General features: G+C 37.7%; 49 protein-coding genes and 1 tRNA gene (2 of these 50 cut by a window edge). 23 read left to right on the forward strand and 27 right to left on the reverse strand.

Going from position 1 to position 57,671, the window contains the following annotated elements:
- From ABJQ32_06540 to ABJQ32_06560, 5 genes are all read right to left on the reverse strand, one after another.
- Window positions 1-1,352: the 5' portion of a glycosyltransferase gene (locus ABJQ32_06540; protein MEP5289291.1), read on the reverse strand. The gene continues 106 nt to the left of window position 1, outside the view; only the first 1,352 of its 1,458 coding nucleotides appear in the window; its start codon is at window positions 1,350-1,352; the stop codon falls past the left edge of the window.
- Window positions 1,349-2,431: a HEAT repeat domain-containing protein gene (locus tag ABJQ32_06545; protein ID MEP5289292.1), complete on the reverse strand. Its 1,083-nt coding sequence runs from the start codon at window positions 2,429-2,431 to the stop codon at window positions 1,349-1,351. Before ABJQ32_06545 ends, ABJQ32_06540 begins: the two co-directional genes overlap by 4 nt.
- A 10-nt stretch (window positions 2,432-2,441) precedes the next feature.
- On the reverse strand, window positions 2,442-2,810 hold the full coding sequence (locus ABJQ32_06550; GenBank protein ID MEP5289293.1) for a response regulator transcription factor: 369 nt from the start codon (window positions 2,808-2,810) through the stop codon (window positions 2,442-2,444).
- A gap of 20 nt (window positions 2,811-2,830) precedes the next feature.
- Window positions 2,831-3,337, reverse strand: coding sequence for a hypothetical protein (locus tag ABJQ32_06555; protein ID MEP5289294.1), 507 nt, complete (start codon window positions 3,335-3,337; stop codon window positions 2,831-2,833).
- A 221-nt stretch (window positions 3,338-3,558) separates the two neighbouring features.
- Window positions 3,559-6,351, reverse strand: a complete 2,793-nt coding sequence (locus tag ABJQ32_06560; protein MEP5289295.1) for an ATP-binding protein — start codon at window positions 6,349-6,351, stop codon at window positions 3,559-3,561.
- Between the two features lie 146 nt (window positions 6,352-6,497).
- On the opposite strand from ABJQ32_06560, the gene ABJQ32_06565 reads away from it, so the two are divergent.
- The 4 genes from ABJQ32_06565 (at window position 6,498) to msrB (ending at window position 10,100) form a co-directional block, all read left to right on the forward strand.
- Entirely contained in the window at window positions 6,498-7,658 is a 1,161-nt protein-coding gene (locus tag ABJQ32_06565) for a hypothetical protein (protein ID MEP5289296.1), read from the forward strand.
- Between the two features lie 128 nt (window positions 7,659-7,786).
- Window positions 7,787-8,983: an L-2-hydroxyglutarate oxidase gene (gene lhgO, locus ABJQ32_06570; protein ID MEP5289297.1), complete on the forward strand. Its 1,197-nt coding sequence runs from the start codon at window positions 7,787-7,789 to the stop codon at window positions 8,981-8,983.
- 40 nt (window positions 8,984-9,023) lie between these two features.
- Window positions 9,024-9,545, forward strand: a complete 522-nt coding sequence (locus ABJQ32_06575; GenBank protein ID MEP5289298.1) for a DinB family protein — start codon at window positions 9,024-9,026, stop codon at window positions 9,543-9,545.
- A gap of 66 nt (window positions 9,546-9,611) precedes the next feature.
- Window positions 9,612-10,100 carry a peptide-methionine (R)-S-oxide reductase MsrB gene (msrB, locus tag ABJQ32_06580; protein ID MEP5289299.1) on the forward strand — a complete coding sequence of 163 codons (489 nt, stop codon included), beginning with the start codon at window positions 9,612-9,614 and terminating at the stop codon, window positions 10,098-10,100.
- On the opposite strand, the gene ABJQ32_06585 is transcribed toward msrB, so the two are convergent.
- Window positions 10,084-11,046 carry an alpha/beta fold hydrolase gene (locus ABJQ32_06585; GenBank protein ID MEP5289300.1) on the reverse strand — a complete coding sequence of 321 codons (963 nt, stop codon included), beginning with the start codon at window positions 11,044-11,046 and terminating at the stop codon, window positions 10,084-10,086. The genes msrB and ABJQ32_06585 overlap by 17 nt on opposite strands.
- Before the next feature lie 61 nt (window positions 11,047-11,107).
- On the opposite strand from ABJQ32_06585, the gene ABJQ32_06590 reads away from it, so the two are divergent.
- Window positions 11,108-13,495, forward strand: coding sequence for a TonB-dependent receptor (locus ABJQ32_06590; protein MEP5289301.1), 2,388 nt, complete (start codon window positions 11,108-11,110; stop codon window positions 13,493-13,495).
- 1 nt (window position 13,496) lies between these two features.
- Here ABJQ32_06590 and ABJQ32_06595 read toward each other — a convergent pair whose 3' ends face one another.
- The 6 genes from ABJQ32_06595 to ABJQ32_06620 all read right to left on the reverse strand — a co-directional run bounded on the left by ABJQ32_06595 (window position 13,497) and on the right by ABJQ32_06620 (window position 17,431).
- On the reverse strand, window positions 13,497-14,360 hold the full coding sequence (locus ABJQ32_06595; GenBank protein MEP5289302.1) for a hypothetical protein: 864 nt from the start codon (window positions 14,358-14,360) through the stop codon (window positions 13,497-13,499).
- Between the two features lie 123 nt (window positions 14,361-14,483).
- On the reverse strand, window positions 14,484-15,338 hold the full coding sequence (locus ABJQ32_06600; GenBank protein ID MEP5289303.1) for a DUF5777 family beta-barrel protein: 855 nt from the start codon (window positions 15,336-15,338) through the stop codon (window positions 14,484-14,486).
- Window positions 15,325-15,870 (reverse strand): YceI family protein, encoded by a 546-nt coding sequence (locus ABJQ32_06605; GenBank protein ID MEP5289304.1) that lies wholly within the window; start codon window positions 15,868-15,870, stop codon window positions 15,325-15,327. Before ABJQ32_06605 ends, ABJQ32_06600 begins: the two co-directional genes overlap by 14 nt.
- Window positions 15,871-15,880: 10 nt before the next feature.
- Window positions 15,881-16,678 carry a hypothetical protein gene (locus ABJQ32_06610; GenBank protein MEP5289305.1) on the reverse strand — a complete coding sequence of 266 codons (798 nt, stop codon included), beginning with the start codon at window positions 16,676-16,678 and terminating at the stop codon, window positions 15,881-15,883.
- Between the two features lie 152 nt (window positions 16,679-16,830).
- Complete coding sequence (locus ABJQ32_06615; GenBank protein MEP5289306.1) at window positions 16,831-17,304, reverse strand: DUF2452 domain-containing protein; 474 nt, start codon at window positions 17,302-17,304, stop codon at window positions 16,831-16,833.
- Window positions 17,297-17,431, reverse strand: coding sequence for a hypothetical protein (locus tag ABJQ32_06620; GenBank protein ID MEP5289307.1), 135 nt, complete (start codon window positions 17,429-17,431; stop codon window positions 17,297-17,299). Before ABJQ32_06620 ends, ABJQ32_06615 begins: the two co-directional genes overlap by 8 nt.
- 45 nt (window positions 17,432-17,476) lie before the next feature.
- Here ABJQ32_06620 and ABJQ32_06625 point away from each other — a divergent pair, with 45 nt between their 5' ends.
- On the forward strand, window positions 17,477-17,842 hold the full coding sequence (locus ABJQ32_06625) for a DUF3127 domain-containing protein (GenBank protein MEP5289308.1): 366 nt from the start codon (window positions 17,477-17,479) through the stop codon (window positions 17,840-17,842).
- Here the strand turns inward: ABJQ32_06625 and ABJQ32_06630 are convergent.
- Window positions 17,839-18,096 carry a hypothetical protein gene (locus ABJQ32_06630; protein MEP5289309.1) on the reverse strand — a complete coding sequence of 86 codons (258 nt, stop codon included), beginning with the start codon at window positions 18,094-18,096 and terminating at the stop codon, window positions 17,839-17,841. The genes ABJQ32_06625 and ABJQ32_06630 overlap by 4 nt on opposite strands.
- An 86-nt stretch (window positions 18,097-18,182) precedes the next feature.
- On the opposite strand from ABJQ32_06630, the gene ABJQ32_06635 reads away from it, so the two are divergent.
- On the forward strand, window positions 18,183-18,746 hold the full coding sequence (locus ABJQ32_06635) for a DUF2911 domain-containing protein (protein ID MEP5289310.1): 564 nt from the start codon (window positions 18,183-18,185) through the stop codon (window positions 18,744-18,746).
- Here the strand turns inward: ABJQ32_06635 and ABJQ32_06640 are convergent.
- Window positions 18,733-19,176: a DUF302 domain-containing protein gene (locus ABJQ32_06640; GenBank protein ID MEP5289311.1), complete on the reverse strand. Its 444-nt coding sequence runs from the start codon at window positions 19,174-19,176 to the stop codon at window positions 18,733-18,735. The two genes, ABJQ32_06635 and ABJQ32_06640, sit on opposite strands and share 14 nt — an antisense overlap.
- Window positions 19,177-19,316: 140 nt before the next feature.
- Between ABJQ32_06640 and ABJQ32_06645 the strand changes: the two genes are divergently transcribed.
- A complete protein-coding gene (locus ABJQ32_06645) occupies window positions 19,317-21,251 on the forward strand; it encodes a SpoIIE family protein phosphatase (protein ID MEP5289312.1) in 1,935 nt (644 codons plus the stop codon).
- Window positions 21,252-21,277: 26 nt separating this feature from the next.
- Here ABJQ32_06645 and ABJQ32_06650 read toward each other — a convergent pair whose 3' ends face one another.
- From ABJQ32_06650 to ABJQ32_06660, 3 genes are read right to left on the reverse strand one after another with little or no spacing between them, the layout of a single operon-like run.
- Window positions 21,278-21,523 (reverse strand): hypothetical protein, encoded by a 246-nt coding sequence (locus tag ABJQ32_06650; GenBank protein MEP5289313.1) that lies wholly within the window; start codon window positions 21,521-21,523, stop codon window positions 21,278-21,280.
- Window positions 21,524-21,530: 7 nt separating this feature from the next.
- Window positions 21,531-22,778, reverse strand: a complete 1,248-nt coding sequence (locus ABJQ32_06655; GenBank protein ID MEP5289314.1) for a response regulator — start codon at window positions 22,776-22,778, stop codon at window positions 21,531-21,533.
- A 29-nt stretch (window positions 22,779-22,807) separates the two neighbouring features.
- Window positions 22,808-24,709 (reverse strand): ATP-binding protein, encoded by a 1,902-nt coding sequence (locus ABJQ32_06660; GenBank protein MEP5289315.1) that lies wholly within the window; start codon window positions 24,707-24,709, stop codon window positions 22,808-22,810.
- A gap of 411 nt (window positions 24,710-25,120) precedes the next feature.
- Here ABJQ32_06660 and ABJQ32_06665 point away from each other — a divergent pair, with 411 nt between their 5' ends.
- The 4 genes from ABJQ32_06665 to ABJQ32_06680 are packed head-to-tail and all read left to right on the forward strand — an operon-like array spanning window position 25,121 to window position 27,129.
- Window positions 25,121-25,684: a SiaB family protein kinase gene (locus ABJQ32_06665; protein ID MEP5289316.1), complete on the forward strand. Its 564-nt coding sequence runs from the start codon at window positions 25,121-25,123 to the stop codon at window positions 25,682-25,684.
- A 41-nt stretch (window positions 25,685-25,725) separates the two neighbouring features.
- A complete protein-coding gene (locus ABJQ32_06670) occupies window positions 25,726-26,115 on the forward strand; it encodes a DUF1987 domain-containing protein (GenBank protein MEP5289317.1) in 390 nt (129 codons plus the stop codon).
- A 13-nt stretch (window positions 26,116-26,128) separates the two neighbouring features.
- Window positions 26,129-26,629, forward strand: a complete 501-nt coding sequence (locus tag ABJQ32_06675) for a hypothetical protein (GenBank protein ID MEP5289318.1) — start codon at window positions 26,129-26,131, stop codon at window positions 26,627-26,629.
- Window positions 26,630-26,634: 5 nt separating this feature from the next.
- A complete protein-coding gene (locus ABJQ32_06680; GenBank protein MEP5289319.1) occupies window positions 26,635-27,129 on the forward strand; it encodes a hypothetical protein in 495 nt (164 codons plus the stop codon).
- Here ABJQ32_06680 and ABJQ32_06685 read toward each other — a convergent pair.
- From ABJQ32_06685 to ABJQ32_06710, 6 genes are all read right to left on the reverse strand, one after another.
- A complete protein-coding gene (locus ABJQ32_06685; GenBank protein MEP5289320.1) occupies window positions 27,124-28,446 on the reverse strand; it encodes a YihY/virulence factor BrkB family protein in 1,323 nt (440 codons plus the stop codon). The genes ABJQ32_06680 and ABJQ32_06685 overlap by 6 nt on opposite strands.
- Before the next feature lie 137 nt (window positions 28,447-28,583).
- Complete coding sequence (locus tag ABJQ32_06690) at window positions 28,584-29,816, reverse strand: metallophosphoesterase (protein MEP5289321.1); 1,233 nt, start codon at window positions 29,814-29,816, stop codon at window positions 28,584-28,586.
- Window positions 29,817-29,963: 147 nt separating this feature from the next.
- Window positions 29,964-33,467 (reverse strand): efflux RND transporter permease subunit, encoded by a 3,504-nt coding sequence (locus ABJQ32_06695; GenBank protein MEP5289322.1) that lies wholly within the window; start codon window positions 33,465-33,467, stop codon window positions 29,964-29,966.
- A gap of 4 nt (window positions 33,468-33,471) precedes the next feature.
- Window positions 33,472-34,650, reverse strand: coding sequence for an efflux RND transporter periplasmic adaptor subunit (locus ABJQ32_06700; protein MEP5289323.1), 1,179 nt, complete (start codon window positions 34,648-34,650; stop codon window positions 33,472-33,474).
- Window positions 34,651-34,654: 4 nt separating this feature from the next.
- A complete protein-coding gene (locus ABJQ32_06705; GenBank protein MEP5289324.1) occupies window positions 34,655-35,995 on the reverse strand; it encodes a TolC family protein in 1,341 nt (446 codons plus the stop codon).
- A 2-nt stretch (window positions 35,996-35,997) separates the two neighbouring features.
- Window positions 35,998-36,621 (reverse strand): TetR/AcrR family transcriptional regulator, encoded by a 624-nt coding sequence (locus ABJQ32_06710; GenBank protein ID MEP5289325.1) that lies wholly within the window; start codon window positions 36,619-36,621, stop codon window positions 35,998-36,000.
- A gap of 258 nt (window positions 36,622-36,879) precedes the next feature.
- Between ABJQ32_06710 and ABJQ32_06715 the strand changes: the two genes are divergently transcribed.
- From ABJQ32_06715 to ABJQ32_06755, 9 genes are all read left to right on the forward strand, one after another.
- A complete protein-coding gene (locus ABJQ32_06715; protein MEP5289326.1) occupies window positions 36,880-37,419 on the forward strand; it encodes a TlpA disulfide reductase family protein in 540 nt (179 codons plus the stop codon).
- A gap of 54 nt (window positions 37,420-37,473) precedes the next feature.
- Window positions 37,474-41,151: a phosphoribosylformylglycinamidine synthase gene (purL, locus tag ABJQ32_06720; GenBank protein ID MEP5289327.1), complete on the forward strand. Its 3,678-nt coding sequence runs from the start codon at window positions 37,474-37,476 to the stop codon at window positions 41,149-41,151.
- Window positions 41,152-41,236: 85 nt separating this feature from the next.
- Window positions 41,237-41,309 (forward strand) — tRNA-Gln (locus ABJQ32_06725).
- Between the two features lie 124 nt (window positions 41,310-41,433).
- Window positions 41,434-42,363, forward strand: coding sequence for a ribose-phosphate pyrophosphokinase (locus tag ABJQ32_06730; GenBank protein ID MEP5289328.1), 930 nt, complete (start codon window positions 41,434-41,436; stop codon window positions 42,361-42,363).
- Window positions 42,364-42,393: 30 nt separating this feature from the next.
- Complete coding sequence (locus ABJQ32_06735) at window positions 42,394-43,041, forward strand: 50S ribosomal protein L25/general stress protein Ctc (protein MEP5289329.1); 648 nt, start codon at window positions 42,394-42,396, stop codon at window positions 43,039-43,041.
- 60 nt (window positions 43,042-43,101) lie between these two features.
- Window positions 43,102-43,659 carry an aminoacyl-tRNA hydrolase gene (pth, locus tag ABJQ32_06740; GenBank protein ID MEP5289330.1) on the forward strand — a complete coding sequence of 186 codons (558 nt, stop codon included), beginning with the start codon at window positions 43,102-43,104 and terminating at the stop codon, window positions 43,657-43,659.
- Window positions 43,660-43,749: 90 nt separating this feature from the next.
- Window positions 43,750-46,107 carry an ABC transporter permease gene (locus tag ABJQ32_06745; protein ID MEP5289331.1) on the forward strand — a complete coding sequence of 786 codons (2,358 nt, stop codon included), beginning with the start codon at window positions 43,750-43,752 and terminating at the stop codon, window positions 46,105-46,107.
- Window positions 46,108-46,311: 204 nt separating this feature from the next.
- Window positions 46,312-49,257: a tetratricopeptide repeat protein gene (locus ABJQ32_06750; GenBank protein MEP5289332.1), complete on the forward strand. Its 2,946-nt coding sequence runs from the start codon at window positions 46,312-46,314 to the stop codon at window positions 49,255-49,257.
- Window positions 49,258-49,461: 204 nt separating this feature from the next.
- The gene (locus ABJQ32_06755) at window positions 49,462-51,045 is read left to right on the forward strand and encodes a T9SS type A sorting domain-containing protein (GenBank protein MEP5289333.1); all 1,584 of its coding nucleotides are present in this window, start codon (window positions 49,462-49,464) and stop codon (window positions 51,043-51,045) included.
- A gap of 101 nt (window positions 51,046-51,146) precedes the next feature.
- On the opposite strand, the gene ABJQ32_06760 is transcribed toward ABJQ32_06755, so the two are convergent.
- From ABJQ32_06760 to ABJQ32_06775, 4 genes are read right to left on the reverse strand one after another with little or no spacing between them, the layout of a single operon-like run.
- On the reverse strand, window positions 51,147-52,250 hold the full coding sequence (locus ABJQ32_06760; GenBank protein ID MEP5289334.1) for a T9SS type A sorting domain-containing protein: 1,104 nt from the start codon (window positions 52,248-52,250) through the stop codon (window positions 51,147-51,149).
- Window positions 52,251-52,277: 27 nt separating this feature from the next.
- Window positions 52,278-54,203, reverse strand: coding sequence for a DUF4493 domain-containing protein (locus ABJQ32_06765; protein MEP5289335.1), 1,926 nt, complete (start codon window positions 54,201-54,203; stop codon window positions 52,278-52,280).
- Between the two features lie 36 nt (window positions 54,204-54,239).
- Window positions 54,240-55,547: a DUF4493 domain-containing protein gene (locus ABJQ32_06770; protein ID MEP5289336.1), complete on the reverse strand. Its 1,308-nt coding sequence runs from the start codon at window positions 55,545-55,547 to the stop codon at window positions 54,240-54,242.
- A 37-nt stretch (window positions 55,548-55,584) separates the two neighbouring features.
- On the reverse strand, window positions 55,585-56,268 hold the full coding sequence (locus ABJQ32_06775) for a hypothetical protein (protein MEP5289337.1): 684 nt from the start codon (window positions 56,266-56,268) through the stop codon (window positions 55,585-55,587).
- A gap of 127 nt (window positions 56,269-56,395) precedes the next feature.
- On the opposite strand from ABJQ32_06775, the gene ABJQ32_06780 reads away from it, so the two are divergent.
- Window positions 56,396-57,427: a hypothetical protein gene (locus ABJQ32_06780; GenBank protein MEP5289338.1), complete on the forward strand. Its 1,032-nt coding sequence runs from the start codon at window positions 56,396-56,398 to the stop codon at window positions 57,425-57,427.
- A gap of 99 nt (window positions 57,428-57,526) precedes the next feature.
- Window positions 57,527-57,671: the beginning of an NAD(P)/FAD-dependent oxidoreductase gene (locus ABJQ32_06785; GenBank protein ID MEP5289339.1), read on the forward strand. The gene runs 1,061 nt beyond the window's last position; only the first 145 of its 1,206 coding nucleotides appear in the window; it begins with the start codon at window positions 57,527-57,529; its stop codon lies off the right edge, out of view.

Below are 57,671 nucleotides of genomic sequence, written 5' to 3' on the forward strand. Positions count from 1 at the left end.
TCAATATTCCCTTTGATTGACCAATAGGTGACTCTTGGATGATAAATAATAGGCTCTATCAATGCTGTCACTAACAATTTCAATAAGTCGCTGATTTTATTGTACTTATGAAAAGAAATTTCTTCAGCGTAAATAGTAAAGCAGGATAGGAATATGGCGAAATTGTAAAACATAAAGAGTAACGCTCCGAAGTGATACCATGAAATGGTACCTGTAAGAATTTGGAAGATGAAATAGGACATCCCTACCACCTCCAATATTGGTGCAAACCATTCAAAGAGTGCCCAAAAAGTATAACTAAGTATACCGCCTATTTTATGCTTAGGGTTAAGGAACATATTACTGTGTTTCAAAAGCACTTCGATTGTTCCTCTTGCCCATCTATTTCGTTGTTTTCCAAGGACTTTATTGCTAGAAGGTCCTTCTGTCCAGCAAAGTGGATCCGGAATCATGTGAATCTTGAATTTTCTTTTTTTAGAAACCATTAGGCTTCTCATTCGCACCACGAGCTCCATATCCTCTCCAACTGTATTCGTACTATACCCACCTGCTTCCAGAATCAGCTTTCTATCAAACATTCCAAAAGCACCTGAAATTAACAGAAGGCCATTGAGTTTGGACCAAGCCATTCTACTTAGCAGAAATGCTCTTAAGTATTCAAGCACTTGAAATCGGGCCAATTGATTCTTAGGTAGGTTTACCTTGACCAATCTTCCATGTTCTACCTCGCATGAATTTGCTATTCTAACAGTACCACCAGAAGCGATAATTCTGGCATCTTCCATGAAAGGCTTTACCATGCGCTGTAATGCATCATTCTCTAAGATGCAGTCTACATCAATGCAGGTAACAAGCTTACTTGAAGAAATATTGATTCCGGCATTTAGTGCATCGGATTTGCCTCCATTATCCTTATCTACGAAAATCAGCTTCTTAAAAGCCTTGTTTTGAGATTTGTATACCCCTCTGACTTTTTTTGTCTCAACTTTTTCATTGATGAAGAGCGGTACTCGTACTAGGTCAAAAGCTTTGATAACTTTCGTTAGCGTATCATCCTTGCTTCCATCATTGACCACAATTACATTGTAATTATTGTATTCAAGTGAGAGCATGGATTTTATATTTTCTATGATGGTAGGTCCTTCATTGTACGCCGGAGCTATCAGTGAAACTGATGGTGCCAGCTTGTATCCCACCAATCTTCGGAAGGTTGTCAATGAATTTCTCTTCATATACCTACGGAGAGCAAAGAATGAAACGGTAGCCAATATGAGGTAGCAAGAGGCGATAGATATTGAAAAACTGATGAAAAATCCATCCAAGATTTCGCTGAATAAATTTAGTAGTCTCATGATATTAGTTCGTTTTGGTGGTGGAGTGTCATTTGTTTCAACTCATCAGTCAAATGGTTAAAGTCGAACCCTAATTTCAAGGCAGTATTCACAGCTTCCATCCTTACTTCTACATCTTCATGGATAATCATTTGATCCACGATACTCTTATCCTGATCACTCCCCATTTCACTGAGAAATTGTAAAGAAGCTATAAGAACTTCTTTGTTTGCATCTTTCGCAGAGAAAACAACCTTGTATATAGCTTCGGAAGCCTGAAAAGCACCCAACTCTGTTAATCCATGAATAATTTTTGATTGTAAGTCTGGGTTTGCGCTTTCAAGCAATGTGATTAGAAGAGGAATATGATCATAGCATCCAAACTGGATAGACATTTGAACACAGAAAGAAGCTACTGATGGTTGCGGATGGTAATAGTGCTGGCTAAAATCAGGCAGTTGGTCTTTATCTTTTCCTTTTAATCTGGTAGCAATATTCATTTGCTCCCATCCTGTTAATTCTTCTTTGAGATGATCTAGAAAAGATAGTGGTTGAGGCGCCAGAGCTGTTAATCCCATTCTAGCAGCCTTTCTCAAATCTTTGTTTCTCGCATTTAGAAATTTGTAGAAATACGTAAAAGAATCATGTTGTTTCATTTGCTCCAACTCTTGAATTCCCTTCGATATTTTATACCAATTTCTGCTTTTTAGTTTTTTCATGCTAAAAGATTTCAGATCCAGGTCGCTATAAATGCGCATTAATGTACTGTGCGCTTCCCCAGAGAGGTTTGATATCTGTTTAATCATCTCATCAAGAATCCATTGCTTGATTAATGATGATCGTCTGATGCTCTTTTTAAGTATGCGGAAGTCTCTACGGTACTCATCTTCAGATTGGTCATTCATTGCAGATTGAATCAATATATGAGCAAGGTGATCTTGAATTTTAACCCAGTATTTCGTTCGGATTAATTCTTCCTTGAATCGTACGATTTTTTTGAATACAATCAGAAGAAAAAACACAAATGAAAGTGAGAGAAATACACCAGTAAGTACTGATATTACTAGTGCAGATAAATCTCCTGTGTAGATAGTTTCCATCTTTATTTGGTTATGCTACTAGCAATCTCTTTGCTCGCATTGAAAGTTCTCCAGGACTAAATGGTTTTGTCAGAAAATCTGTAACGCCTAGATCAAAAGCATCTAAAACCGTTGATTCAAGTCCTTCAGAGGATAAAATGATGAAATTGGTTGTCTTCTTTTGGTCTTCTCTAACGAACTCCAGGAGTCGCATGCCGCTTATAAAAGGCATGTGAATGTCTGAAATGATAAGATCAAATTCTTCTTCCTGAAGTAGCTTCATCGCTTCTTTTCCATCATTTACTTTTACAACTTCTCCCAGGTTATCTTTCCCGAGTTTAAAGAGGATCATGCTGCTAAGCACTGCATCATCTTCACATATTAATATTCTCTTTTTCATGTTCTTTGGTATTTTGTTTGTTATGCTGCTTCGTTATTGGAGTTTACAATAACTTGGAGTTGAGATTGGATATATTGAGCTTGACTGATAATTCGTGAAACCTTAGATTTCTGGAAATTGCCAGCTTTCCATTCACTAGCAAGCTTATTGAGCTCGTCAATTAGTGTTAAATCGCCAAGCATTTGTATGGTCGGCTTAATCATGTGATTCAACTTATTAAGAGCGTCTATATTTTTTGAATTGTAAAGTTCAGGAAGTTGGTCTTCGAGGTTAACCATGTTGTGAAAAATATAGCCAGCAAATTCATTGATAAACTCAATATCGCCTTCCATATATTCTTCTAATTGAGCTCTCAAATCCGAAACCCTACTATAATTAGGTTTCCATGTATCACTCACGAATTCAACACATGAGTCGTACTGAGAGATATTACTCAAACTTTCATTCTGACTGTTGCTAAACGCTTCATCATAGTAATGATCAATGAGGGTGTGCGTGTTTTGTGATTGTTGATAACTCGTTTCCATGATTCAAATAATTTAATAGTTCACTAAATATTCCTTTTTGATTATTTAGTAAAGCTATGGGGAACGAGGAGTCGATTTCTACGTAAAATCCGTATTGTGAAAAATGCGTAATTCCCTCCAAAAGTTATTGGAGACACGTACAATCAAGCTACCGCTTCCTTGATTAAGTAGTTAAGAAAGCAGTAGCAATGTGTTTTGAGGAGCAGATCTATCCTCTATTATTAAGCAACCTTATCAAGTCTAGATGGTTCTTCTTTGATGATCATGACAAGTTCTGATTTAACCATCTTCGTTCGGTTGAGCACATCATCAATTAGAGATGCATTGAAGATTTGTGACACCCATTCATCTTTAATGTGATAGAGTGTTTCTACTAGATCATCACATCCTAATATTTCCAATGTTGGTTTTACCATATGGATCAATTCACCTAATTCCTCTACATCTTTTGACTCATAGTAGTCAGGAAGCTGTGCTTGGAGTGTGTCTATATTTTCAAGGATGTTGTTCACAAATTCTATCATAAAATCAACGTCCCCTTCCGTATACTCTTCCAATCTAGTCTTCAGACCAAGTTTATCTGAATTAGATCCAATTTGCTTTTCTTCCTTCGGATTACTGACTTCAACTTGACGAACACCATCCAGGTTATTTGAAGAATACTTCGATAAAACATTAAGGAAATCTTTTGGATTAAATGGTTTTGCCAGGTAATCGTCAAAGAAATAACCCGAACCTTCTTTTCGTAAATCCAAAATCGTAGAAGCAGTCAATGCAATGATGGGAAGAGTCTTAAAGTATTCATCTTCCATCTTTCTGATTGTTGCAGTTGCGGTAGGTCCGTCCATCACTGGCATGCGTATATCCATTAAGACTACATCAAACACTTTTTGTTTCACATAATCCAGTGCTTCTTTACCATTATTTGCAATTTTAAAAGAGACTCCCCACTTCTCAAGGAAGCTTGCTGCGATAAATTGATTAGCCGTATTATCTTCAACCAAAAGAACGTTCAAATTGAGGTTGGTTTTGCTAATATCTTCAGTCACATGATCAGAATTTTGAATATCTCCCTGTTCCATCTCTGTGCTAAAAAAGAATCTTGAACCAAATCCTTCGCTACTTTCTAACTGCAGCTTTGATCCCATCATTTGTAGCAATTTTTCACAAATTGGTAACCCCAATCCTGTTCCTCCTTTTTCAAGGGTATGCTCGTTGTTCACCTGCTGGAAGCTTTTAAAGACTGCCTCATGCATGTGTTTGGGTATACCAACACCTGTATCTTTGATTTCAAAATGAATACGATCAGCAGAGTTCTGATCAGAAGAAACCTTTAAATGAACAAATCCCTCATCTGTAAATTTTAGTGCATTATTGATAAGGTTATTCAGTATTTGAGAAAGCCTAACCCTATCTCCCAAAACAATCTCAGGCAGGTCCTGATCCCATTTTAACAATAATTCTACTTCTTTTTTATTGGCTATAGGCTTCCATGAATTGACCAGGTTTAGACAAAGGTCTCTCAGGTCAAAATCGTTTTCTTCCAGAATAATGTTTCCTGATTCTATTTTACTAAAATCCAGCACATTATTAATCAGAGATAGCAGGTTATTACTACTAAATTTTAAAAGCTTGAATTTTTCGTCTTCTTTCAAAAATGGATTCTCGTCTAGGAGCAAATCGGTTGTTCCAATTATAGCATTGAGAGGTGTCCGTATTTCATGGCTCATGTTTGATAAGAACTCCTCTTTGATTTTACCCATTGCCAGCGCCTCTTCTTTTGCTTTCTTCAATTCCCTTTCATGCTCTACAATTTGAGTTACATCATCAGCATAGACAATGATTCCTCCTATTGATCCATCAGTGGTATTATTCCAGGGTGTTGCCACCCACTTGATCCATTTTCTATTGCCCTCCTCATCTAAGATTAGATCACTATCGCTATCAATTGCCTCGCCCTCGAGTACTCTTTTTCTTAAAGAATCAAGAAGCTCTTTTCTTTCAGCACTTACAGAAGTATCCCCTAGCCCTATTGTTTGTTCATTCACCGATTTATCGGCCATCCATTTTTCACTAAAAGCCAAATAATTGAGATCTTTACTAAACATCGCAATTGCCGCAGGAGATGAAAACACCATTGTTTTCAATAAGGTTTTCTCTGCAAGGATTTGCTCTTCGGTTTCTTTTAACCTCATCCGAGTATCTACCAATTCGGTGATGTCCTTTGCAATTGCATAGGCTTTCATTATCCTACCATCCACAACCGTATAGTCTACACTTTGCCCAAGCCAGATACGTTTTCCAGACTTGGTTTGAATTGGAAATTCATGATAAATAGATTCTATTCCTTCTTTTACTTTCGCTAAGTAATAATTTTTTGCCTTTGACCTTTCAGTCAATTCTATCAGATCCCAACATGTCATTTTATGAAGCTCTTCTCTTGTATATCCTGTTTTACAAATAGTAGAACTATTGGCGAAAGTGAATTTCCCCTTGGCATCCAATTCGTAAATTAAATCATGACTTGACTCTACAAGAGTTTGATAGGTTAGTTCACTACTTTTCAGAGCTTGCATATTATCCACTTGCTTAGCTAATAATTCGAGTCCCTTCTTTTGTTTACTAGAGAGTTTAGCTTTTTCATTATCCAGCACACAAAGTATCCCGATGATTTCACCTTTCTTATTATAAAGAGGAACTCCTCCAAATAATGATACCGTATTTTCATTGACAGTATTCAATGCCAAATAGCTTTTTGAAGCTTTTTCCTGAAAAGTCTTAAAGACAGAAGAAATGTTATTTAATAAGCCACTGGAGATTCTTCCAGACGTACTTTTGATATTGATGCCTTTTTGATCTATAAGACCTATAAAGGCATTACTCACATCACATATCTGCTTTGCTAGCATGACTATGTTATCATAGACCTCATTAGATTCTGAATCTGGTAGCTTGCAGCTATTTATTGAAGCAGCTTTATTACTATTCTTTAATTCTTGACTTACACTTTTCATAGTTTCTAGTTTTAAACTCGATGAGCTATCTAAATACATTTGTAAAACTATAAGTGTCTATTCCTGATTTTCTACGTAAAAGCCGTATTCTGAAAAATGCGTAAATCCCCCTCACAGGCCTATCAGGGTAATTCTACTTTTGGATTATGAAAAAATTAATAAAAACAATAGAATACATTAAATGGAAAAATTTAATGTTAGTTGCTAGCATTTTAGTACTAGCATCTTGTACAACTGATGATGCAGAAGAAATTCAAACTGATCTTGATGTCATCAATGATGAGACGCTGCTTAACGCACGGATGCTTAAAACGGATGAGGTTATTAATATCTCATCTACTGGACAAGGTAGAAAAAAGGCTGATTTTGAACTTAAATTAAAGGGAGAGTTAACCCCGCCTACTATAGATGACTTGCCTCTTCAGGCCACTTCTGTCTCTCAAAAAGGGAAATTCTTAGCTATCAGTTATAACTATGCAGGGGCCGTTTATGCTGGAGCGATCGATTTAGTAACAGAAGAACTGGAAGTTACTTCTCAGCTATTAGCATATGCAGATATTAATGAACTGGAATTCTATGCAAATAGCCTCTATTTTGTTGGTGGATCTGATAGACTTGAAAAGCCTGCATTTGCTGCTAAAATAGATTTTGATTCTGGCAAAGGTCAATTCAAGAGTGGTGGGACTGTATTTGAAGAAGTAGGTAGTTTCACAGCAAATAGCGTTACAGAGTTTGGAGGAGTTATTTATGTAACTACAGGCGATGATATGAGTACCGGTGGTGGAATCTACAGATTTAATTCATCTATGAACTTGGACAATTATGAAGCTATTGAAGATGCTCGCTGGGTTGAAGGTTCTGGTAGTAAAATATACTGTGTTTCTGGAGATCCTTCTACTATTTCAGTATTCGATAGAAACAACCTGGAGATCAAAGAAAAAATTGAACATAGTGCTAAAACGCTTCCAGAGTCTAAGCAGACCATCGATATAGACGATAAGAAAATTTTCGTAGCAGGTGGTGAGCAAGGTGTATTAGTTTATGATATGGATGGAAAATTGATTTCCAATCTAAAATTCGATGATAACTCAATTACCAATGCAGTTTCTGCTGAAAAAGGGAGGCTATTTATCAGTAATGGTGAAGGCGGTGTGTATGTGGCTACTTATGATGATGATGACGTTGAAATAATTGGAAAACTAGAACTTGGAAACAACGAATCAGTCAACCATATCTTGCTACATGATGATTATTTATATGTTGCTTCTGGTCTAGGTGGAGTAAAAATGATAGAAATTGACGATTAAATAACCAAAAAAGCGAAAACGACCAATAGAGGTGCCTTTATGGCACCTTTTTTTATGAAAGTCACCGTACCAGCTTGTGCATGATTTCAAACCTATTCATCTTTGCGAAGCACGGGTAAAATAGGAATATGTATAATGTTGTTGTGATTGGTGGAGGTATCGTTGGGCTTGCTTCCGCTCTAAAAATCAAAGAAAAAAATCCTAACTATAAAGTTGCTGTGATTGAAAAGGAGCGAAATATAGCTCAGCATCAAACTGGTCACAACAGTGGCGTCATTCATTCTGGTCTTTATTATAAGCCGGGAAGTTTTAAAGCTAAAAACTGTGTCGATGGATATAACATGCTTTTGGACTTCTGCAACGAAGAGGGAATACCTTATGAGCTATGCGGTAAAATAGTCGTTGCGACCAATGAATCACAACTCAGTTCTCTCCATACACTTCAGGAACGAGGAGAAGCAAATGGGCTGAAGAATATTAAAAAACTGAGCGCTGACGAGCTCAAAGAATACGAACCACACGTTGCTGGAGTTAGTGGACTTTATGTACCTCAGACTGGAATCATTGATTATAAACTTGTCGCGGATAAGTACGCGGATAAGTTTAAGCACTTTGGAGGCGAAATCTTTTCTTCCAATAAACTCATGAGTTTCAAAGAGGAAAGAGGATTCATACATGTTCATACCGAAAATGAACGGCTTACTACACGATTGGTGGTCAACTGCTCCGGGCTCTATTCCGATAAGGTGGCCAAATTAACGGGCGCAAAAATTGATTTTAAAATTGTCCCATTTAGGGGCGAATATTACAAGATAAAACCTGCCAAAGAGCACTTAGTCAAGAATTTAATCTACCCAGTTCCTGACCCAAATTTTCCATTTTTAGGTGTTCACTTCACTCGACACATTGATGGAGGGATTGAAGCGGGACCCAATGCTGTTTTAGCTTTTGCCAGAGAAGGGTACTCAAAAAATCAGGTCAATATGAAAGAACTACTAGGTACGCTCTTTTATCCTGGATTTATGAGAGTAGCCTATAAATATTGGAGAACAGGCATAGGTGAAATGTATCGATCTTATTCTAAAGGAGCATTTACCAAAGCACTACGAGAGTTGATACCTGAAATCGAGAAGAAAGATTTAATCAAAGGTGGTGCGGGTGTAAGGGCACAAGCTTGTGATCGCAAAGGTGGATTGATCGATGACTTTCTTGTTGTCGAACACGACAAGTTTATCAATGTTGGAAATGCCCCGTCCCCTGCTGCAACATCCTCTTTAGCAATAGGTGAAAGGGTAGCACAAATGGCGATAGAAAAACTTAGTTAGAAAACAAGCTGATTGAGTTGGCATTCAATACCTTTATTAGATGCAATTTGACTTAAACAAATCCTTAGAAATACTCGAACGAACTCCTGTTGTTATCAAAGGTCTACTCTCTGGAATATCTACCGACTGGACCTCAAGCAACGAAGGAGAAAACACATGGAGTCCCTTCGATATAGTGGGTCACCTAGTTCATGGAGAGGAAGTAGACTGGTTGCCCAGAACTAAAATCATCCTACAACATGGAAATTCCCAGCCATTTGAACCTTTTGATAGGTTTGCTCAATTTGAAAAGAGCAAAGGCAAAAGTTTAAATCAACTACTAGATGAATTTGAGCAATTGCGCACAGCAAACCTTAAAGAATTAAGAGTGCTAAATATCATGGATGACGATCTAAGCAAAACAGGAATGCATCCTGGTCTTGGTAAAATTACACTTCAAAACCTTTTATCCAGTTGGACGGTTCATGATTTGGGGCATATTGTTCAGATATCAAGAGTTTTGGCTAAGCAGTATACAAGTGAAGTCGGTCCCTGGACTCAATATATGGCTGTACTTAAATAGTCCGATAAAAGACCTTTATTGGATATTGTGAAACTGATTGAATAGAGTTTATCGTTTATTTGAATTATGAAAAATCTTATTGTTCTCCTAGGAATTACCTTCTCAATCGCTTCCTGTGCACAGCAAACAGCTGATAAGAAAGTTCCAACTACTCTCCCATTTGATAAAATTGAAAAACAGGAATCTGAATGGAAAAAAGAACTCTCTGATCTTGATTATTACGTGCTTCGTGAAAAAGGGACAGAAAGAGCTTTTACCAGTGATCTATTAGCTAACAAAAAAGAAGGAACATATACATGCAAAGCATGCTCATTACCCCTTTTTACCTCTGGTGCAAAATTCAAATCAGGGACTGGTTGGCCTTCTTTTTCTAAGCCGATCAATAAGGTTAATGTAGCTGAGGAGGATGATCGTGCATATGGTATGGTAAGAACAGAAGTATTATGTGCAAGGTGCGATGGGCATCTTGGTCACGTATTTCCAGATGGCCCTGCTCCTACCGGATTACGATACTGTATAAATGGAGCATCTTTGAAATTTAGTGAGAAGGAATAATTTCTTCAATAAACCACTCAGATGCATATTCCATATAGCTCCATTGATTACCTGGCATGGTAAACCCTACGTGACCTCCTTTATCAGGCATTTCCAGATAAAGCGTTTCACTTTTTCTTGCCAACTCTATAGGGTAGCACTTACTGCCTAACATTGGATCATTTACTGCATTTACAATGAAAAGTGGGATTTGAATATTGGTTAAAAATTGATCACTTGTAATCTTAGCATAAAAGTCATCCGCACTAGAATACTCTGTATGTATTTTCAGGGTAAACTTCTCATCTAATTCACGAAAGCTTCGAATTCCTTCTATACCATCAACATCCATTTCCACGACTTCCGCCTTAGCAAGTATTTTCTCTTTTAGCTTAGAGACGAATCGTCGTTCATAAAACCTGTTGCCTCTTTTTCTTAACTGATCTGCGCTATCCAGAACATTGCATGGCACTGAAAAAGAGATAGCTCCTTTGATTCTGGAATCCGTTTTACGCTCTCCGAGGTATTTTTGCTGCATTCCACCACCCATAGAATAGCCAATAAGCACAACCTCTTCATAAGCTCCTTCAAGTCCCTGGTTTATTACTGCGGAAATATCCTCTGTTGCACCATGATGATAAAATCGGGGTAACCTATTCAACTCTCCACTACAACTGCGATTATTCCAAGCCAAGATGTCCCACCCTTTTTTTGAGAAAAAATGTGCAGGTCGCTTTATGTAATGTCTGTAGGAACTGCCTTCCAGTCCATGGCTTAAAATGATAAGTCTCTTGTTCCCATTTCTTAACCAATCAAGATCTAAAAAATCTCCATCTTCAAGCTCCAAACGCTCACGTTCATAAGAAACATCATTAACTTCATAAAACAATGAAGGGATAATTGTCTCAAAATGACCATTGATAAAGTACCATGGCCTCTTGTGATATTTAGGTTTTACAATAGGCATGATCGGCTTAATTTTTGCTTTATTTTGAGCTTCGAAATCAAAAGTGAAATTTAACCATTGAATGCAACTTAAATTCCAATTCTCTTTTTTACTTCTCCTTACACTCTCTTTTTCTTTCGCACAAAATGTATTGATTGTAGATGATGCGACAGATAAACCTGTGACTGATGTATTTATTTACCATGAGAATAAAGAAGACATTGCATACACTAGTGAAAAAGGAATTGCCGATATTTCTTCTTTTCCTAAAGGTTTAATTTTCTTTCAGCATCCATCCTATTATCAGCAATCCGTAGCTTATCTGGGCAGTGATCTAAAAATAGCATTGAAGGAAAAAATCATGTCTTTTAATGAAGTGGTTATATCAGCTAATAAATGGGAGCAAGAAGAGGAAAGTGTTTCTCAGCAGATCATGACAGTAAGTAAGAAGTCCATCCAATTCCAAAATCCACAGACTTCTGCAGATCTCCTAGCAAACTCAGGACAGGTATTTGTGCAAAAGAGTCAGTTAGGAGGCGGTTCTCCAAAAATCAGAGGCTTCTCTGCAAATTCGGTCTTACTAGTAGTAGATGGCGTGAGGATGAACAATGCTATTTTTCGAAGTGGGAATTTGCAAAACGTTATCAATGTAGATGCAAATGCATTGGAAAGTTCTGAGGTGATTTTCGGTCCTGGTTCAGTAATCTATGGAAGTGATGCGCTGGGTGGTGTTATGGACTTCCACACCATAGAGCCTCAATGGTCTAGCGACAATGTTATGGATGTTTCTGCAAATGCTCTGGCGAGATACAGTACAGCAGCTAATGAAAGGACTGGTCATTTAGATTTTTCCTTGTCAAAGAAAAAAGTCACCTTCTTTCATTCTTCCTCGTTTACAGCTTTTGACGACTTAAAAGCAGGAAGTAACCGTAAAAACGGTTATCAAGATGAATTTAAACGTAACTTTTACGTACAACGAGTTGACAGAGAAGATCAACTAGTATCAAATTCAGAAGTTAATCTTCAAAAATTCTCTGGGTACAATCTTTTCAATACCATTTCAAAAATCAAATTTCGATTATCTAAAGACATTGATATAGGCTATGGTTTTTACTATAGTACCACTTCTGATATACCTAGATATGATAGACTTACTCTACCTCTAAACAGTAGTTCAGATTCTCTAGAAGTTGCCGAGTGGTTTTACGGACCACAGAAATGGATGATGCATAATTTAAAGGTCAATTATTACAATGTTAATAAACTGTTTGATCAAGCAAGAGTAACCTTAGCCTATCAAAAATTTGAAGAAAGTAGAAATGATCGAGATTTCGGTGATAACAGATTGCGAACCCGTACTGAAATGGTAGATATGTATTCCATTTCTTTAGATTTTGATAAAGAGCTTAATTCTTCCAACCTTTATTACGGTATAGACTTTTTCTATAATGATGTTCATTCAGAAGGTACTCGAAAGAATCTAGACACTGATTCTATTAGTACAGTAACGCCAAGATATCCTGATGGCGGAAGTGAATACACCTCTTTCGCGGTATACGGAAGTTTTGTTAATCAGCTTTCAGACATGATTACCTTGAATACCGGAGCAAGACTAAATACAATTTCTGTTTCAGGAAAAACCTTAAATGAAGATGCAGGAGCTTTTGCCGCAAATGACTTTAATCTTACCAATACCGCAGTAAACGGATCTATTGGGCTGGTGATCAATACTTCTAACAACGACAAGTTCAGTTATAATTTATCGAGTGGATTTAGGTCACCTAACATTGATGATGTAGGTAAGATTTTTGAACTTGACGATAACATACTCATAGTTCCAAATGAAAATCTTAAGCCAGAATACACGCTGAGTAATGAGGTTTCCTACCAAAGAAAAAGCGATCGTTTCCTACTACATATTGTAGGTTTTTATAGTCGATTATATGATGCTATCGTAAGAGGAGAATTCGACATTCCTAACTCAAGTGCATCCGATAGTTTAGAGATAAGAGCCCAGGTAAATGCGGATCAAGCGGAGATTTATGGCGGGAGTATTTTGCTTAAAGCAGAAATATCTAGTGATTTAGCAATAGGTAATACAATTACCTATACCGACGGGAAAGACCTAAGCAATAATGAGCCGCTAAGACATACCACCCCGATATTTGGAAGATTTACATTATCTCATCGCGCTAAAAAAATCCGATCCGAGCTGTTTGTAGATTACAATGCTAATTATGGTCGTAAGGATATTCCATCAAGCGAAATAGACGACAAACCCCATCTGTATACAGATTCTGGGACCCCTGGTTGGTACACAATTAATATAAAATCTAGTTTTCAGGTAAACAAACATCTTAATATGAATATTGGTGTAGAGAACATCCTTGACTCACACTACAGGCCCTATTCTTCAGGTATCAGCGCTCCTGGGAGGAATTTTATTTTTGCTCTGAGAGCCAATATTTAGATTATTTAAAAAATCTAACACCAACGGTCAAATCTATCCTGGTAAGCGTAAAATCTGCAGGTACAGTTATTCCGTTATTATCAAATTCTTTTAAACTAGCGATATTGACTTCAGCACCTACCCCCACACCGACATTCTGAACGAAGATGAAATCATAATTCACGCCTAGTACCAAACCGAATGTGTCTCCTTCTTGATAGAAGGGAACTCCATCGCCAAGTCCATCAGTTCTATATTTAACGACTCCTCCGGCAATAAAGTAATTGACAACTTGATCATCGTACAGAAAATTTCTATACATGAATGATAAACCTATATAATCGAATGTGACTTTTTCATCCCTTAAACTAGAAAAACCAAAAGCTGTACTAAACGGAGGTTGAAAATCTTCGTCTGCATTTGTGGATATATGATTGTACTTAGCTCCTACACCGAAGTTTTCCGTAATAAAGTAATGCAATTCCCCACCCAGATTCCATAAAGATTGCAATTGTTGTTTATAGGAATCGGGCAACCCTTCATATCCTCCTAATTGGTAAGTATATCCGGTGTTTATGGACAATCTAAAAGAAGAAGGTTCAAATTCCTCAAACTCAATTTCTTCTTCTGGTGCGACAGGTATATCCGGTGATTGAGTCACTGTTTCAGGTTTCGCTTGATCGTAGTGTTGAATTTTAGATAAAGGAAGTCTAGACCTCATCAGGAGTACTCCGCTCCTATCGTAAATGGAAAAGTGAATGAATTCATCACCGACCCTTGTAATCTTACAATCAATGGTGTCTCCTTCGGTGGTGACTATTATATCTTGCGATTTGGCGAAATAGAATGTCGCCAAGAAGGTCAGGAAAATTAGGTATTTCTTCAATTTGTCTTAATTAGACAATGAAGATATTAAGATCAGAATCAAATTTTTATATGTTTTCTAAAAATTGAGCTAAACCCCTCTCACAAAAGTAAGAAGGGTCTAATCTCTCATTCTAAAACATAATTATTTTTTATTCGGACGAAGGTCAAAAACCCTAGTGATATTAAACCCATAATGAATATCACCATCCCAGAAATCCTCCGTTGTTTCACCAATAAAACCTCGCTCATTCATTTGAACGGCATTTGTGAAATGAAGCTGAAATACATGACCTCCGGTCTCTATATCCACACCCACTGCAAAAGAATCTTTAAACTGCTCCGCCTTACCTGATAATTGAGGGTAATATTCAGTTACAATAGCTACGCGATTAGATAACTTATATCGAGCTCCCAAACCAATCGCTAGGAGTAGATTCTCATCATCTTCGGTTAAAACAAGGTTTCTCTGAATTACTGTCGGAGTTATTTGCAAACTAAAGTTCGAATTGAATTTCTTGGCTATCAGCAGTTGTGCAGTGTATGCGTTTCTGTCCAAACCACTCAATCCTTCTATTTCAGCTGTTTTTCTAGCGATAGAAGCAAATGCTGTCATTGTTACCGGTGAATTGTTAGATTGACGCAATAGTCGATACTTAATAAAGCCATCAACTACCTTATCAAAAGAAGATCGACCAATTCCAATATTGAGATTGTCTGTAAGTCCATATTCTAGCCCCATTCGCATATTTGCAAAGTCTAGCCCCCAAAATTCTTTATACCCTGAATTTAAAGTTCCAAAGCGATGGCTAATGATAAACTCCAAGGAGCCATTTGATCGTGTCTCAATTGAATGTCCATTGATGACTCGAGTACTCTTAAAAGTTGCTATCGCATAGCCTTTATCTGCTGTCCCTTCAGATTCTAATAATTCTAATAGCTCATCCTGAGCAAAGGAATTAAACCCAAACAGGAGTAGTAAAATACTAATTCTTCGCATATGGCTTATAATCAAATTTTGCAGTTACTTCTACTTCTTCCGCAATCTTGTAAAAAACTGCCTTCGGTATTTTAATTTTATAATCTTCAAGTTTGATGATAAACACTGCTGACATGTTTAAGGCATCTCCTTTCTTATCTATTTCTCCATCAATCTTTATTTCCTTAGATACGCCATGAAGCTCTAAAGTACCCTCTGCCGTAGCGGAAGACTTACCTTCTTGTCCATCCCAGTTGGTCAATTTTCCTTTAAAAGTTGCCTTAGGGTATTTGTCTGACTCAAGGTAATTTTCATTGAAATGTTCCTGCATAAGTTCTTTTGGGAACTCAAATGACGTAATAGGTATAACAATGACTATATTCTTAGAATCCATATCAATAATACTGGTAGAAGATTCATTAACAGCCTCTATGTCTTCCATAGGAGCGGAGGAATAAAATTTAATATAAGATTCTTCAGTCTTGTATTTCTGTCCAAAAGAAGTAATACAAACAAAGAATAGTAGTGTGATTAGGTAATAATACTTTTTCATAATTTATTGTTTAATTGTCTTTTGCTCCGGCATCTACCCAACAAGCAATGATTTCTATCTCTGATGCTGAAAGATCCTCTCTTCCAGATGGCGGCATACTACGTCCACCAGTTCTTGCTTTCACTCTTTGAGCACTGCTTATAATCTGTGATTTAGTCGATAGGTTAGGAGACTGGCTACCATTATGACACCCAGACACTGCGCAGTTTGCTGAAATTATAGGCATTACATCACTTGTAAGACTTGTAGTAGATATTACATCTACTGTAACACTCTTTTCAACTACGCACCCTTCTTCATCCCTCGCGGCTACAGTATACGATCCAGCAGAAATATCTTCAAAGGCTGTAGCAGCTTGAAATGAGCCACCATCAAGCGAAAAAGTTATGTCTCCCACTCCACCACTAGCTTCTAGCAGAATACTCCCAGTATCTTCAATACAATCTGACGGACTAGATGAAGTATTGAAAGTGATTCCTGTATCTTCAGCTTCAAGGGTAAACAATGTTGAAACCACACATTCATCAATCTCTTTTACAAAAAATTCTAGATTTCCGGCAAACAATCCCTCAATTGTCGGTGAGGATTGAAAATCTATTCCATTTGAACTGTATGTAAATGTGCCTGTTCCTCCAGAAGCCAAGAGCGTCACGCTCCCAGGTTGATCACAATCAGATTTTACAGAAGATACCACCCCCAATTCGAGATCGGAAAGTGAGCAATCAATGGCAGGTTCCTGCACATTATTTACGCAGCGTGATAAAAGGAATAAGAGAATTCCTAAAAGGAAAATTAATCTTAGCGACATTTGATCAGATTTATAGGTCATTTAACATTGAATGAATAAAACAATCGCTGCATTATAGCGACATACAAAAGACGTATATAATTGAAGGAATGGTTGCGTGGAGAGATAGACAAAGAGTGAACAACTGTACTACAAAGGGTGACAAGGGATTATCAATATTGATAATCCATACTCTTAGACTGGACTACCTCCCATGTATGATCTGACATTAATCTTATTTCAGCTTCAAAAGATTCGTACGGAAAATTCTTGCCCCATTCATCCGGGCTCACCATTGACACCAAATCTAAACCACTCTTTTTCTTATATAAAAAATAGGTTTTGCCAATCACTGGCTGAAAAGGTACATCTGCTTTGTAAATTCTTTCAGAGACTTCTACTCTTGACTTTAAGTACTTTGCCTGTTCAATAAGTGTTTGCATTTGCTCGTAGAGCTGTCGGAATTGTCGATCAGTTTGATCGTGCATGGATGCTACAGCATTGCCTTTAATTCTCCCTTTATCTTCAGGCTTTATTATGGCACTTCCTGCATGATGAGCATATTCGATTAGACCGGGTAGATCTGTGATTTTTTCCTTTTCTTTTTCTAGATCAATGGAAGAAATATCTATCTTATTGTCATTCATTTGCTTCCTTTTTGTCACTTCTTTCCCATGGAGCTACAGTCCTATTGCTCATATCGATAGCTATCAAAGCTAAAATAATTACAAAAATGATGGCTCCAACCAAGAAATATTTCTTAGACTTTATCATACTTGCAAAGTGAACTAGAAAAGTTGAAAAATAGTTTAGAAAATTATGACAGTAGAAGGTAAAATTGTAGAAAAGTACGAGACTCAAACAGTAAAGGAAACTTTCAAAAAGAGAGAATTTGTGTTAGAGTATGCGGAAAACCCTCAATATCCAGAGTTTGTAAAGTTCGAATTGATACAAAGCAATTGCGATCAGTTGGACAATCTGAATGTAGGTGACGAAGTTTCAGTCAACTTCAATCTAAAAGGACGTAAGTGGACCGACCCTCAAGGACAGGTAAAATACTTTAATAGTCTACAAGCATGGCGTGTTGACAAGAAGGATGCATCTAATCAGGGGGCAGATACTCCTCCACCTACTCAGGAGTGGGCAAAGGAGGATTTTTCCAAGGATGATGATTTGCCTTTCTAACGACGTTTTCTAAAAGTAATTGGGATATAGTCGTCTGTAGGTAAGCCCAGATGAGCTAAATCCCATTTATTGTCATACCCATTTACCAATTGCCTGATGCATTCAACTCGATCTTCGGTGGGGTATGGACAATCATCCCAATGAAAAATTTCGACTCGATATTGATATTGCTTTTTGATGCCATTTACTCTTACTTCTACCTCAATATCCTGTTCCTCATTGAGTTGCGGTATTTCTATGCCTATTATTCCCATATTAGATTTAGTTTTTATATTCAACTGGCAAATAATATACCCAAATCTGTAACCTACTATTTTACAGTACGTTATCGTCTATTCTTATGATATCAGAATTTCAATTTCGGACATTTTATCGTTCAAAATCAAGCACAACCTCCATTGGGTTGTTTCTTTTTATTATAAGTCTTAGTTGCTCTTCTGACCCTCAGAAAAGACCTTCTCCTTTACGTTCGGATAGCGCGATAGTGGCTGGAGTTAATGTTTACGTGGAGTTTAGTAGTCCTGCTGTAAAGAATCGTTTGATTTTTGGTACGGAGGCGGAACCACTTGTTCCATATGGAGAATTGTGGAGAACAGGAGCAAACAACGCTACTTTCATTTCAATCAGCAATCATTTAAATGTGGATACATTCCAATTGGATAGTGGTACTTATTCCATTTTCACCATTCCAAATAGTGACGAATGGACAGTTATCTTTAATCAGGAATGGGACCAGTGGGGATCGTATAACTACAAGGACTCTCTTGATGTTTTTCGTCTCAATGTTATTCCAAAAATTGTGGATCAGTCTCAAGAACGAATGTTATTCTACTTTGCTGATGATTCTCTGAAATTTAGATGGGATAAAGTTCGTTGGTCAATACCTTTCTCTAGTCTTCCCTGAGAGCCTCATTCACTACCCTAATCTTCAAACGGGACATACTGGTAATGATGTCTTCGCATTCCTGCAATAAGAATCTTTTTTTCATGATCTTGGGATCAAAAAATCCAATATAGACATCTTCGTTTTCTTCCCAAACTAAGATCTTCATTGGAAGATCCAGCGCCGTAGTTTGACGGCATGAAACAAGTTCGATCATCAAATTAGGATCTTCAAACAAAATCATTCGAGTTGGAGGAATTTCAACTCCATACTCTTTTGCAACTTTATCATGTTCCACGGTCTCAAAGTAAGCAAGCTTTTTTTGCTTAATTATCTCAACCAGTCTTTCTACTGTTTCATCAACGGTTCTTGAACTACGGTAAATTGTTAAATTCTGTGCGCTCAGATTTGAATAGGTAATTAAAATGAATATAAATACAATAAACTTCATGGCGGGATTGAGTTTGTATTGCGAAGATAATATGCCTTTTGATAGTATAGGTGTATTCACCTATTGACTTATTCATCATATCGCATAGATTAGCACAAGGAAAAGATTTATTTTTACCCTGATAACGGATAACTTGATCTATGAACATATACGCCAAGCTCACCATTTTATGCCTGTTTCTGGTTTTATTCACCGCTGGTGTCTTGTCTTTCTTTGCCGATCAAAAAGTAGAGCAAACCTTAAAGGAGGAGATTATTACAAGTATGACTCAGCAATCGAAGGGTATCAGTTCAGATATTGGAAGATTCATGTTCTCGAGGCTTAGTGATATTAAGATGGCCTCAAAAAATCCGTATTTCAGAAATGCTAATGCAGATCCTGAACAATTAACTCTACGTCTTCAAGAACTGGAAAATCTTAATGATCTCTATTACTCATTTTCATACTTTGATATTAATAGGATTAGAGTTGCAGATTCTAAGCGGATTTCAATAGGAAAACAACATCCTAATAACCTTTTTTGGACTAAACTAGGACCAGGCCAAAATGAGGCAGTAGATGTTTCAAAATCAGAGTCCGTTGGTCGTGTGGTTATGCATTTTGCTTCAAAAGTCACCAGTTTTATAAATGAGACAGAAGTTGGAGTGTTGGTAGGTAGAATACCTGTAGATGAACTTTATAAAATCGTTGGTGAATATTCTTTAAGTGCTGACTCATCAAGGAATTTGGATATTCACCTAATAGATAATGAAGGAACAATTCTGTACTCTAACGTTGATCCTTCAAATATCCTTAATACAAAGTACAGTCAATATGATCTTATTTCTAGCCTAAATGAACCTGGCGTTAATTATCTTGAAACTCAAGACGCCTTATACTTTATAAGTAGAGAAACAAACTACATGTCATTTACTGGCAATGAATGGACTTTGATATTAAGTATTCCGAAAGAAAGAGCTTACGCTCCTTTGCTCCAAATCAGAAGACAAATTTTATGGGCTGTTCTACCAGTCATATTAGTAGCAGTAATTCTATCTCTTATAGCAGCTAATTTATTCGTTAAGCCAATAGTTAAGTTAAGTAATGCAGCAGAAGAGCTCAGCAAGGGTAATCTGGATGTGGAACTTCCAGTCGGTTCTAGAGATGAGATTGGAAAACTTGCTAAGCAAATGGCAAGTACTTCTCAAAGTCTAATCGGGCAAATTGAAGAACAAAGGCAAACAAACAAGCAACTAATAGATCAAAAGACGCAGATCGAGATGCAAAAGAATCAGCTAGTATCTGTTTCTTCCCAGATTAGAGATAGTATTAGCTATGCAGAGCGTATTCAGAGGTCTACTTTACCTCCTACATCTACACTCACGAGTATCTTTCCTGAATCATTTGTTATCTATAAACCAAAAGACATTATTGGTGGGGACTTCTACTGGTTTGAACGAGTAAGAAGAGGTAATAACGAGTTTATGATAATCGCTTGCGGAGATTGTACTGGACATGGTGTTCCGGGTGCAATTATGTCCATTATGGGAAGTAATCAGCTTACGAATATCATCTATTATCAAAATTATTTAGATCCTACAAAAATTATTACAAGGCTGGATAAGGTTATTAAGTTCGAGCTTCAAAGAGAAACGGATGAGGTGAACAGAGATGGTATGGAGCTTGGTATCTGTGTAATAGATTTGGATACGCTTAAAATGGAATATTCTGGCGCAGGTATTCCGCTTAGATTAATGAAACATGGTGATGAAAAGCTTACCATCATCAAGAGCCCTAGACAAATGGTTGGTGGAATTGAAGGTGATGAACAGGAAGTTCATGCACAGCTTGTAAAAGAAGAAATCCAACTAAATGTAAAAGATAGAATATTCCTATCTTCAGACGGTTATCAGGATCAGTTTGGAGGAGAGTATGATAAGAAATTCATGTCAAAAAACTTCAACAAATTGATTGAGGATTCTTCATCCAAGCCAATTGCAGAACAACAAAAAATACTCGAAAAAACTTTTGCTGAGTGGTCTAAGAATACAAGTCAGACTGATGACGTATGTGTCTTAGGATTCGAAGTGAAATAAATAGAGATTGTAATTGAATTGTATTTTTATTGCTGCGGAGCAGCTAAGAGGCTTTCATCAACTGTCATTTCATAAAGGTCGGATAAAGCAACATTAAGCGCATCTAATAACTCTTCATCAATATCAATATCTGGACTCAGATCTTCCATTTCATTGAGTGTATACCCTTTGCTTCGAATATTATCAACATTTTTCAAGCATATTCTGGTCCATGACTGTGGACTAATGTTTTCGGTACACCAATTTTTAAAACTGCTCGCTTTTATAGCCATCCTCTTATTAGAGTTTAAAACCTATGATGGAAATATCATCATTTAAACTAGAACCCGCCTTCCAAGTTTGAAGGTTGCTCATAAGAAACTCTCTCTGCTCTCCCATAGGTTTATCTTGAATAGATTTTAGCATCTCTTCAAATTTTTCGTATGAGAACTTGACACCATCTTCATTTTCCTGAATATAGTAGCCATTACTATACATGTAATATGACTCTCCCGGTTGAATATTTATCTTATCAGCAATGGCATCTTCAAAGTGATCACCTTCATCGCCTTTGAGGAAGGTCGATTTTTGACCATTAAACACGATCATATCTTGATTAATGCCACTAAACTGAAGAGTTTGTGCATTGTGATCAAATACAGCTACAGAAACCTTTAGATCACATTGCAATTCGTCAGATCCTGCCGCATCTAATTCATATTTCAATTCATTAATGATCTCTCCAGAATGGAAAATTTTTCTATCATGTGTTAGATAATTCAATACTGAATCTGCTATCAATGTTTTAAGCGAACCTACTATTCCTTTTCCATCAAATTCAATTAACGAAACAACTGTATAATCTTCAGATCTAAAGTTCAATCTGGTTGTCCATACAAATTCTTCGCTAAACAAATATTTGGTTTCAAAAATCACAAAATGATCTTGAAATTGACGACCTAAATATCGATCATTTGGAAGCATAGATTGTTGCAACAATCCTGCATATCTAATACTATCAATTAGACGCTTATTGATTTTATTCAACTCCTCTGTTCTTTCATGAACTCTACTCTCAAGCTCTACATTACTATCTTCCAACTCTTTGATATGTTCTTCACTTTCAATCGATTGCTGATAGGTATCTATAGCTCTTTCAAGCACGCCCTTCATTTCATCAAAATTCCAGGGTTTTGTGATGTATTTGAATATACCACATCGATTAATACCATCTTTAATGGCCTCAATATCTGTAAATCCAGTTAGAATTATCTTAATAACATCTGGGTAATCAGGTAAGATTTTCTCTAGAAATTGGGTACCTGTCATTTCAGGCATCCGTTGATCAGTCACAATAACTTGAATCTCTTCTTTGCGTAGGATATCTATTGCCTCAATTGGATTTGTTGAGGTGTGTACGTTGAAAAACTTCCTGAAATTCGCTTTGAAAACACGAAGATTGGTTGCTTCATCGTCAACGTATAAAAGTGAGAATTTCTTCTTCTTAGATGTCTTATCTATTTGTTGCTGGTCTTGAATCTCTTCCATCCTGCCCTGAATCTAAATGTTGTTAATAATTAATTACTCTCCGCTACCTCTTGATTTTCCTTCTTCTTTATTGGGGTGATTTTCTTAGGTAAAGTGATCACGAATTCTGTTCCCTTTCCTACTTCACTTGAAAGTTCAATTTTTCCTCCGTGTTTTTCAATAATACCATAGGTAATCGACATTCCAAGACCTGTACCTACACCTACCTCTTTCGTAGTAAAAAATGGCTCCCAAATTCTATTCTTAATCTCATCCGGAATACCTACTCCGTTATCTTTTAGTCGGATCATCACACTATCATCCGCCTCTTCAGTGTAAATAGTAATCTCTGCATCCTTTTTATCATCTGGCATTGCTTGCACTCCATTATTCAATATGTTCATGAATACCTGATTAAGCTGCCCTGGGTAGCACTCTATATCATTCATGCTTTCATCATAATGCTTCGTAATCTCTATCTTTCCTTTAGTCTTGTTTCTAAGAAGTGTTAGAGTAGCATCAATGTTTTCATTGACATTTGCATTCTTAGCTTCCTCCTCATCCAATCTGGAAAACACACGCAAACCTTTCACAATTTCTATGGTTCTTGAAACACCGTAATTCACGTCATTGATTAAGTCGTCCAACTCATCAACAATTTCATCATATTCATGTTCTTCTTTCAATTCTCTCACTGAATCAAGCACTTCTTTTGCATCCTCACCATCGTCAATACGAGTATATTCTTCAGCAATTTCTCTCATTGCTTCAATCGACATTTTAAGAGATACCATTCCACTCGATATAAAGTTAATTGGGTTATTAATCTCATGAGCAATACCTGCAGTAAGCTGCCCAAGTGATGCCATTTTTTCCGAGTGTACCAATTGTGATTGAGCTCCCTTCAGTGAATCTAGTGCTTTAGACAACTCTTCTCTCGAATTTTGCTCGTTTTCAAGTAAGGATTGTAGCTTTTTCTCTGCGAGGAATAGTTTTTCATTATCCTGCAGTTGTTTATCAGCTAGCTCTCTAATTTCAACTTCAGAGTTCTGTAGTTTCTTATATGCAAGATTCAATTCATCTTGAGCTCCAATCAATCGTTCGTTAATCTTAATTTGCTCTTCAGATGATTTAAGCAATTTAGACTCTGACTCTTCCAACTTCAAGTTCTTATCTTCCAGTTCTTTTCGTGAGAGGTAGAGCTTCTTGTTAATGAGTTTTTGTTTCTGGAAGTTGATCTTAAGTTGCTGTTCTGATTTTTTTACTTTGATGAAAGCCTTATTCGCTGACAAATAATTATCACTCGCCAACTTCACTAGAGGTCTAAAAATGAAAAATCCTTGAACCAAGAATATCCCAATGAAAATAGAAAAACCAACATACTCGGCAAGACCTAAACTAGCTCCTCTATTTTGAGCATTATCTACAAAATAGTCTGTGACATTATCTGTAGATGTATCATATCTTCTTACTGTGTTTACCAATGCTTCAATTGATCTTCTAAGAGACAAATAATTAACATCAGTTTTAATTGGCGTAAAATTCACGTCCAAAATATTGGCCGTGTTCGTATTCATATCAAAATAGAGAAACTTAAGTTCTTCTTGTATAGCAAGATATTCATCTGTTTGTGATGGTTGAGCAAGGTTCAAATCAGTGTCACCATCGACCAGTGCCTGATGTCCCTTTTGCCATTGTGGATAGACTCTCTCTAACTCATTTTTGAAGTAATCGAAGTTCTTTTGGTTATCGGAGTATCCCATACCAAGAGCAGCCTTTACTATCTGCTGCCCCATAGTTGACTGATTGGCGGATATCTGAACAACTTTCGGATCCTGATTAAATGAATCAGTAATCTCTTTTTGTAAGACAAAAACATAATATGCAACTGCCCCTATCAAAACCAATGCCGTAAGAATATAGACGTTGGAGTATAAATCCTTCTTTAACATACCTTGAACATAGTTGGTTAAAACTCTTAACTAGTTATCTCTATTTTTACCAATGAATTAAAAAAATCCTATTAGTAAGTCCCTCAAATCTATATCAAAAATCCTTTTATTGGAAATATTACATTTTTATACAGATTTTCCATTAGGAACGACTAATAATAATACTTATGGTCATATTGGCATTCGTCACCTATACTAAAGTAATAAAGAAAAGGATAATTTGCGTTTTATTAAATTTTAAATCCCATAAGTCTAACAAACAGTCTAATTTTGCAATTGATATATTTTTAAGCTGGAGTATAAGTCACCTTAAATAATTGATAATCACCAAGAAGTTTTAGGTGCTTAAAGATTTGGTTTAATCAACCATAAGTTCTTACTTTTCCAGCCCAAAGAAAATTACCCCTATTTATGGACTATCTGAGGAGCTATAAAAACATTTATGACCAAAACATTATTCTGATGTTCAAGGGCGAACTCACCTTTGATCTAGTGACTGCCATGATAGGGACATTGGAAGAGCGTCTGGAAGAGTTGGAGGAGAATAGAAAGGTCAAAAAGAAGTTTTATAATGTAGCTACAGAATGCATTCAAAACTTGTATTATCATCTGGATGAGATTAATGCAGATGAAATGAAAGTAAGCAGTTACGATTCTAATTCTGCACTAATCATGATAGCTGCTAGAAAAAGATTTTACAGTCTGCAGACAGGTAACTACATACCTGCTAGCAAAACGAAAGAAATTCAAAAGAGACTTGATGATATCAATGCAGTAGATGCTGAAGAATTAAGAGCTCTATATAAGAAAGTTCTTGCTGAGCAAGAGTTTTCGGATAAAGGAACAGGTGGATTAGGATTTATAGATATTGCTCGTAAAACAGGAGGACAAAAATTGAGATACAAATTTCAACCAGTCACTGATAAAGTGAGCTATTTCACATTTCAAATCAGATTACCGAGAATAGAGGGATAAGTAGTTAATAAAAAGAAACGTTTCAAACCGTAGAGAAATTTATGGAAAAAGTATTCATCGAACCAACTAGAACAACCCCACTGATCAATTTTGATCCGGATGAAGGTTTGCTTGAAATGAAAGGAAGGTCTAGCCCTGAGAATTCAATTCAGTTTTATCAGAAGGTGCTGGACAACCTGGATGAATATACTGTTTCTGGTGGACCCGAATTCACGGCCAACATTGCCTTTGAATATTTCAACACCAGCTCGTCCAAATGTCTTTTTGATGTCTTCAAACGATTGGGTAAGATTGAAGACAGTGGCAAAAAAATTACCATCAATTGGTATTTTGAGGAAGGTGATGACGATATGATGGAAGCGGGCGAAGATTACAGTGATTTACTTGACTTAAACTTTAACTTCTTTGAAATTGAAGAAGAGGATATGTGATCATTTAAGTTAAATGGACAAAAATCAGGAACTTTACTATGACGAGATTGATAGTCTCAGAAAATTCCGATCTAAGATTGAGACGCATGCCATCTATAAGGAAGATTTGGATGCGTTCTCTGATGAATACGAGGAACTGGTAGCTCAGGCCAAGGTTATTACCAGAGTCTCCGATAGGCTTCAGAAGAAATTAGACAATGCTAATCTTCAGATCAGGGAACAAAATGATGAGATCAAGGAAAAAAACGTGGAGCTTGGAAAGACCATTGGTCAACTAGCTGTTGCAAAGGTTGGGAAAAAAGCTTCTACAATTATGCTTACAGTAGCGGTTATTCTTTTTGCGCTAGAGCAGATATTTATCGAACCAATTATTGAAGAATATATTCAGATACCTTATGTGGGATATGGAATACTTGCCGTCTTATTTTTATTAATAAAATTCTTTGAGGGAGGACTTGAAAAGTACTTCCTGAATCAGGAAAAGAGAAAAATTCTGGAGAAAGAAGAAGGCTGAAACTGATGGCACTAAATTCCAAACAAGCACATTTAGCCAAACAAGTTACCAGTGGATTCAAATTCTCAATTTTCCTCCTAAAAGGTCTTCCTATGGGCTGGCTAGCTGGACTAAGAGTCCGAGAACTAACTGCCAAAAAATGCACCACCTCGGCCCCATTCAAATACCTTACTAAAAACCCTTTTAAATCGATCTATTTTGCCGTGCAGAGCATGGCTGCCGAGTTATCAACGGCCACAGCTTGCTTACTAGCCATTACAGGTCAAAACCCATCAGTAGCTTTCATCATTGTCGATCTTAAGGCGACCTTCTCTAAAAAAGCTACAGGGAGAGTTTACTTTACCTGTGAGGATGGGCAAAAAGCCTTTGATGCCGTGGAGGAATGCATAAATACAGGTGAATCCGCAGAAGCTACCTTCAAGACTATAGGAAAGATGAAAGATGGGACGATTGTCTCAGCATTTGAATTTACCTGGTCTTTTAAGCAACGTAGATCATAAATCTTTAAGCAGTTTATTGCTGTCAGAATCTTTCCATTTCATATTAATTTCTTCTAAAGCATCTTCAATATTTTGGAATGCCTTTGATTTTCTTGGATCAAAATCACTCATACCTTCTTGTTCATATTTTGAAAGCACTGTGTTAAGATCCATTTTATGAATGTCAAAACTAGGTTGGTAAGAGACTTCATAGGACTCAACTCGTGTGATTAGGTTAGACTTTTCCAATTCGTAACAGACATCAGCGATGTAACGGCGAGGAACATTGATCACCAAACCTAAGTCTGTCATAGAAAGTGCCCCTTCTCCTTTTTCAAATTTCTTAACAATTCTGTAGAGTAAAAGCAGCATCAGTTTTCTTCGATAATGAAAACTAATCTTGAGTTGTTCTGAATTCATTTCCCATTGATTCATGTATTGAACTCCATAACATATCTCAGCGCCAAATAAAACGATCAGCCAACTGATTTGGAGCCAGATAAGGAATAAGGGAAGAAAAGCAATACTGCCATATATAGCATTGTATCGAGCAAAGGCAAATTGCAAAGAAATGAATGCCTGCTGGTTTAACTGATAAAGGGTTCCTGCTACAATTCCTGCAAAGAGGGCTGGCCAAAATTTCACTCTGGTATTCGGAAATATTAAGTAGAGTCCGAAAAGCAGTAACCAGAGTATCGTGTATGGAAGCAGCTTTAGCAAGAATATGATTCCAGATCTTAATTGCCCCAGTGCCTCCCATTGAGTAATAAAATCTTGTATTGTATCTTTTACAATGATGGTAGCACTGCTTGCTACAATTAAAAGAACAGGTCCTAGAAGAATTACGGCCACATAATCTGATATTTTTCTTTCCCACCTCCTACTCTTCTTTATATCCCACATATCATTGAAAGCAGCTTCAATATTCATTAGCAGCCGAATAACCGTATATATCAAGAAAATTGCTGATATGGAGGCTGCAATACCACCACCTTGAGAGTTAAGCATTTTATCAACAAATGGCTGGACTTGATTCAAAATTTCTGTCTGACCTGAAAAGTATCTTTCCAATTCCGTTTGCATCAATTCTCTGATACCAAAAACCTTTGCTATTCCAAAGACCATCGCTAAAACCGGCACTAGTGAAAGCATGGAAAGATAAGTGAGTGCAGAAGCTTTTTCAGTACACTTATCGTTAATGAATTCCTTGATTGCTATTACCCAAACTCGAATAAATCCAAATAGAAACTTTTTCCCTCTGGGCAGTGAGGTAAGTCTTAAACGCCATAGATCAACCTCGATAAATTGTTGAATCTGATTCAGCCTCTTCTTTGTCATTTGCTCCTGATTTTAAGCGAAAGATAAAAAGAAAAAGGAGCTGAAGCTCCTTTTTCACCTAATCACCTGTAAAATCACCTATCCGTCCTATTGACATGAAGATGCACTTATAACATCTTTAAATGGAACACCCCTATTTATGAACTTTTTAGTTCTAAAATAGTAATCTCTGGAAGTATGCCTATTCGGCCTGGGTAGCCAATAAATCCGTAACCTCGATTTACATATAAGTATTGATTGTCTTCTTTATGAAGATCAGCCCATTGTTTGTATCTGTACTGAACGGGGCTCCATCTGAAATTCCCAATCTCTATTCCAAATTGCATCCCATGAGTATGCCCTGAGAGTGTTAAGTCAATGTCTCTGTAGTCCGGTTTGATCTGAGCGTCCCAGTGACTTGGATCATGAGATAAAAGAATTTTGAACGGCTGATCCTCTGAGCCTTGTACAGTTTTCTTAAGGTCGCCGTACTTGGCAAACCTTCCGCTACCCCAATTTTCACATCCCAGAATGGCAATCTCTTCATTGTCTACTTTTATAGATCGATTTTCATTCAACATCAAATCATACCCCATGTATTTATGCATATCATGAAGGTCTTGAATATCTTTTTGCTTTGCTGATTCTGATGACCAATTAGTATAGTCTCCATAATCATGATTACCCATTACAGAAAAAACTCCTAGAGGTGCATTTATTCTTTTGAAAATATCTAAGTAGTCTTTTGCTTCTTCACTTTTGTTATTTACTAAATCTCCCGTGAAAAAAGCAATGTCAGGTTTTTGCTCGAGCAGCATATCAACACCTCCTTCTACAGCTGTTTTATTAAAAAAACTGCCTGTATGAATATCAGAAATTTGAGCAACTCTAATTCCATCAAATGCTTTTGGTAAGTTAGGCGAGGTGATTACCCGCTTCCTAACTCGATAGTCATGTGCTCCCGAAATGATGCCGAAACTCATAGCCGCAACAGGAACAGCTCCTGCGACAATCGCCGTTTTTCGCATAAAATCAGAGCGAGAAGTTGAGTGTTTTTCTTCTACGAATGGGAATAAGTTCGTTATCCATGTAACTCCTCGTCTAATATCCTCCAGCATCAGGAAAATAGTAGCGAAGACCTTTCCTATAAAAAGGACAAAAAAGAAAGTAGTAATGTACAATCGAAGATCTTGAAATTGCTTAGGATCAATTTGACGGTAAAGTAAAACGCCCACCAAAGACAGTATACTTATCGTCCAGTAAAACGTAAATAATGCTCTTTTCCATATAGGAGATAATCCATCTGACAATGATTTGACTGCAACAAAAACGTATATATCAAGAATCAGGTAAATGGAAACTAGGAAAACAAGGAGGTAAATTCTATTCATAACAAAAAAAACTCCCCTCTAAACTAGAGGGGAGATTACTATTAACTTAAACCTAACCGATGATATTCTTGAGAAGAATATTTTTTCGTTAATACTTCTTTTAACGAGTGAATACAGAGAAAGGTTGATCCTAAATTCATTAATTATTTATGCAAGTTGCATTTTTGATTCTTCTTTTTTCTTTCCTCTACTGAACATTGCATATTTCATGCGATAAGTAATAGTGAACAAGACTGGCACAATTATCAGCGTCAAGAAAGTAGCCACGATCAACCCGAAGATTACCGTCCATGCTAGTGGTCCCCAGAAGATTACATTGTCTCCTCCTAGGAAGATGTTTGGATTAAACTCCGTCACCAATGTGTAGAAATCAATGTTCAGACCGATTGCTAAAGGAATCAGTCCGAGAACAGTTGTGATTGCTGTAAGGATTACAGGTCTCAACCTAGCTTTTCCTCCTTTTATCACAATATCCTTAACCTCATCTTTTGATAGGTATTCATTTTTCTCCATACCTCTCTTTTCCTTCTCTCGGTCAATAAGAAGCTGCGTGTAATCCAACAATACCACTCCATTATTCACTACAATTCCAGCAAGAGAAATAATCCCCATCATAGTCATCATAATCACGAAAGACCATCCAGTGATGATTAGACCATAAAAGACTCCAATGAAAGAAAGAAAAATAGCGATCATAATAATGAGCGGCTTAGAGATGCCTCCAAACTGAAATACGAGAATCAAAGCAATTAGACCAAGACCAGAGAAGAAAGCTCCTACTAAGAAAGCCATTTGCTTATTTTGCTCTTCAATCTGACCTGTGTAATCAATTTTTACTCCATCAGGTAGACCATCAAATTCTTGCATTTCCGCTTGAATCTCAGTTACAATAGCTGCAGCATCGGTAAAGCCAGGCTTCAACCCTGAATACACAAGCACTACTCGCTTATTCGATTTATGCTTTATCGCACTAAAAGAAGATGTGTTCTTTTGTGTGGCAACAGCGGAAACTGGTATCTCCTTTATTTTACCTGAGGCCTGATCTTTGAAGATAATGTTTTGATTGAAGAGCGCACTTTTGTTATACCTGATGTCTTCATTGAATCGAACGTTGATATTATAATCCTCTCCATCCAATTTGTAAACTCCCGCTTTTTCTCCAAAAAGTGACCTCCTCAATTGACTACCTACTTGACCAACTGATACGCCAAGTTCTCCTGCCTTTTCCCGATCTACAGACACTTCCATAGCAGGCTTGCCTTTATTCACATCAATTTTTAGCTCTTCAATTCCTGCGATATTCTTCGTGTTGATGAAGTTCCTCATTCGTTCAGCAACATTGATTAGCTCATCATAATCATCCCCTTCGATCTCAATATTGATAGGGTATCCAGCAGGCGGCCCATTAGCATCCTTCTCTACGGATATAGATACCCCGGGATAGATGCCCTCAAGTGCCTCCTGTACTTTCAATCTCAACTCTTCTGTATCTTCCCCTCTTCTATATTTAAATTCCCTCATAGAACTAGTAATCTTAGCCCTATGTGGCATCTCAGCAGATGAGCCTCCATCTGTTTGTGGGTTACCAGCTCCTTCCCCAACTTGTGATACCGAAGATTCCACAAGGAAGTTTCGCTCTCCATCCATGTACTGATCACCGTTGACAATACTGTACACTCTTTGCTCTATTTCTTTAGTAATCTGATCGGTTTTTTCAATCGCGGTTCCCTGTGGATATTCTATGTAGACAATAATTTGATTGGGTATATTATCCGGAAAGAATTCGATTTTTGTTCGCTGAGAACCAACTGACATGCCGAAAAACATGAAAGCTGAAATAAGAATAAGGAATGTTATACTAAAATACCAATATACATTACCCCCCCTTACTGCGTGAGTTAGCCTCCTCTCATACCAATTTTCGAATCGAACCAGGATTTTCTTTTGAAATCCAACCGCTGCTTTCTTAATCACATATTTATACAACCAGAACATGATTGTCGTAAAGATCATAATTGTTCCAAGAGCCTTCATCGCACCTCCCACAATTAAAATGAATGTCCCTAAACCTCCAAGTAGAATAGTTAGCCTAATCAGTTGTTTTCTTGAGAGCTCCTTATCTCCCACCTCCATGAATTTAGATACCAGCATGGAATTCATGAAAATGGCTACAAATAGTGACGAGCCAAGCACAACGGATAATGTAATGGGGAAATAAATCATGAATTGACCAAAGAGCCCAGGCCATAAGCCAAGCGGAACAAATGCAGCCACAGTAGTTGCAGTAGATATAATGATTGGATAAGCAATTTCACCTATTCCCTTCTTGGCGGCTTGAACTCTAGAAAGCCCTTCAGTCTCCATCAAACGATAGACATTTTCAACTACCACAATCCCATTATCCACTAGCATTCCCAGTCCCATAATCATACCAAATAGGATCATTGTATTCAATGTATATCCCATCGTATTCAAAATGGCAAACGACATAAACATGGACATAGGGATTGCGAAACCTACAAACAACGCATTTCTAAATCCCAGAAAGAACATAAGTACCGTCACAACTAAAATGATCCCAAAAATGATGTTATTCACTAAATCATTAACCTGGTTGAGTGTCCTTGCAGACGAGTCATTTGAAATAGTTACATCTAGATCTTGCGGAAACCTATTTTCTTGAGCATTTTTCACGATTTCCTTCGTCTGATTAACGGCGTTAATCATGTTTTTACCAGAACGTTTTTTCACATCTAGCATCACCACACTATGGCCAAACTCTCTTGCGAATGTTGTCCTATCTTCTTCTCCAAATGTGATCTTAGCTATATCCTTTAAGTATACCGGAGCATTATTTTCAGTCTTTACAACAAAGCTTTCCAATTGTTGCGGCGTTTTTATTTCACCAAGAATCCTGATCGTTCTTCTTTGCCCTCCGGATTTAATATTACCTGCTGACATAGTCATGTTTCCATTGCTAATTGTGGAAAGGACATCCCCAAAGCTTACTTTGGCAGCCATCATTTTATACACATCAACAGCTATTTCTACTTCCTTTTCCTGTGCTCCTCTTATGTCTACTCCCTTTATTTCAGGTAAGTCCTCAATCTCATCCTCAAGGTATTCACCAAATTCCTTCAACTTCTCTACCGGATAGTCTCCAGAGATATTGATATTCATGATTGGCATTTCTTCGGATAGGGTAAGATCAAAAACATTAGGTTCAACTTTGGCACTATTGAATAGCGGCCAATCTTCACCTGCTTTCTTTCCATCAACCTTGTCTTTGACTTTCTGCTTAGCGGATTCTACTGTTATCTCCTCATCAAACTCTACCGTGATGATGGAGTAGTCTTCCTGAGAGGTAGAAGTAATTTCAACCACATTGCTCACATTTTTTAGTTCATCCTCTAAAGGATCTGTGATTAATCGCTCAATATCTTCAGCCGTATTGCCAGGGAATGGTGTACTTATATAAATCTTCGTTTCCTTAATCTCTGGAAAATCTTCTCTGGGCATTGCCTGATAAGAAGAAAATCCGATATAAAGAAAAATGGCAATCATTACATAAATCACCGAAGGATTATCAATCGCCCAAGAGGCTAATTTGAATTCCTTATCTACTTTCTTCTTTTGTGTAGGTTCGCTCATGATTTTACTTCTTTAAAATCTTAACATCCTGACCATCTTTCACACTTCGTGCGCCTTCTAGAATAATATTCTCGCCATTTGAAATACCATCCAAAACTTCCACCAATCCATCTTGAGTTTGTCCTGTTTTAATAATTTTACGCTTTGCAACAGCCGTTTTATCACCTTTTATATCTAAAACAACGTAGGCATACTGTTCTCCTTCTGCATTCTCAGAGACAACACTTTGAGGAATCAAAATGGCATTTTCTTGATAATAATCATTGATCTTAACTTTCGCTGTTAAGTTTGGCTTAATGCTACCATCTCTATTCGACACAGGTACTTTCACACTAAAAGAGCGATTGTTCGGGTTGATGTAGTTGCCCGTTTCTTTCACTTTTGAGCTTACTGTGGTATTGAGGATTGGAAAGAAAACTTTAGCCTCTTTTCCAGGTACTATACTAGCAATATATGCTTCAGGTACCAAAACTTCAATATACATATTGGAGAGGTTTACAATCCTAAAAATCTCTGATCCTGGTCCGGGAGAAACTACCGTTCCTTGGTCTTTGATAATATCATCGACAATGCCATTGAATGGCGCACGAATTTTAAACTTATCTAACTGGCTCTCCATTTGATCTACTGCACTTTTCTGCGCTTCATAGTTCGCCTTTGATTGTAGGTATTGAATCTCTGATCCAATTTTTTGATTCCATAGACGCTCTTGCCTTTCAAATGTCGTTTTAGCCAATGTAAGTTGCGTTTTCATTTGAATGAGCTGACTTCCCATTCCACCGTTATCAATCGTTCCTAGCAATTGTCCCTTTTTCACCCTATTTCCTTCATTCACATGAACATTAACCAATGTTCCTGCTACTTCAGGATAAACAAGTACGTTTTGCTTGGTAGTGACATCTCCTTGAAGTTCAACGTAGTGGTTAAACTCTTCCATCTTAGCCTGAAAAACAGTAACTAAAGGAAGGTTTGAATTTTCTGTATTAACCGCAATCGCTTTGTCCAATTGAGCTATGTCTTTTTCCAACGATTTGTATTGTTCTACCAACTCACCCTTCTTTGCCCGAATTGTTTCCATGTTTCCTTCAGCAAGGATATCGTCTACAGAAGTTTCTTTGTCACCACACCCAGCAACTATTGAAAGTGTAATGAATAAGGTTAGTATGTGATTTATCTTACGCATGATCTTAGTTATTATAAAGAGTTCCAAGTGCTTTTTTAAGTTCTATTTGAGTGGTTACTGCTTGATAAAGCGAGTTGAGATAATTCGTCTGAGCTTCTTTTAAAGAAGTATCAGCATTTATCACCTCTAAGTTTGAACCTACTCCTTCTTGATATTTAATTTTTGATATATCGTACACATCCTGAGCAAGAACCAAATTCTGTTCTTGTACTTCTAATGTTTCAAGCTGCGCGGAAAGATTGATTTGAGATTGCTCTATTTCGAGATCAATGCTCTTTGTCAAAAATCTTTTTTGACTTTCAATCTGCTTAATCTGTAAACGATTTTGCTGAATCCTGTTACTTTTCAAAAACCCATCAAAAACTGGAATAGTGGCAGTTAAGCCTATCGTTCCAAAGTCCAACCACCTTTCTGAATTGAATAATCTACTCCTATCGGAAGTTGCCGTATTCCAACCATAGTTAAAAGAGGCATATAGTCTAGGAAGGTATTGAGCCCTATTGTTCTTTAAATCCAGATAAGCTAGACTCTCATTTGTTTGCAATTGAGAAAATTCTATTCGCTGATTATAGTCAAAATCAGCTTGAACAAGTACTTGTTCATCAATTTGAACGTTCTCTAATTGTTCTGAAATTTCAATAGGTTGATTTAAATCCATACCCATTTGAAATTTTAAAAGCTTTCTGCTTAGATCTTTCAACTGTTTAGATCTACTCATTTCAACTTTAAGATTGTTGTAATTAACCCTTATTCTATCCACGTCAACTTTTTCCGCAAATCCTGCTTCATACATTTGAGACGTCTCATTTAAGAGTGTGTCTAATCTTGACAAATTAGATTCCAATAACTTAAGTTGCTCTTCAGCAATAAGCGCATTGTAATATGCTTTACTTACTGCTTCAACGATATCTAATTGAGTTTTTTGATGCTCTTTCGTTGACAACTCTCTATAGGTTTTAGCAGCTTGTAATCCAACAAAATAGGATCCATTAAAAAGAAGCTGTTTAACACTTAAAGCCACATTCCCGTCATAAGCCTGACCAAAAGCAACTTCTTGTTCAGTTCCTGGAGGAGCATCAGAAAAATTGCTTACATCAATAAGACTCTTTTGAATTTCATAATTGTAGTTGAGTCCGCCGTTAACGTTTGCTTGGGGTAAACCCTCAGAAATCGTTTTCCTAACTTCAGCTTCTGCAATTTCTTTATCGAGACGCTTTATCTCTAGCTGCTCGTTATTTTCCAATGCATAGCTGATGCAATCATCCAGCGAAAGGCTTAGCCTTTCCTGGGCAAGCACTCCTATTGAAGTACTGATAGTTAATAGTAGTATAAGTGATCCTCTCATGGTTAGAGTGTGTGATTTGAAGATTCTGTTTTCATGTATTCATCATACTTTATTTTTCCTTTTTCAGTCAGGAGACCATGTATGAAATGGTCAAGGATCTGAAGTTGCACCGCGGCAAATTCAAATTCTTCTCTTGAAAATACTTTAGGGTTAAATACCATCTGAACACCTTCTACTCTAAAGATTGATAAAACTTTGGCATCAATCTCATTTCGAAAATATCCCTCTCTCTGTCCTCTTTCTATATTTCGCTGTATATGCCCCCTAATTGTAGAGTGCTTAAACTGTAAGTAGTTATCCCATGCCTTTCCATGATACTTTTGCATATCATAAAGCAATGACGGGTTCATCCGAAATACATGCTTTCTTAAACATTGTGAAACCAATAATATCTCATTGATAGCATCATTTGCAACGTCTTCAATTTGCGTAAACTCTTCAGTCTCTTGCTCAAAATGTTTCATAGCCACTTCAGAGACAAGCCCGTCTTTGTTATCAAAATATTGGTAAAGTGTTTTTTTGGACATTGAAGCTGATCTCGCCACATCATCCATTGTAACACTCCTTATTCCATATTGAATAAACAGCTCCTGAGCACTATGCAATATCTTTTCCTTCGCTTCCAATTTTATTCTTTAACATTCCGTTCACAAAGATAACACTTTGGAAACTTTAAGCATGCCAAAAGTTTCCGCCGTGCAAATCAACGGAAATTGAATCAATTTTGTTTAGCTTATTTAGAAAAAATTTCAAGAAAACAGTTCTACTACTGACTCTTAGATAGAATGACGCAAATAGGCGCATAATACGGACAGGCTATTTCAGAAAATTATGAAAAAGGTTTTGACTTAAAAAAGTCACTCATTGATTACAAAAAAAATTACATGTATCGATTTATCATTCTAATTCTAATCTTATTCCTTTCTCCAGGTTTCCTGATTGCACAACCAACTAAGGAACAAATCAAACAAGTTGAAGAAGCTAAAAAAGAAGTGAAGCGAATGAAAGGAAAACCCTTTCCCTCATTTAAACTAACTGCAATCGATGGTACAGTTTTTACAATGGAAGAACTCAAGGGTAAGATCTTACTTATCAATTTCTGGTTTTCCAGATGCAAGCCATGTATTATGGAAATGCCCGAAATGAATGATTTGGTAGCTAAGTATAAAACCGAAGATATTGTCTTTCTAGCACCTACTTTTGATGGTACCGATCTTGTAAAGACATTTTTAGACCGACGTGATTTCGACTATCAAATCATTGCGGACGTCCAAGATTTCTGCTTAGAATTAAACGTACGGTCTTATCCCACACACTTTGTAGTTAACCAACAGGGTATCATAGAGAAAGTTATCATAGGCTACTCTCCATTGACCGTTGGAGGCTTACGGAAATCAGTTAGGAAATTGTTGAAATCGAAGTAAGTCAAAGCTTACAAAAAGGTTAATTTTGCGGACTTCAAAACGAGGTTCCTTTAAATGATTCAATTCTTTCAAAACTCTGAAGACGCTATTATCGCTGTAGGCGTCTCTATCCAACTCTCATCAGATCAAATCACCAAGCTTGAATGGCTATTTTCAGGAGCGAAACCTGTAAGTGCAGAAAGTATCAATGAGAAATTTATTGGTCCAAGAAAAGAGATGATATCTCCATGGAGTACCAATGCAACTGACATTGCTCACAATGCAGGAATTAGCACCATTTCTAGGATTGAAACCTATGTAACAGAAGCTTCAGCTGGTGCATTCGACCCCATGTTGCAACAAGTATATGAAGGTTTGGATCAGTCTATATTTACACTTGACCGAGAAGCAGAACCTATCGAATATATCAATGATATTGACTCCTACAATGAAAAAGAAGGACTTGCCCTCAGTCAAGATGAAATTAATTATTTAGAGGAGGTATCAAAAGAGATTGAAAGGCCTCTTACAGACTCTGAAGTTTTTGGATTCTCGCAAATCAATTCTGAGCATTGTAGACATAAGATTTTCAATGGCACCTTTATCATCGACGGAGAAGAACAGAAATTATCTCTATTTCAATGGATTAAGAAAACTTCCAAGGAAAATCCCAATTATCTAGTATCAGCATACAAAGACAATGTAGCATTCATTCAAGGGCCTAAGGCTGAACAATTTGCTCCTCATTCTCAAGACAAACCTGACTGGTTTGATACCAATGAATTTGAATCTGTAATCTCGTTAAAAGCAGAGACACACAACTTCCCTACGACAGTAGAGCCTTTCAATGGAGCAGCGACTGGATCAGGGGGTGAAATTAGAGATAGAATGGCTGGTGGTCAAGGTAGTATTCCTCTTGCAGGAACGGCTGTTTACATGACTTCTTATTCCAGATTACAAGAAAATAAACAGTGGGAAAAACCAGCTAGAAAATGGCTTTATCAAACTCCACGAGAGATTCTAACCAAAGCGTCCAATGGAGCAAGCGACTATGGAAATAAGTTTGGTCAACCACTCATTTGTGGAAGTGTTTTAACTTTTGAGCACGAAGAAGGAGGTAAAAAATATGGTTATGATAAGGTAATCATGCAAGCTGGCGGAATAGGTTATGCGAAGAAAAAAGATGCTCAGAAAAAGGAAGTAAATGCTGGCGAAAAAATAGTGGTAATGGGTGGCGATAATTACCGCATTGGCATGGGAGGTAGTGCTGTTTCTTCTGTGGATACTGGAGCTTTCAATCAGTCACTTGAATTGAATGCTGTTCAGCGATCTAACCCTGAAATGCAAAAGCGTGTTGCAAATGCCGTCAGAGCGATGGTAGAATTGGAGAATAATACAATCACATCTATCCATGATCATGGAGCTGGAGGTCATCTAAATTGTTTATCTGAACTTGTAGAAGAAACGGGAGGCGTTATTGATTTAGACAAGCTACCTGTAGGCGATGAAACTCTTTCAGCTAAAGAAGTTCTCGGGAATGAATCTCAAGAGCGAATGGGCTTGGTCATAAAGGAACAAGACGCAGCTTATTTGAAACGTGTATCAGAGCGTGAAAGAGCACCATACTATGAAGTTGGAGAAGCTGGTTCCAACAACGAATTGATTTTCAAAAATAAGGGAGAAGCTTCCCCATTTGATTTAAAACTCCACCACCTTTTTGGATCTTCTCCTAAAACTATCTTAGAAGACAAAACTCAAGCTTCCAGTTTTGAGGAGATCAATTACTCTGAAAGTAAAATTGAAGAATACCTAGAAGCTGTTCTTCAATTAGAGGCTGTGGCTTGCAAAGATTGGTTAACAAATAAAGTAGATCGCTGTGTAACAGGTAGAGTAGCTACACAACAGACTTGCGGTGAATTACAACTACCCTTGAATAATGTGGCGGTGATGGCTATGGACTTTAAGTCTAATAAAGGAATAGCTACTTCAATAGGACATTCGCCAGTTCCAGGTTTAATTAATCCGGCAGCTGGCTCCAGACTCTCCATTACCGAATCGTTATCCAATCTTATATGGACTCCACTCACCCATGGGTTGAAAGGCGTATCACTAAGTGCGAATTGGATGTGGCCAGCAAAAAACGAAGGAGAAAATGCACGTTTGTATGAAGGCGTAAAAGCCATTAGTGATTTTGCTTGTGAGTTAGGTATCAATGTACCAACAGGAAAAGACTCTATGTCGATGACTCAAAAGTATCCTGATGGGGAAAAAGTATTTGCACCTGGCACAGTCATCATTAGTTCCGTTGCGGAGGTTTCAGATATCAATCAGACAGTAAGTCCAGTTATTGATTATAAAGAAACGGGATCTTCACTCATTTATATTGATTTCTCTGGAGGTGATTTTGCATTAGGTGGATCTTCATTCTCGCAGACTCAATCCAAGATTGGCACAAAAACACCTGAAGCTCATTCAAAAGTGGTCGCTACTGCGTTTGAGGCTGTACAAGAATTGGTGAAAGAAGGATTGATATTGGCAGGACATGATGTATCTGCTGGAGGTTTAATCACGGCGATGCTTGAAATGAATTTTGCAAACACGAAAGGTGGTTTAAATATCGACCTGAGCGGATTAAACGAAACAGATACGATCAAAGTCCTTTTCTCGGAAAGGCCAGCATTGCTTATTCAAGTGTCTAGTGAAAAAGCTATTGATCTCCTTAACGAAAGTGGAGTCGGTTTTAAAGAAATTGGAACGATAACGGATAGTAGAAATGTAGAGGTGAAGAATGAAAGTTTCGCACATTCATTTGATATCGAAGAAGCTCGCAAAGCTTGGTTCAAGACTTCCGCTTTGTTGGACCTGAAGCAAACAGAAACATCCGTATCAAAAGCTCGAACCGAGAATAGATTTAGTCAACCTCTCTCCTATTCACTTCCAAAACGATTTGATGGAAAAGCTTCTTCTTACAATCTTGATTTCAATCGAAAGAAGAAATCAGGTGTTAAGGCAGCTATTATCCGTGAACAAGGAGTAAACAGTGATCGCGAGATGGCTTATGCGCTTTGGTTGGCTGGTTTTGACGTCAAAGATGTACACATGACAGACCTCATTACAGGACGTGAGGACCTTAGTGAGATCAACATGATCGTATTTGTAGGAGGATTCTCAAACTCAGATGTATTGGGATCCGCAAAAGGATGGGCTGGATCTTTTCTATTCAATGAGAAGGCAAAATCAGCCTTAGATGCTTTTTATGCTAGAAAAGACACATTAAGTCTGGGAGTATGCAACGGGTGTCAATTGATGATGGAACTAGGATTGATCTACCCCGAAATGGGTGAGAATCACCCGAAAATGGAACATAACATTTCCGGTAAGTTTGAATGCGGATTTATTGGTGTAGACATTGAAGACAACAATTCCATTATGTTACAATCGATGATTGGCAGCAAATTAGGAATCTGGCTTGCGCACGGTGAAGGTCAATTTCAACTTAGTTCTAACCAATCATCATATAAAATCCCGGTGAAATATTCCTATTCCGAGGTTCCAGGCAATCCAAACGGCAGTTCCTTCAATGCTGCGGCCCTTTGTTCCGAAGATGGTCGTCACTTAGCAATCATGCCACATTTAGAGAGATCGCTTTTTCCATGGAATTGGTCGTACAAGCAAGGAATCGAAGGTGCAGATGTTTCTCCATGGATGGAGCCTTTTACAAATGCATTTAATTGGGTAAAAGATCGATTATAACATTTTTATTTTTGTGAGAATCCACTAATTTTGCAATCCGTTAAAACGGAAGTGGGTTATCACACTTTATAAAAGATTTCGGTATTGGTCTATGGTGTAACTGGCAACACGTCTGTTTTTGGTACAGAAGAGTCTAGGTTCGAGCCCTAGTAGACCAACTTAAAGTTTGCAAACGGTAATAAGGCGAGAAGCCTGTCCCGAATGAGCATAGCGAATTTCGGGAAGCCCTAGTAGACCAACTTTATAATCCCGCTAATACTGGCGGGATTTATTTTAATAAGGATGTCATCAGTAAAGATATTTTCCGGATCAGCGACTACCGACTTAGCAAATGCAATTGCTGATAATTACGGGAAACCGCTAGGAAAAAGTGAAAAGCAAACTTTTAGTGATGGCGAAATGGGTGTTTATTTCACCGAATCAGTCCGAGGATCTGATGTTTTCCTTATCCAATCAACCGTTCCACCTGCTGATAATATCTGGGAGCTTCTATTGATGATTGATGCTGCTCGAAGAGCAAGTGCAAAATACGTAACTGTTGTCGTTCCTTATTTTGGGTATGCACGTCAGGATAGAAAAGATAAACCGAGAGTTTCCATTGCAGCAAAACTTGCAGCAAATGTATTGACCTCAGCAGGCGCTGACCGTATCATGACTTGCGATTTACATGCCGGTCAAATTCAAGGCTTTTTTGACATTCCTGTTGATCACTTGAATGGTTCCGCGATTTTTGTGCCTTATCTAAAAAATTTAAAGTTGGATAACATGATCATTGCTTCTCCGGATGTTGGTGGTACGGCTAGAGCACGTAATTATGCCAAGCTCTTTGAAGTGGACATGGTTATTTGCGATAAACATAGGAAGAGAGCTAATGAGGTTGCATCCATGCAAGTTATTGGAGATGTAGAAGGAAAAGATGTTGTTCTTGTGGATGACATGGTCGACACTGCAGGTACAATCAGTAAAGCTGGAACACTTCTAAAAGAAAAAGGAGCTAATTCTGTGAGAGCAGTTGCAACGCATGGTGTCTTATCAGGCAATGCATACAAAAACATCGAAGAATCCGCATTGGAAGAATTGATCATTACTGATACAATTCCACAAAAGGAAAGTTCTTCTAAAATCAAAGTATTGACAGTGGCTGATCTTTTTGCGAAAGCAATTAGAAAAATTCACGATCATGAGTCAATCAGTTCATTATTCATTAAGTAATTCATTTAACTTTTATAAATATTTCAAATTATGAAAACTGTTGAGATTATAGGGTATAAAAGAGCAAATCTCGGCAAGACTGAAGCGAAGCGTTTGAGAGAAGAAGGAATGGTTCCTTGCGTCGTATACGGCGGTGAGAGACAAATCCACTTCTACGCTCCGATGATCTTGTTTAGAGACCTTGTATACACTGACGAAGCGCACTTCGCTATGCTAACCATTGAAGGGGAACCTGAGCCATTCGAGGCGATCATTCAAGACGTTCAGTTCCATCCGGTAAGTGAAATCATCATGCATGCTGATTTCCTTCAATTATTCAGAGGAACACCTATTAAAATGGACATTCCTGTTCATCCAGAAGGAATCGCTCCAGGAATTTCTCAAGGAGGTAAGCTGATTAGAAAGATCAAGTATCTTCAAATCAAAGCTCTTCCTAAGAACATGCCAGAATTTATTTCAGTGGATGTATCCGAATTAGGATTAGGTAAGTCTATCAAAGTAGGAGAGCTAACAACTGGGGAATATGAAATTCTAAATAGTCCACTTGTAACGCTAGCAGGTATCGAAGTACCTAGAGCACTTAAAGGAAAAGATGTGGAGGATGAAGAAGAAGGTGAAGGTGAAGAAGGAGCTGAGGGAGCAGAAGCACCAGCAGCAGAGGGAGCTTCAGAATCTTAAAAATTTCAAAACTTTGATTTTAATCCCGACCTTCGTGTCGGGATTTTTTTTGCTCAAAAAATGAAATACTTAATCGTTGGACTTGGAAACATCGGCGCTGAATATGAACTCACGCGTCACAATATTGGCTTTCTCGTATTAGATCGGATGGCTGACAATGAAGGTGTGAAATTTGAAATGAATAAGCTTGCCTATACATCTGAAATTAAATACAAGGGAAGAACATTGCACCTTATAAAACCAACCACATATATGAATCTAAGTGGTAAGGCGGTCAATCATTACCTTCAAGAGCATAAAATTCCTTTGGAAAACCTTTTAGTGATAACAGATGATCTTGCACTGCCTTATGGCAAAATTCGCTTGAAGCCAAAAGGATCAGCCGGAGGGCACAATGGACTTAAGAATATAGAGCAACTCAACGGTGGTCAAAAATATCCGAGACTTAGATTTGGTGTTGGTGATGAGTTTGCCAAAGGACGTCAAGTAGATTATGTGCTTAGCCCCTTCTCTCAAAAAGAGATGGATGAATTGGTACTCAACATAGACAGGACTATAGAGGCCGTGTATTCATTCTGTACCATTGGAATGGAGCGTACCATGAATCAATTCAACTAAGTGTAACCATAGAGTAGTTTGTTAGTATCTTCAGGAGATGCAACTATTCGTTGCTGTATTAACTCCTTGTAAGTAAACCCAACTACTATCATGAAATACTACCTACGCATCACCCTAAGGAATTTCCTGAGACACAGAGTATCATCATTTGTAAACCTGATTGGACTCACTACTGGTTTGACTTGCGCCTTTTTTATTTACCTCTGGGTACAGGATGAAGTAAGTGTCAATAAATTCCATGAGAAAGATGATCGGTTATATCGAGTAATGGAATTTCAAGCATATTCCAATGAGACATTCGCAACGAACTCGACACCAGGTATTCTTGCTGAGAATCTCAAAATCGATTTCCCCGATATCAAATATGCCGCTACCACTACCTGGATAAATAAGTCGCTTCTATCCTACAACGACGATAAGTATTTCAAAGAAGATGGTTACCACGTTGGTGAAGACTATTTCAATATCTTTTCATACCCACTATTGGCTGGTAATCCAGATGATGTACTAAAAGATAAAAATTCAATCTGTATATCACGAGACTTAGCCATGAAGTTTTTTGGTGAGATAGATGAAGCCATTGGAAAAACACTTCGATACGAAGATGACCGTGACTTTATCGTTTCAGGTGTATTTGAGAATATTTCCAAAAAATCATCTTACATTTTTGATTTTGTCGTCCCTTTTGAGGATTACAAAGATGATAATGATTGGGTTACACATTGGGGAAATAATGGACCTCATACATTCATCATTTTAGAAGATGGAGTAGAAGCTGAGGCTGTCACTGAAAAGATAGCAGGCTATATAAAACTGAAGGACGAGGAGACTCAAAACGTAGAATTATTCCTGAAGAAATATTCAGAGCAGTATCTATATGGAAAATATACCAATGGAGTTCCCGATGGTGGTCGCATAGAATATGTTCGCCTATTTTCCATCATCGCGGTTTTCATTTTGATTATTGCATGTATCAATTTCATGAACCTTTCCACCGCTAGAGCTACTAAGAGAGCTCATGAGGTTGGTGTTCGGAAAGCAATAGGTGCAGACAGGAAAACGTTGATTACACAATTTATTGGTGAGTCCATTTTGATAACTCTGTTTTCAATGACGCTAGCCTATATGTTGGTCTTGGTATTGCTACCACAGTTTAATTTTATCACAGACAAGCAAATTTCATTGGAACTAACACCTCAGCTTGTTACTTTTTCAATCGTCACCGTATTTGTTACAGGGATCATGGCGGGTAGCTACCCAGCTTTATACCTCACACATTTTAATCCTGTTAAAGTTTTAAAGGGAGATATAAAAAGCTCTGCTGGCGAAATCTGGGCACGTAAAGGCCTAGTTATCTTCCAATTCACCATCACAATAGTTTTGATTGTAGGAGTTATTGTTATTTATAAGCAAACGGAATACGCATTCACCAAGAATTTGGGATATGATAAAGACAATGTAGTCTTCTTCAGTCAAGATGGTGGCATAGCTGATAAAAGAGAGACCTTTTTTACAGAATTAAGAAAGATTCCTGGTGTTTCACATGCAGCTGGTGTAAGTCATAATATGCTTGGTCAAATGAGCAATACTCATGGCTTGGAATGGACAGGAAAGTCTCCGGAAGAGCGAATCTTATTTGAAAACATACGGGTAGACGAAGAGTTTCAGCAAACTATGGGAATGGAGTTGGTAACTGGAAGGTGGTTTGATTCAAAATTTGGTGCTGATACCACTAAAATTATATTAAACGAAGCGGCTGTCGGCGTAATGGGGTTTACACCTGAAGAAGCCATTGGAGAAAACATACTTCTTTGGGACGAGTATGATTTGGAGATCATTGGTGTACTAAAAGATTTTCACTTTCAATCCATTCATCAAGAAGTTAATCCAGCATTCTTCAGACTAGAAAGTACCTGGAATGTTGCTGTAAGACTCGAAGCAGGTAGGGAAATGACAGCCATGGCTGATATACAATCGCTGTATGAATCATTTAGTCCTGGCTTCATCTTTGAATATGAATTTCTGGATAAAAGTTACCAAGAGCTTTACAGTTCGGAGAGACGAATTGGCACACTCTCCTCCTACTTTGCTGGGTTTGCTATTCTGATTTCATGCTTGGGTTTGTTTGGACTAGCTACTTTCACGGCTGAAAGAAGACTTAAAGAAATAGGCATCAGAAAAGTCCTTGGTGCATCTGTAGGAAACATTGTGATGATGCTATCAAAAGACTTCACACGATTGGTAGGAGTTTCCATAATCATAGCAGTACCTATCTCTTATTATTTCATGGACAAATGGCTCGAAAACTTCGCCTATAAAATTGATCTCAGTATCTGGATTTTTCTTGGGACAGCCATTGTTTCTTTGATGATTGCCTGGCTAACAGTAAGCTCTCAAGCACTAAGAGCAGCTAACGTCAATCCATCTAAGTGCTTAAAAGATGAATAGCATCCTGAAAGATGATGCTTCCTTCAGGTAGTTACAAATCCATTCATTTAACTGAAATAGTGAAGAGTATAAATCAGTTTAATTAAGGATAGTCTAAATTTATCTTTAAATAATTAAATTCTGAGCAAAGTAACTAACCGAGATCCAAGGTTAGTAAATGCAGGAATTTGATGAATGTACGGTATTCTCAAAAGACTAACCCGCATGAAGATTGTCCTACTTTTCATTGCTTCATTCTTCAGTGTAATAGCTACTAGTCAAACCCATTCAGATTCACTCCTCTTCCAAAAGAATCGCTCAAGGAAAGATACTAGTCAAGTTCTCAGCCTGATTGCTCTTTATGAAAAGTTGAAATATGATGAACCGGAAGAAGCAGCTAACCATGCATGGGAGGCGCTCAAATTAGCTTCCAATTTGAATTTCAAGAGAGGTGTTGTTGAAAGTCAGTTAGTCATTGGTTCGTTTCTTGACACAAGAAGCAATTATGACAGTGCTTTGCATGTTTTCGAACAAGCATTGACACTTTCAGAACGTATGAAGTACAGGAAAGGCATCATGGAGGCATTGCTGGGTATAGGTAAGACACTTAGAAATGTCAGCAAATGGGATGAGGCCATCCCTCCCCTACTGAGATGTATAGAAATGGCGGACTTAAATATGGGAGACTCAATTATTGTTGCTACCAGTTACAATCACCTGGGTAACATTTATTCCGATCAAAACCAATTTGAAAAGGCTCTAGACTATTACCACAAGTGTCTGGCACTTCTACCTGACACTGACCGTGCTAAAGCGGTGGTCACTCTGAATATCGGACTAATTCATTTTCGTTTTGGTGACCTGAACAAAGCTCTTGAGTATTATCTCGAGTGTCTCAAAGTAGCAGAATCACTCAAGGAAAAATTGATCATTGCCCATTGTTATCAAAAGCTCGGAATGGTCAAAAGGAGCTTGGATGAATACGATGAAGCGAAAAGGTATTACAATCTCGCCATCCAACAGTTCGAACTTATCAATGACCGAAGCATGGTCGCCTATCTCCATTCGAACATTGCCAATGTTTACTCCGATCAAGAGGATTATGGTCAAGCCATTGAACAACTACTTCCAAGCCTACAGATACAAAAAGAGATCAGCGATCTGGTAGGTCAGTGCTATACACTGGTGAACATCGGTACAAACTATATGAAAATTAAGGAGTACCAAAAAGCTGAACAATACCTACTATTAGCTCAACAACTTTCATCTGAAGTTGGGGTGGAGTTAATCAGTAAGGATGCTGCTATGCGATTGAGTGAGCTTTTTGCAGAGCAAAGGAACTTTGAAAAAGCCTTCGAGTATCATGTTGCATTCAAAATACTAGAAGACAGCATTTTCAACGAAACCAGGTCTAATCAAATCGCTGAAATGGAGGCCAAATATGAAACAGTTCAAAAGGAAAAAGAGATTGACTTGTTAAATGCAGAGAATCAAATTGCTCAATTAAAAATTGAAAAACAGAGCAGCTTGAGAAATTATCTAATTGGCATTGCATGCTTCATGATTCTCCTCACTTTACTCATTATAAACAGGTATCGTCTTCAAGCCAAATCAAATAGGGAACTAAAGGAACTAGATAAGCTCAAAACCAATTTATTCACGAACATTTCGCATGAACTCAGAACTCCTCTTACACTCATCATCAGTCCAGTAAATCAACTGCTCAAGGAAGCAAGATCAGCAGAAAGTCAGCAAGAATTACATCTAATCAAGAATAATGCGAAGAGGTTGTTAGAATTAATCAACCAGATTTTGGATCTGTCTAAACTTGATGCGGGGAAGCTTTCTTTAACGGTGAGCCATGGAGATATCAATCAATCAGTAAGAAACACAGCATCTTCTTTTGAATCATTGGCGAACCAAAAAGGAATTGATTTCAAAATCAAAACAAGTTCTGAGTCCATTAGAATGTATTTTGATCATGATAAACTACAAAAAATTATTACTAATCTTCTCTCAAACGCTTTTAAATTCACTCCAGAAGGAGGAGCTATACAAATCACTAGCTCCGTTAAATCAAATAGCTTTGAACTCATCATCGAGGATACAGGGCCTGGAATTCCAAAAGAGCAACAACATCGATTATTTGATCGCTTTTACCAATTAGAACAAGATGACCTAAATCATCTTGGAACAGGTGTTGGGTTAGCCCTGACGGAAGAATTGGTTGAGTTACATCATGGAAAAATTATATTCAACCGTACCATTGATGAAAAAAGTGAATTCACTGTCTCTCTACCTATTCAGGATAAATTTTATGCGAAAGACAAAATTCTGAACCCAGAAGTAGTTACCAATGATTCAGATACACTGCATATACCTACCGAGAACTTCAACGAACTGAACCAACCAAAAGAAGACCTACCAATCGCACTCGTCGTAGAAGACAATGATGATCTTAGGACTCATATACGATCGCTTTTGCAAAAAGAGTATGAAGTCCACATTTCTAAAGATGGAGAAGAGGGGATCAAAAAGGCTTTTGAGGTTATTCCTGACATCATCGTTTCTGACTTAATGATGCCCAAGACAGATGGAATGGAATTGTGTGAAAAGATAAAAACGGATGAGCGATCTAATCATATCCCTATCATCTTATTGACAGCCAAGGCAGATAAGAAAAGTAAACTGGAAGGGCTAAATATTGGAGCAGACGATTACCTAACCAAGCCATTTGATGCTGAAGAACTAACCGTAAGGATGAATAACCTCATTGAACAACGACTGAAATTGAGGGAACGGTTTAGTTCAAAAATTACTGTACAACCCTCCCAAATCAGTATTGATCCTCCAGAAGAACTCTTCATTAAAAAAGCCATTGAAATAGTGGAAGAAAACATTTCCAATGTTGAGTTCAATGTAGAAGCCTTTCAACTTGAAATAGGTATGAGTCGGATGCAACTTCATCGAAAACTCAAAGCGACTACCAACTACTCTTCAAGCGAATTCATACGGACATTAAGGTTACAACGAGCTGCACAGCTCCTCTCTAATGAAGGAATCAATGTTGCACAAGCTGCCTATCAATCTGGATTTAATAGCCTCTCCTATTTCAATCAATGTTTTAAGGAAAAATTCGGAGTAAGCCCTTCAAAATACACCAATAAGTAGTCTTAAGCTAGATGTTACATATGCGCATGTTTTTGGGAAATCTCCGATCACTCTCATCAACATACTTACATACTTTCGACCCTCAGTTACACTAAACAATCACCTAATTCGGCTTATTAATAAAGCTCCATATGTTATCAACCTAAGCAGTCGATTTCACATGGCTTTAGGTAATCGCACTATAAATCTTTAAACCCTAATACAATGAAACATTCATTATCCGCACTTTTCTATTTTTTAGTACTATCAGTTGCGAATGCACAATTTCAAGCAAAATATGACGGAGGATGGTCTGAACAATCAGAAGATATAGATTTTTTTAAGAAAGGCACAATATCCACTGGGCTAAGCGTGGGCAGTCCGATGAGTGCTTTTGCAATGGTGGTTGGAGATGATGGAAAATTAGGATGGGCCAACAAATACTTTGTATCTAACAATGGTGTCAATTCCATCACTTTTTTTGAAGATGTGCTTGCTTTTAGAACAAGGACCGAACATAGAATAGCCGTTACTGGAGGAACATCTTTTCTGACTAGCTCGAATGGGAAAACTGACATTTTGTTCTCCATCCTTAGTAACAAAGGAATTCCACTTACTAGCTCCATCATTGGGACCGCAGAGTATGATAAAGGATTGGTTGTGAAAAAAATAGATCATCCAAAGTACGGTCCCGGCTTCATAATTATTGGAGAATCTCACCCATCTCCTAATCCCAATTTTAATTGGAATCTAACAGTTTCAATTTTAGATGATAAAGGCAAATTAATGGAGTCAGCAGAATATGATGCATCAGGCAGGCAAGAAATACATGATGTAGTTCAAACCAAAGAAGGTTTCATCTTAGTAGGTAGAACGACTCCTTCTGGTCCAGTTTGTGATGGGAGCAACATGACCGCCTTGATCTTATCACTTAACAACAATTTACAACTTCAGTGGAACAAGATCATAGACATTGTTCCTGAAGGTCAAACCAGCAATGACGAAGCGGTAGGTGTATCTATATACAAAGATAAACTTTGGGTAGCAGGAAATAGAAACAATAACTCCAACTATGTGCCAGCCTCTTTTCTATTGGAAATGGATTTATCAGGAAACATTTCCTGGTTAAAGGAGTACAACGTCACGCTAGCAAAAGCCTCTGGCCAACGAATATCTGCAAATGGGGACTTAGAGAATATCATTATGACCTTGCAAGGTGTATTCGCTACTGATCACATGGGAAATCCACTTTGGTATAAATACTATACAGGTAACCTGCCCTTTTTATGGGATATGGCTATTTCAGAGGATTATGAAGGACTTGCATTATGTGGACGTGATGCGAGTTCAACCCCTTACACTAAACAAGATATATTCCTCATAAGAACCAAGCATAAAGGAGAGTCGGATCCTAATTGCGAAATAGATCTTCCGATCGTTCAAAGCAAACCAGACTATTGCGAAAAACAAATTTCTATAGGACTCATTGGGACACTAAACCAAAAGAAGGCTAAGGTCGTATCAGTGAAGTTTCCATTAACTGCTTATGACTGTCAGTATAACCTCGTTCAAAGCTCTCAAGGGGAATCAGGAGTGCTTTACCCTAATCCTGCAAGAGACCACATTCATTTAGATGGAGAGTCAGAAATTAAGAAAGCATCCATCCAAAGCATCGCAGGTTTAGATGTGATAGATGTGATCGTAAAAGATCAAAAGATAGACATCTCTAGGCTACCCAAAGGAATATATGTTCTACATCTAACAAAAATGGATGGCTCTGTAGTAAACCACACATTCAGAAAAGAATAAGTATACGTTCCAGATGAATGATTTCTTTTCGGGTTAATGAGTCAGTCATTGATAACATTTAACTCAGTAGGGTTGGTCACTTAAGTGACCAACCCTTACTTCTATTTCACAATTAATCGATGGATCTGTACTTCTTTCCCCGGATAAGAAATCCGCACATAATAAGTTCCAGATTTAAATCCCGAGGTATCTAGTTGTATCCGCCCGCTTTCGTATTTCCCATCTACTTGTCTCCATTCCGATGTAATTGGATTGCTTACTTCTACAACCAACTGGTCAGGATATTCAATTTCTGAATCCAGAACTACGTATTCTGGCTGTCCAGATTTAACTGGGTTGGGATACATTTTCTTGATTGAAGATTCCGCAAACTGACTTTTCTGAAGCTTACTGCTATAAATATGATAGTCACTTTCTTCCCTCAAATACCCTCCTTCTAGTGTCCCGAAAAAACCTCCATATTTACATACAGCCCAATAGGTTGCTTCAGGATAGCTATTATTGGAAATTTGGTCGGGCACTTTTTCAAATTCGTCAGGTTCTAATGGACGCCCATTTCGATCGGTTTCACCTACATATTTATATAGGCTTCCGGCTACATAAAAAGTGTACGTATTAAGGTATTTTTCACCATTAATCTTATAATCATCGTCGTTAGTTGGCAATAGGTATGTCGCTTTAGTTGGCTTGAAGGGAGCTTGAACCATCAGGTAAAAAGAATTTCCTTGAGCAAGCCCTCCACGTATTCTTACATTTTTGTCCTTCGATAAAGGCAGCTCCCACTCCTTTAGGTCTATCTTCCGTCGTTTATCAGTGCCATCGTAAATGATATTTCTATCACTAAAAAATGCATATTTGAGTTTGTCACTTCCTCGAACATCTAAAAGATTAAGCTTTTGCACTTTTGAACCATTGAGAAAATAGTCCCCTCCAATAGGAATTCCATAAACGGTATGTTTGCCAACATTTTTGAGTTCTAGAATAAAATAGATGTATTCTCCACATGTAGATGACTCTTCCTCACCTCTGCTAGAATCGCCATAACCCAAATCTTTATAATATTCAGGCCCACCCACATCTGCTTTTACGATTTGAAGAGATACGTCATAATCTGAGGGATTATATCTCACGAGCTTAGGTCCAGTCTGGCTGAAAGAGTATAAAGAGATAAAGCACCCAAAAAGAAATGTTAAAATTATTTTCATGACTTAGTTATAAAGAGTTTATCGCAACTATAGGTTTCCGTTTTTGTCTGTTTCAAATACCCATATATCATAAATTCCTCTATTTTTTGGTACATCACCATCACTAGACGCACTTGCACCGACTGTTAGATAAGTCCCGTCGGCTCTTTTTATGGACCTTCCTGCCTGATCTTGATTTGATCCCCCATACGTTCTTGAAGTAAGAAGATTCCCCATGTAATCAACTTCTATTGACCACAAATCAAATCGACCCTTATTACTTGGGAGGTCTCCGTCCGATGAGAAACTATCTCCTGATATCAAGTAGCCATTTCCAGGCAATACTTGTACACTAGATGGAAATTCATTATCAGTTCCTCCATAGCTTTTTTTCAATTGAACAGTACCAGTACTACTCATCTTAATCAATAGAAAATCGACCCCTAAACCTACGAGTGATTCTGAAGAACCTACTACCACAAGGCCACCATCATCCGTCAATTCCAAATCACTAATACGATCAGAACGAGTGGAGCCATTTGATTTATTCCACAATAAATTTCCTTGAGGATCCAGACGCAAAATCCAGAAATCATATAAACCAATCGGAATAGAGACATTACCATCACGGGAAAGGCTAGATCCTCCTACGTAAAAGCCTCCATCAGAAGTTTGCCTAATTACTACGGCAAAATCATTTGAAGTTCCTCCATAGGACTTTTGCCATTGTATTGCTCCAGTGTCAGTTAGCTTGACAATCCAGTAATCATACCCACCAAGATTCACAAATAAATCACCGTCTAGTGAGTTACTGTGGCCTGCAAATATGTAACCCCCATCCAATGTTTGAACTACAGAAACTGCAATATCAAATCTTGAACCACCAAATGATCTTTGCCATTGAATATTGCCATTATCATCCAGTTTTACTATCCATACATCCGCAGGTGCAAAAGGAGATGATGCGGTATATCCTCCTAAGATGTATCCACCATCGGAAGTCTCAGCCACAGAATTTATGGCATCAGCAAATGAATTTCCTATCAATTTTTTCCATTGAATCTGGCCATTTATATCAAATTTCAAAACAAAACCATCAGATTTTCCCTGCACTCCAGCAAAATCACCATCATGTGAATTCGCTGTTCCAGCCACAAGATATCCACCATCACTGGTTTCAATGATTTCAGTAGCAACATCGTCTTCCGATCCTCCAAAAACAGCATTTAAGTTATCATTCGGGAAAAGATCTATCACATCCACACTCTCATCCACATTGATTTGAATGCTGATCTGTCCACCTTCAATTGTCGCATCCAGGTTTAATCGATAATGCGTACGAGGTTTCGGGTTATCTATAGAAGCTGTAAACGTTTTCTCAACCAATGTACTATCTACCTGATAGTAAGCTATTCTTGCTCTTATGTCCAATGGTTTCGGAGCAAAATAGCCGGATCGTGTCTCTCCTGTTTGGTAGAAAAGCGAATCTGATGTATTTCTAACCTTTACTGCTCCCTCGTAAATATCAAATCCCTGAGTTACATTTTGAGAAAATACAAATGACACTTGCGTATTGACCAACTCTGTATCAATAATCACCGACTGAAAACCGCCTTGACTAACACTAAAGATCGAAGAAGATCCAAAAAAGAATGGGTTTTCAAAAGCTGCATTGACTTGATTATTTGAACTGGCCTCTGCATAATAATTACCAACAGGCAAGGAAAGGCTATCCGGTGCATCTGCTAATCTGGGGATATCGAGAACCAGTACACTGTCACTAGTGAAAATAGAGACTTTGAAATCATCGGTATTGACCGTTTGGGTACGGCCCGCCACTGATTCTTCTATCATTATTCCAATATCGAAGCTCAAGAAGCCTTCGGAAATAGGCGTTTGGAGTACATCTTCTTCACATGAAGAAATGATAAAACCGGTAATTATAAAAAAAAGAAAAGCATATATGTTTTTCATGATTGTCTATTTTGATTCAAAGTGATTTTGATTTGATTAATATTGGTTTGTGGAGCTCAATCCCTGAAATGCCAACACAAGCCCAAGAGTGGTATTACCTAAAGTGGGAACATTCGAAGCATTGCCTGAGGCATAGTAATACCTGCCAACAGTATTCCCCAAAGTGTAGCCTATTGCACTTCTTGAATAGAGTGCTAAATGGGCATTTGAGTTCATTCTTCTACTACTCCCTTTCAATACAAAGAAATTTTCTCCCGCCTGATGTGCAGGCAAAGCCTGGCCTACCCTTTGATACTGGTCTGTTATGCTCGATTCAGAAAGTTTTACCTCTGCCTCAAAAGCATTGACATTCGAATTGCAGGAATACTTAAATGCAAATAGGTAGTTACCCGACGGGACAGTAGTTCCGATATCATTGACAAATGTGAACTGGGTACCTGGGAATGTAAGATTTGAGTTGCTATACAACGAGTCAATTGCTCCAGATTGCGTCACACTTTGGAGGCCGTTCATGAGTTCACTATATTCCTGAGAAGTGATTCGAATCCATTCGCCTGCCAATGCTTGTATATAAGCATTCTTTGAGGTAGTAAGAATTGATAGGATGTTTGGATTCAATCCAATGTCAACGGAATCTGCATCATCATCCACGTTGATTTGAATCTGACTATTTGAGACTCCAGCATCTATACTGAGTTGATAATTTGTCTTTGGAAGTGCGTTAGTTATTTTGGTAGTTAACTGCTTTTCAAGGATCGATCCATCTGGTTCCATATATTTTAAATCTACTTTTATGGAAAGGGGTCCGGAAGTGAAATAACCTGAGCGAGTCTCTCCTGTATCAAAAAACAAAGAATCTCCTGTTAGATCAGACGTCACCGTACCTGTGAATTCTGAAAATTCCTCAACGACATTTTGAGAGAATAAAAAAGAAACCTGAGTATTTGCAAGTTTTGTATTTATTATCACCGATTGACTTGCATTTTGTGAAACAGAAAACACATCTGTTTTCCCAAAATAATAGGGGCTCTCAAATGCTACGCTTGACAGATTGTTTGAGTTTGCTGTAGCATAATATGTGCCCACTGGCAATACAATGCTTTCAGGTATATCAGCAAATCTCAGGATCGATAGAACTTCAGCATCAGTTTCATCATAGATTGTGACCATGAAGTCATCCGTATTTACGCTTTCGACCCTACCAGTAGGTATTTCCTCAATTGATAGCAAAAGTCCAACTTGAAGCAATCCATAATCGTTGAGATCGATGGGTTCATCCTCTCTGCAAGAGAGGGTACTTGCAATAAGCAATGAAAAAACACATAGTCTGAAAATAGCATTCATATTAGCGTGCGTTACTGGTTTAATAAGTATTAGAAATCTAGTATTGAACTGAGGAGCTTAGCCCCTGATAGGTAAGCACAAGTCCAAGGCTTGCATCTCCTGCCTGATCTATCTCGCTGGCGTTTCCAGGATTAAAAAAATACTTTCCATTGGATTCACCGGTTATGTAACCAATTTCCTTAGCAGAATAAATTGCAAGGTGAGATTCATTCTGTGTTGCTGGCCTTGTACCTTTAAATACAAAAAAGTTCTCCCCTGAAGGGTGAGCTGGAAGTCCAAAGGCGAACATGCTGTATCCTGAGTTTACATTCGTTTCTGATATCTTGACTCTTGCCTGAGCTTCCAACACATCAGAATTGCTAGAATATTTGAAAGCAAACAAGTAATGATTAGCCGGAATGGTTGCTCCGATATCATTCACAAAGGTGAAGCCCAGGGGTGAAAAAGTGAGATTGATGTTACTGTATTGTGCATCTGAAACTCCGGATTTAGCCACATCCTCCAATTTTTCTGCAAGTTCTTCGTATTCCGACGCTGTAATAGATACCCAGCGTTCCTGATCTGCTGCTTCATACGCTGATTTTGATGTTGTAAGTATCGATATAATACTTAGCTCTGAGTCGTCCATGGACGGGATATCATCATTACCTTCATCTTTATTACAAGATGATAAAATGACAACTACAGACAGCAAAAATGATTTCGTGAATTTCGTTTTCATAGGTGTTAGTTAAAATTTCACTACCTACGAAAGGTTAACCACTATTGGATTTTTGCTTCCTGAATTTACTTGAAAATCCAGCTCCTGAATTTTTTTCGTAGGTTAGAAAAAACCAAATCAAACACCTATGAAACACACCTTAATCACCCTAATGGTATTGCTATGCTTTGGAGCATTTTCTCGGAGCGTTCCCAACTCTTCTCCACCGAAGGGACCTGATGCTCGAATAAAAATTGTCGGTGCTTCTTTCAACAAGGGCCTAACTAAAGGAGAAATACCATGTACAAATGAAATTTATCTGAAGGTCCGAGTAGAAATGGTTAGAGGATATTGTGCTGTTCCTATCAAAGCTTACCACTATGTAGATGGCAGCTTGAAGGACAGCATCAAACTACATAGCAATTCCACCCTACAAGAAGAGGACTATTTCTTCAATGGAAAGGGGTCTCCATATTATGACATAAACTCAATTCCTGATCCACTTTCCTTGTTACTTAAATCCACGGAATATAACCCTGTAGTATTTCCCGATGCTATGTCTAGCAAGACTCTTAGATGGATTGATTCCACAGGCCAATATCATAAGAAGCTGTATTACATTATTGTTAAGGCACCTTTCGAAGCATCTCCCCCGAGTGGATCAATAAAGCAGAATAAGTATGTGTTTAAAATCAATGATCAGATTATTCAATTGGATATGCTTGGCAGCAAGCATTTGAAGGTAAACGACACTGATAAATCCAATAACATTGATACTAAGACCTTTTACCAGCGATGCAACACACAGGAGGTGTTCGCCAAATCCTATCCTGAAACATTTTTGGAGAAAGAAATTGAAATCATTGAGGAGCCGGAAAAAATCGGGAATAAAATCATCAACTTCCTCTATCCAACAAATGAAAGCTTAAAACCCGGAACCAAATTGACTATAAACCTCTTCACCGAGTACAATGGAAGACCTCTTAATTTAAATAAAGTGCAGTGGAAAATTTTTGACTTACAAGGGAACTCTTACCTCATTATAGCTCGTAGAGTGACAGGGTTTGTTAATCAAAGCCTAATTTTTGATCTACCTACCAGTATTCGTTCTGGTCCCTATGTTTGTCAAATTTTCTATGAAGGAAAAATGGAAGCAGAGCTTTTTGTGATTCATAAATAAGGCACAAATGTCCTAGAACGTTCCTGGATCTTTCGGATCCAGGAACTATTTTAAATCAAGTAAGCCACTGGACTGGTGTCAATTGCCTTTCTTTGATGTGTGAAAGTAATCGTCATAGGTGGTGGTGCAGCAGGATTCTTTGCAGCCATCAATATTGCAGAGAAACATCCTGATTATGAGGTTACCATACTCGAAAAATCGAGCAAAATTTTGCAAAAAGTGCGCGTATCTGGTGGTGGGAGAT

The organism is Marinobacter alexandrii, from assembly GCA_039984955.1.
In the GTDB taxonomy this organism is placed as follows: Bacteria; Bacteroidota; Bacteroidia; order Cytophagales; family Cyclobacteriaceae; genus Ekhidna.

Excerpts from the sequence above, each read along its gene's own strand:
- ABJQ32_06695 (MEP5289322.1), bottom strand. The coding sequence starts at position 33,467 with ATGAGCGAACCTACACAAAAGAAGAAAGTAGATAAGGAATTCAAATTA.
- ABJQ32_06560 (MEP5289295.1), bottom strand. The coding sequence starts at position 6,351 with ATGAAAAGTGTAAGTCAAGAATTAAAGAATAGTAATAAAGCTGCTTCA.
- ABJQ32_06745 (MEP5289331.1), top strand. The coding sequence starts at position 43,750 with ATGAAATACTACCTACGCATCACCCTAAGGAATTTCCTGAGACACAGA.
- ABJQ32_06620 (MEP5289307.1), bottom strand. The coding sequence starts at position 17,431 with ATGATAAAGTCTAAGAAATATTTCTTGGTTGGAGCCATCATTTTTGTA.
- ABJQ32_06675 (MEP5289318.1), top strand. The coding sequence starts at position 26,129 with ATGGACAAAAATCAGGAACTTTACTATGACGAGATTGATAGTCTCAGA.
- ABJQ32_06700 (MEP5289323.1), bottom strand. The coding sequence starts at position 34,650 with ATGCGTAAGATAAATCACATACTAACCTTATTCATTACACTTTCAATA.
- ABJQ32_06550 (MEP5289293.1), bottom strand. The coding sequence starts at position 2,810 with ATGAAAAAGAGAATATTAATATGTGAAGATGATGCAGTGCTTAGCAGC.
- ABJQ32_06690 (MEP5289321.1), bottom strand. The coding sequence starts at position 29,816 with ATGAATAGAATTTACCTCCTTGTTTTCCTAGTTTCCATTTACCTGATT.
- ABJQ32_06640 (MEP5289311.1), bottom strand. The coding sequence starts at position 19,176 with ATGAAGTTTATTGTATTTATATTCATTTTAATTACCTATTCAAATCTG.
- pth (MEP5289330.1), top strand. The coding sequence starts at position 43,102 with ATGAAATACTTAATCGTTGGACTTGGAAACATCGGCGCTGAATATGAA.
- ABJQ32_06765 (MEP5289335.1), bottom strand. The coding sequence starts at position 54,203 with ATGAAAAACATATATGCTTTTCTTTTTTTTATAATTACCGGTTTTATC.
- ABJQ32_06780 (MEP5289338.1), top strand. The coding sequence starts at position 56,396 with ATGAAACACACCTTAATCACCCTAATGGTATTGCTATGCTTTGGAGCA.
- ABJQ32_06755 (MEP5289333.1), top strand. The coding sequence starts at position 49,462 with ATGAAACATTCATTATCCGCACTTTTCTATTTTTTAGTACTATCAGTT.
- ABJQ32_06615 (MEP5289306.1), bottom strand. The coding sequence starts at position 17,304 with ATGAATGACAATAAGATAGATATTTCTTCCATTGATCTAGAAAAAGAA.
- ABJQ32_06575 (MEP5289298.1), top strand. The coding sequence starts at position 9,024 with ATGCAATTTGACTTAAACAAATCCTTAGAAATACTCGAACGAACTCCT.
- ABJQ32_06735 (MEP5289329.1), top strand. The coding sequence starts at position 42,394 with ATGAAAACTGTTGAGATTATAGGGTATAAAAGAGCAAATCTCGGCAAG.
- lhgO (MEP5289297.1), top strand. The coding sequence starts at position 7,787 with ATGTATAATGTTGTTGTGATTGGTGGAGGTATCGTTGGGCTTGCTTCC.
- ABJQ32_06760 (MEP5289334.1), bottom strand. The coding sequence starts at position 52,250 with ATGAAAATAATTTTAACATTTCTTTTTGGGTGCTTTATCTCTTTATAC.
- ABJQ32_06685 (MEP5289320.1), bottom strand. The coding sequence starts at position 28,446 with ATGACAAAGAAGAGGCTGAATCAGATTCAACAATTTATCGAGGTTGAT.
- ABJQ32_06630 (MEP5289309.1), bottom strand. The coding sequence starts at position 18,096 with ATGGGAATAATAGGCATAGAAATACCGCAACTCAATGAGGAACAGGAT.
- ABJQ32_06665 (MEP5289316.1), top strand. The coding sequence starts at position 25,121 with ATGGACTATCTGAGGAGCTATAAAAACATTTATGACCAAAACATTATT.
- ABJQ32_06715 (MEP5289326.1), top strand. The coding sequence starts at position 36,880 with ATGTATCGATTTATCATTCTAATTCTAATCTTATTCCTTTCTCCAGGT.
- ABJQ32_06565 (MEP5289296.1), top strand. The coding sequence starts at position 6,498 with ATGAAAAAATTAATAAAAACAATAGAATACATTAAATGGAAAAATTTA.
- ABJQ32_06605 (MEP5289304.1), bottom strand. The coding sequence starts at position 15,870 with ATGAAAAAGTATTATTACCTAATCACACTACTATTCTTTGTTTGTATT.
- ABJQ32_06625 (MEP5289308.1), top strand. The coding sequence starts at position 17,477 with ATGACAGTAGAAGGTAAAATTGTAGAAAAGTACGAGACTCAAACAGTA.
- ABJQ32_06680 (MEP5289319.1), top strand. The coding sequence starts at position 26,635 with ATGGCACTAAATTCCAAACAAGCACATTTAGCCAAACAAGTTACCAGT.
- ABJQ32_06545 (MEP5289292.1), bottom strand. The coding sequence starts at position 2,431 with ATGGAAACTATCTACACAGGAGATTTATCTGCACTAGTAATATCAGTA.
- ABJQ32_06650 (MEP5289313.1), bottom strand. The coding sequence starts at position 21,523 with ATGGCTATAAAAGCGAGCAGTTTTAAAAATTGGTGTACCGAAAACATT.
- ABJQ32_06670 (MEP5289317.1), top strand. The coding sequence starts at position 25,726 with ATGGAAAAAGTATTCATCGAACCAACTAGAACAACCCCACTGATCAAT.
- ABJQ32_06635 (MEP5289310.1), top strand. The coding sequence starts at position 18,183 with ATGATATCAGAATTTCAATTTCGGACATTTTATCGTTCAAAATCAAGC.
- ABJQ32_06775 (MEP5289337.1), bottom strand. The coding sequence starts at position 56,268 with ATGAAAACGAAATTCACGAAATCATTTTTGCTGTCTGTAGTTGTCATT.
- ABJQ32_06660 (MEP5289315.1), bottom strand. The coding sequence starts at position 24,709 with ATGTTAAAGAAGGATTTATACTCCAACGTCTATATTCTTACGGCATTG.
- ABJQ32_06610 (MEP5289305.1), bottom strand. The coding sequence starts at position 16,678 with ATGTCGCTAAGATTAATTTTCCTTTTAGGAATTCTCTTATTCCTTTTA.
- ABJQ32_06645 (MEP5289312.1), top strand. The coding sequence starts at position 19,317 with ATGAACATATACGCCAAGCTCACCATTTTATGCCTGTTTCTGGTTTTA.
- ABJQ32_06705 (MEP5289324.1), bottom strand. The coding sequence starts at position 35,995 with ATGAGAGGATCACTTATACTACTATTAACTATCAGTACTTCAATAGGA.
- ABJQ32_06600 (MEP5289303.1), bottom strand. The coding sequence starts at position 15,338 with ATGCGAAGAATTAGTATTTTACTACTCCTGTTTGGGTTTAATTCCTTT.
- ABJQ32_06585 (MEP5289300.1), bottom strand. The coding sequence starts at position 11,046 with ATGCCTATTGTAAAACCTAAATATCACAAGAGGCCATGGTACTTTATC.
- msrB (MEP5289299.1), top strand. The coding sequence starts at position 9,612 with ATGAAAAATCTTATTGTTCTCCTAGGAATTACCTTCTCAATCGCTTCC.
- ABJQ32_06750 (MEP5289332.1), top strand. The coding sequence starts at position 46,312 with ATGAAGATTGTCCTACTTTTCATTGCTTCATTCTTCAGTGTAATAGCT.
- ABJQ32_06730 (MEP5289328.1), top strand. The coding sequence starts at position 41,434 with ATGTCATCAGTAAAGATATTTTCCGGATCAGCGACTACCGACTTAGCA.
- purL (MEP5289327.1), top strand. The coding sequence starts at position 37,474 with ATGATTCAATTCTTTCAAAACTCTGAAGACGCTATTATCGCTGTAGGC.
- ABJQ32_06770 (MEP5289336.1), bottom strand. The coding sequence starts at position 55,547 with ATGAATGCTATTTTCAGACTATGTGTTTTTTCATTGCTTATTGCAAGT.
- ABJQ32_06555 (MEP5289294.1), bottom strand. The coding sequence starts at position 3,337 with ATGGAAACGAGTTATCAACAATCACAAAACACGCACACCCTCATTGAT.
- ABJQ32_06590 (MEP5289301.1), top strand. The coding sequence starts at position 11,108 with ATGCAACTTAAATTCCAATTCTCTTTTTTACTTCTCCTTACACTCTCT.
- ABJQ32_06655 (MEP5289314.1), bottom strand. The coding sequence starts at position 22,778 with ATGGAAGAGATTCAAGACCAGCAACAAATAGATAAGACATCTAAGAAG.